Here is a 57,671-nt window from a genome sequence, read left to right on the forward strand (position 1 = left end):
CTCCTCAACCTGGACTTGAACCAGGGACAAACGGATTAACAGTCCGTTGCTCTACCAACTGAGCTATTGAGGAATAAACTTTTTAAACTTCTGTTTATTACGAAGTTAAAGTAACCGTTATAGAACCATTACTTATATAATGTGGCTCCTCAACCTGGACTTGAACCAGGGACAAACGGATTAACAGTCCGTTGCTCTACCAACTGAGCTATTGAGGAATAACTGTGCTGAAACATTAATTTGTTTGCAACTCGTTAACGGGGCGGAATATTAATAGCACCTAGCCGAGCTGTCAACACAAAATTTAGAAAAAAATCATTTAATTGTTCGTTTGCTTATTTTACGTTCAAGCTGGTGTTAATAACATCGCTTCTTGTATGTTCCTTATTCAATTAATTGTAATTAAATATTTTTATTTAGTTATCCACTTTTTCTGTGGATAACTATGTTAGTGAAAGTGTAATAAAACGTAATATAGCGTTGTTCAAGCAATCACTCATAAAAAGATATTTTTTGTTTGATGCTTTGTAGCCCTCTAAAAACATGCGCTATAGGTAAGTAAGTTTATAAAATAAACATTGGTGAGCGTTTTTTGTTCAAGCGAAAATTATTAACAATTTATGTGAATTATTTTGACTTGAATGGCCAATATTTCTATTTGAAATAAAAAATTAACCTTCATTAATCAATAAAAAACTCAACAGGATACGAAATTAAATATTTCAATAGCGAGTCTAGTAAGTATCTTTTACAATAAGTCTCGCTTTTGTACCGCTACGCTTAAAATAACTTATCGACTATGACAAATAAAAAAAATAACCATCAAATTGATTTATTAGTAGATCCGGTTGGCCAAACACTCAAACAAATGACCATTCCAATGATCTACGGCATGATTTTATTAATGACATTTAATTTGGTTGATACTTTTTTTGTTGGCTTACTGGGCACTCAGCCATTAGCGGCGATAAGTTTTACTTTTCCTATTACCTTCACTGTTATCAGTCTAACGATTGGCTTAGGCATTGGTACATCGGCTGTGATAGCTAGATCTTTAGGAAAAGGTGATCATAAATTTGCAAAATGTTCGGGTACTTCTGCGCTTATCTTAGGGGCAATCGTTGTAGGCTTATTGTCGTTTAGTTCTTATCTATATAGCGATGAAATATTTACTTTGCTTGGGGCGAGCGAAGCGTTATTACCTATTATTCGAGACTATACTGACTATTGGTTTTTAGGCAGTATATTTCTAATTGGCCCAATGCTGGGAAATTCGATTCTTCGTGCCAGTGGTGATACTAAAACGCCTAGTATTGTCATGGGGGTTGGCGGAATAATTAATGCGATATTAGATCCTATTTTTATCTTTGGTTTTGGCCCTATAGAAGCCATGGGGATTAAAGGCGCGGCTATTGCGACACTAGTTTCTTGGTTAGTTGGCACTGCATTTGTGTTATACATTGTTGGTGTTAAAAGACAATTAATTCATACATCATTAATTTTTATCAAAACTTTTGCTCAATCAAGTAAAGCGATATTACATATAGGGTTACCAGCAGCAGGAGCAAATATGCTAACGCCCATTGCAGCCGCTGTTTTAACCGCTATTGCAGCCACTTATGGTGAGTCAGCTGTAGCAGCGTTTGGCGTAGGTTCACGTATTGAGTCTATCGCTTGTTTAGTTGTTTTAGCGATGTCGATGACATTACCCCCGTTTATTAGTCAAAACCTTGGAGCAGGTAACATGCAACGGGTTAAAGAAGGCTACTTAACTTCGGTGAAGTTTGTCTTGATATGGCAAGTTATTATTTATGCATTATTAGTGTTAATTGCGCCGTGGATAGCAGATGCTTTTTCTAAAGAACAATCTGTTGCTAAAATCATCACATTATTTATTTATATTTTACCGCTTGGTTATGGTTTACAAGGGATTATTATTTTAACCAACTCATCATTTAACGCTTTGCACAAACCTATGACCGCTTTATGGCTGAGTATCGTTCGGTTATTTGTATGTTATGTGCCTCTCGCTTATTTAGGGAGTGAACTCTATGGTATTACAGGCTTTTTCATTGGTGGGGTTTTAGGAAATATGGTGATGGCGCTGATCTCATATCGTTTATTTGCCAAACAGTTTCAATTAACTGAATTGGACGTAAAGGTTTCTACATCATGAAAGACATGAAATTAGTTTCTGATTATACCCCAAGTGGCGACCAGCCAACTGCCATCAACAAACTTATGGATGGCATAGAGGCCGGCTTAGCACATCAAACGTTATTGGGGGTTACAGGCTCAGGTAAAACCTTTACTGTGGCGAATGTTATTGAGAAGTTAAACCGACCCACCATGATGTTAGCCCCTAATAAAACATTGGCTGCGCAGCTTTATGGTGAAATGAAAGAGTTCTTTCCTGATAATGCCGTTGAATATTTTGTCTCTTATTATGATTATTACCAACCAGAAGCCTATGTGCCAACCACTGACACTTTTATTGAAAAAGATGCGTCTATCAATGAACATATCGAGCAAATGCGTTTATCGGCTACCAAAGCGTTACTTGAACGAAAAGATGTCATCATTATCGCCTCCGTTTCTGCCATCTATGGTTTAGGTGATCCTGATTCTTATTTAAAGATGATGTTGCATTTAAGACAAGGCGACATTATTAATCAGCGTGATATTCTTCGCCGTTTAGCCGAATTACAGTACACCCGAAATGATGTTGCTTTTGCTCGCGCTACCTACCGAGTGCGAGGTGATGTTATTGATATATTTCCGGCGGAATCAGACAGGCTTGCTTTGCGCGTTGAATTATTTGATGAAGAAATTGAACGTATTAGTCAATTTGACCCTTTAACTGGACAGGTAGAACGCTCATTAGCGCGAGTAACCGTTTATCCTAAAACGCATTATGCGACCCCCCGCGAGAAAATTTTAGCCGCGGTTGAAAATATTAAAATAGAATTAAAAGACCGTTCGACCCAATTAAAAGAATTAAATAAGTTAGTGGAAGAACAACGTGTTGTGCAACGTACGCAATTTGATATTGAAATGATGACTGAACTTGGTTATTGCTCAGGCATTGAAAACTATTCTCGATATTTATCGGGCCGAGCACCCGGCGAAGCGCCACCAACATTATTTGATTATTTACCCGATGATGGTTTACTCATTATTGATGAGTCACATGTCACCGTTCCGCAAATAGGTGCTATGTATAAAGGTGATAGATCACGTAAAGAAAATTTAGTGGAATATGGTTTCAGATTACCTTCAGCACTAGATAATAGGCCGATGAAATTTGAAGAGTTTGAATCTCTTGCACCACAAACTATTTATGTATCTGCAACTCCCAGTAATTATGAGTTAGAAAAGTCTGCAGGCGAAATTGCCGAACAAGTGGTGAGACCAACAGGCTTATTAGATCCGATTATCGAAGTTCGTCCCGTTGAAACCCAAGTTGATGACTTACTGTCTGAAATTAATAAGCGTGTGGCGATTGGCGAGCGTGTAATCGCAACTACTTTAACAAAGCGTATGTCGGAAGATTTAGCTGATTATTTAGATGAACATAATGTTAAATCACGTTATTTACATTCTGATATCGATACTGTTGAACGAGTTGAAATTATTAGAGATTTTCGTTTAGGGCATTTCGATGTCTTAGTCGGCATTAACTTATTACGTGAAGGTCTTGACATGCCTGAAGTTTCATTAGTAGCCATTTTAGATGCAGACAAAGAAGGCTTTTTACGCTCAGAACGTTCTCTTATTCAAACAATAGGGCGTGCTGCTCGTAATATCAACGGTCGCGCCATTTTATATGCCGACAGGATCACAGGCTCAATGAAAAAGGCGATTGATGAAACAGAAAGACGTCGCTTGAAACAACAGAGCTACAATGAAGAAAATAATATTACGCCAAAAGGTGTTACTCGTAAAATTAATGATGTGATGGACGTAGGTCATCGACCAGAAGAAGCGCTTGTTCGCAATAAAAATCGTGCGGCAGAGCCTGATGCTAAATACCAAGTCTTGTCAGTAGCCGAGATAGATAAGAAAGTCACTCAATTAGAAAAAATCATGTTTGATCATGCTCAAAATCTAGAGTTTGAACAAGCGGCGGCGGTTCGCGATGAAATAAATAAACTACGCCAACAACAATTGTCAGCGTAGTTTTTAGCATTATTTGCGTTACTTGAGTTCGAAAATTGTATAGTGACCGATTATGTTTGCAATGCCATCACAATTACAATGGGTTAACTGGCTAATATCTTCGATAATTTTATCTTGAACATCGACAGGAAAGAGCATTAATTGCTCCAGATACAAATGGGCTTGAAGTTCATTATTTGCGTTCATAAACTCTGCGATACGGTTTGCGTGATTAATCCAAATTGCACTCATAGATATTTTCCTCATAGCAAACTGATCTAATTAACTTTGCGTCAGATCAGTGAATTAAGTTTAGGTGAATAATTGAGTGTTTTTTATACAAAAATATTCTAAAAATAAAAGTTCAGGTAAGAACTAATCTATAAATTTTTAACTCTCTGTAATATGTGATGTTTATAAACGATTTAAAGGCGTTTTTTTAGACGTTTTTTATTATTTACTTGGTTTAATTTAAGCGGGATGAAATTGATGAAGCTAGTATTGAATAAAAAAACACAGAAAACTGGTATCAACACCTAAAATGTTATGACTATTATAAAAGAGATTTTATCACTTTAAATGCTGATTAGTATTGCTTAATAATTCATCTAAATCTTGTTGTAATTGTGTTAATTCGACTTTTGTTAAGCCGGTAAGCATAAATAACTTTGCTGGAATAAATTTAGCTTTGTTTTTAATTTCTTTACCGTGAGCGGTTAACTCGATAGCAACAGAGCGCTCATCAAGAGTACTTCTGGTACGTTTGATTAAATCTAGTTTTTCCATGCGCTTTAATAATGGGGATAAGGTTCCTGAGTCTAATTCTAATATCGCACCAATATCTTTAATTGTTTTGGCTTTTTCATCTTGCCATAAAACCAACATAACTAAATACTGTGGATAGGTTAAGCCAGCCTCTTTTAAGAGCGGTGCATAGAGTTTAGTAATTGATTTATTTAGTTTATATAATCGAAAACATAGTTGGTTTTCAATATGTAACTGCTCATTCATGGTTAGGGAACACTTATAATAATTTCTCGATATCAGCAACAAGTGCTTCAGGCTTGGTAATAGGCGCAAATCGTTTGATCACATCACCATTTTTATTCACTAAAAACTTAGTGAAATTCCACTTTATCCCTGTGGTACCTAAGATACCGGGAGCTGTTTGTTTTAAATAATTATATAAAGGATGCGCTTGTTCACCATTCACCTCAATTTTACTGAACAAGTTAAAACTAATATTAAAGTTCAAATCGCAGAAATTCTTAATTTCACTATCACTGCCTTTTTCTTGTTGTTTAAATTGATTACATGGAAAAGCTAAAATTGCTAAACCACGGTCTTTATAATCCGTATATAGTTTTTGTAAACCTTCATATTGTGGAGTAAACCCACAAGCACTTGCCGTATTAACAATTAAAACTACTTTATCTTTAAAGTGTTCCATTGATACTTCTTCGCCTGAATGGTCTTTGGCAGAAAATTGATAGAAACGTTGATTTTGATGGTTAGTTGTCATTTGTTATCCTGAATTGCTCACAATTATATTGTGCACAATGTAATTGTTTTTCTCTTTTTTTTCAAGATAATATTTATTAGACACTACAGTTATATACTGAATTTACGTAGAATATCAATTACGCATTTTATTAGGAGTAAACAATGAAAAAAGTCGCCTTTATTGGTTTAGGTGTAATGGGATACCCAATGGCAGGGCATTTAGCCAAGGCGGGTTTTGATGTTTGTGTTTATAACCGTACCAAAGAAAAAGCGCAACAATGGGTTGAAGAGTTTGGCGGTCGTGCGGCTGAAACTCCGAGCATAGCCGCAAAAGGTTGTGACATAGTTTTTACTTGTGTTGGTAATGATCATGATGTGCGAAGTGTTGTTCTTGGTGAAGATGGCGTTTTGTCAGGTTTATCAACCGATGCCATTTTAGTGGATCACACCACAGCCTCGGCTGAATTAGCGCGAGAGTTAGAGGGAAAAACACAAGAACAAGGTCTTCATTTTATTGATGCGCCGGTATCTGGTGGCCAAGCAGGCGCTGAAAACGGTGTTTTAACAGTGATGTGTGGCGGCGAACAAGCTATATTTGAAAAAGTGCAACCGGTTATGGCAGCTTACGCACAGTTTAGTCAATTAATGGGCGAAGTGGGCTCTGGCCAGTTAGCGAAAATGGTGAATCAAATTTGTTTTGTTAATACCGTTCAAGGCTTGGCAGAAGGGCTAAATTTTGCCCAAAAAGCAGGTTTAGATACCTCTAAATTATTAGAAACGATTAGCAAAGGGGCAGCAGGATCTTGGCAAATGGATAATCGCGGTAAAACTATGTGTGCGCGTGAATTTGATTTTGGTTTTGCGGTTGATTGGTTAAGAAAAGATCTCGGAATGGCATTCGAAGAAGCAGAGAAAATTGGTGCAGAATTAACGATTACCAAACAGCTTGATGGCTACTATGAAGAAGTACAAGCCATGGGCGGAAATCGTTGGGATACATCAAGTTTGATTGCGCGTTTTAAAGCGCCAAATCCAAGTAACCACGATTAATATTATATTAAGGTTATTCTATGACTTAACTTATGGCCTAACTTTTGGCTTGAATTAGGGACTAATTTAAGCCATTTTTAGCCTTGTATATATTGATACAAGGCTTTTAACACCGCCATTTTACTTTGATTGTTTTCATGTTCATGCACTAAGTTTTCAATTTTAATCATAAACTCATCAGCACTTAATAAACCTTTACCGCCAAATTGAATTTTATTTTGGCAATATTGTTGCCATTTTTGTTGTTCTTCATTGGTTAATGTTAACGGGTAATTTCTTGCTCTATATCGAAATAATAATGTTGGTAATCGTTCATCTTGAAAGGTAAACGGGTGGCTAGATAGTTGCTCTGGCGGTAATTGATGCAATATTTCCATTTGCGCTTTATCAGCATGAGAGAAAAAATTCCCGCCATATAAGGCTTGTTCCGCATCAATGTCTTCATCGGAAAAATCATCCGCGGCAAAAACTTCTGCTAATTTTTCTCTTATTTCGAGGTGCTCTTTCAGTAACTTTAAATTGGCTAAACATCTCTCACGCGGGATCGCCAACCGTTCAGCATTTTCAGGCAAAAGCGTTTTAGCTGGTGCAACAATAGGGCATTTATTAATATGAATCAGTTTTAGCGGAATAGGGCTTTCATCCTCGGCTAATTCATCATGGCGCGTATATAAACGTGATTTAATTTCTGCAGCAGTTAAATTAAATAATGGCGAAGGATCTTGTGCTAAGTCGACACAAATCACCGCATTTTTATTAACTGGATGATAGGCTACCGGTGAAAACCAACTTGTACAGCCATGAACTGAAGATATTTTGCTCGAGGTATGTACCACAGGTGTCATGTTATAAACATCGAGTAACTCAGCTACTTGTTTTTTATTTTTTAAATTAAAAATAAAATCATATAGTTTTGGTTGTTTTTCTTTGATCAGTTTCGCCATAGCAATAGTCGCGTAAACATCGCTCATCGCATCATGAGCAGACTCATGACTGATATCATTGGCTGCGGTAAGTAATTCTAGTCGAAAACTGACGACTTCTTCTCCGTCACGTTCAACGGTTGGCCAATTAATTCCGTCGGGGCGTAAAGCATAACAAGCTCTTACTAGGTCGATTATATCCCAGCGACTGTTACCATTTTGCCATTCTCGAGCGTAAGGATCATAGAAATTACGATAGAGCAGATATCGCGTTACCTCATCATCAAAACGAATATTATTGTAACCGGCGACACAGGTATTAGGTTGTGAAAATAGCGAATGAATACGATCAGCAAATGCGGCTTCAGTTAAACCTTCGGCTAACGCTTTTTGTGGGGTAATACCCGTGACTAAACACGCTTCAGGATTCGGGAGGTAATCTTGTGGCGGCTGACAATAAAACATCTCAGGCTCACCAATGATGTTTAAATCTAAGTCAGTACGAATGCCTGCAAATTGAGAGGGCTTATCTAGCTTAGGAGAGATCCCCCACGTTTCATAATCGTGCCAAAGAATCGTTGGTTGGTTACTAGTCAATTTGCTGCCTATTTTCTTGCTCATCAATTGAAAACATTATCAAGGTAAGTTGAAAGCTAAACAACTGTTTTTTATCAATAGTAAAGGGTAGATGCGCTATTTTTCAGTTAATGGGTATTATTCTAAAGTACACAATCTGATCACAACCTACCATTAAGGTTTATTGAGTAAACATTGCGGATTATAACTATTTGTAATACGCAGAATCTTAGTATCGGCAACTTAGCGTTAATTCCCTGCGGTTCATCGTAATTTATATAAAATATTCAACTTTTTAATTCGATAAACAGTATATTTAACTTTTAGACTTAATAAATCTGTTCAATTAGTTAAAGGATATAGAATGAAGTTGTTTTGGTATTCATTATGGCTGTTTGTCTTTTTCACCGTAAGCCAAGTTTCTGCGCAATCATCAGGCGAAAAAAGCGCAGCGAATGTTATCACTTTGCCCATTAGTTTTGAAAATAAAACCAGCCGTGTAGAAGCCGTTGGAACAGCAGAAGCTATTCGGTCCGTTGTACTTTATCCAGCAGTAGCTGACAAAGTTACTGAGATTAATTTTGTACCCGGACAATTTGTTAAAGAGCGTGAAGTGTTATTACGTTTAGATTCACGTCGTCAAAAAGTCGCGTTAGAACGTGTCACTATTCAATTGGCTGATGCAGAACGTACCGTTAAACGTTTAATTGAAAGCCGTCAAAAAGAAGCGATTGCTCAAAGTGCTCTTGATGATGCGATAACTGCTCGTGACTTATTAAAAGTACAATTAGTTGAAGTAAAAACCGAATTAGAAGATAGAGAGGTAAGAGCGCCATTTTCTGGTGTGGTGGGGTTGACTGATGTTGAACCAGGAGATCGAATTGGGTTACAAACGCCTATCACCACTATTGATAACCGTGAAAGATTACTTATTAACTTTGATGCACCAGAAGCCGCGCTACCAATGTTACAAGGTAAATCTACGGTTGAATTGGAGCCTTGGCAAGCTCGAGGATCGCGAATTAGTGCACAAATAATAGAAGTAGATTCAAGAATTAACCTTACTAACCGAAGTATTCGAGTCAGAGCGCTTTTAGATAATAAAAATGATTTATACCGTCCTGGTATGAGTTTTCGAGTGATCATGCAAATGTATGGCGAAGCTTATGCCGTAGTACCTGAAGCAGCCTTAATGTGGGGTGCCACTAGTGCCTATGTGTGGTTAGCAGTAGAAGGCAAAGCTAAAAAGGTTGATGTTCAAATTCAACAACGTTTAACGGGCCGCTTATTATTGTTAGGTGAGTTAAATGCAAACGATCATTTGATTATTGAAGGTGTACAAAGTTTGCGGGAAGGTCAGGCCGTTAATGCAGTCATGTCAAAAGGTGAAAGTTTATGAGTCAACCTTTAATTCAAAATGATTTACCGTCGTTATCTATTCGTCGGCCAGTGTTAATTGTTGTTTTAAATTTACTTATCATTATTGCTGGCTTAGCGGCGTTTAATGCCATTGAAGTACGTGAGTTACCTGATGTTGATCGTCCCATCGTTTCGGTGACAGCTAATTTTCCAGGCGGATCACCAGAAACGGTTGATACCGAAGTGACTAGCAAGCTTGAAGGCGCCGTTGCACGTGTGAGTGGTGTTAAATCAATTAATGCTAACAGTGAAGAAGGCAATGCACGAGTACGTGTTGAGTTTCGACCCGGTATTAATTTAGATGATGCTGCCAATGAAATTCGTGAATCAGTGAGTCGAGTTCAACGTGAATTGCCCGATACTGTTGAACGTTTGGCTATTATCAAAGCGGATAATGACGCGCAATCAGTCGTCAGTATTGCAGTTTCAAGTACGACATTAGATTTAGAAAGTTTAACTGAAAGAGTTGAAACTGATTTAGCGCCCTTGTTTTTAAGTATACCTGGAGTTGCCGATGTACGTTTAAATGGTGACAGAGAAAGGGTACTAAGAGTGCTACTAGACCCACTTCGTCTAACTAGTTTTAATTTATCGATAACTGATGTTGCAGCAGCACTGCGACAAGCCCCGTTTGATGTGCCTGCCGGTAGTATGAAATCAACTGATCAGCAGCTGATTGTCCGCGCCGATGCTACTTCTATCTCTGCGGAAGAAGTAGCTGATATTATCATTCGCAATAATACTCGTATCGGTGATGTTGCCACGGTATTTTTTGGTCCTGCTGATGCAAATAGTATGGTGCGACTAGATGGTAGACCGGTAATAGGCTTAGGCGTCATTCGGCAAGCGCGCTCCAATACCATTGAAATTTCTGACGAAGTACTCGCATTAGTTAAACAGGTTGAGCATCGTTTCCCTGATTTGCAAATGCAAGTGACTTCTGATGATGCTGAGTTTATTCGTGGTTCAGTTCAAGAAGTGATCACTTCATTGCTATTAACTATCATCTTAGTTATCGCAACGTTATGGTTATTTATTGGCTCAGGAAGAGCGACGATTGTGCCTGCGCTATCAATTCCAGTATCACTGATTGGTGCATTAGCCGCAATATGGTTAATGGGTTTTTCAATCAATATATTAACTTTACTTGCTTTAGTGCTTGCAACAGGTTTGATCGTTGACGATGCCATTGTTGTTACTGAAAATATTCAGCGTCGACGTAGTTTAGGATTAGGTGCAAGAGCCTCAGCCGTTATTGGTACCCGAGAAGTATTCTTTGCTGTGGTTGCGACAACCGCGGTACTTGTAGCTGTTTTTGTTCCTATTGCCTTTTTACCTTCTACCGCTGGGCGATTATTTAGAGAGTTTGGTGGTGTACTGGCTATTTCGGTGATTATTTCTTCGTTTGTTGCATTGTCTTTAGTACCGGCAATTACCGCTCGTTTACCTGTAAAAGCAAATAATCACAATCGCTTGGCTAGTTTCGGTAATGTAGTTTTAGGCTGGTATCAGCGCTCTTTACATTTTGCACTAAATAAAGCTTGGTTTGTTTTTATCGCAAGTTTAGTGGCCGCCTTATCCGCTATCAGTCTATATAGTTATTTAGACAATGAATTAATGCCTTCTGAAGACAGAGGTAGTATTCGTATTTTTGCCCGAGGTCCCGATGGTGTTGGATTAAATTTTATGGATCGTCAAGCCCATAAAATGGAAGAAATTTTATTGCCTTATGTACAAGGCGGGAATATTGATTCTATTTATACTGTGGTGGGGCAATGGGATCCTAATATTGCCTTTGTCACGGTTCCACTAAAAAATTGGGATGAACGTTCGCGTTCTCAACAAGAAATTATTGAAGAAATTCGTGGGCCGTTATCAAAAATTCCAGGTGCTCCTGCACGTGCTTTTGGTTCTAACAGTCTTAATTTACGTGGTCAAGGTGGCGGTCTTGAATTTGCCTTAACGGGGCAAGACTATGATGAAATTTTTATTGCCGCACAAAGTTTCTCTAAAATTATCCAAAAAGAATTACCTGAGCTTGGTTTACCACGAATTTCTTATCAACCAAGTCAACCACAATTAAGGGTAAATATTGACCGACGTCGTGCCAAAGAATTGGGTGTGCCATTGTCAGATATCTCCTCTACTTTACGAGTTGCGATTAACGGTGATGATATTGCTGATTTAAATGTCGGTGATCAGGCTATCCCTATTATTTTACAAGCGCAGAGTCAGCAAATTAAAGATCCCACTGATTTAGCGAATTTATATGTAGGTTCAAGTAACGGCACTTTAGTACCTTTATCAAGTTTGGCTAATATTTCTGAAGAAGGTGTTGCTGCAGAGTTACAACGCCAAGCACAGCGTCGTGCTATTGAGATGGAAATGGAATTACCTAAAGATATCCCCTTACAACAAGTGGTAGAAAAACTACGTAGTTTAGGGGAAGCAAACCTACCAAGTAATATAGGTTTGATCTTCTTAGGTGAAGCTTTAACGTTTGAAGAAACCGCTCGAGATGTCACCTTAACGTATGTGCTTGCCTTTGTGATTGTTTTATTAGTGTTGGCTGCACAATTTGAAAGTATGAATAGTGCTGTGGTTGTTATGTCTACCGTACCGTTTGGTATCGCTGCTGCTTTATTTGCGTTGTTTTTAACCGGGACATCAATCAATATTTATTCACAAATTGGTTTAGTGATGTTAATTGGTTTATTGGCAAAAAATGCAATTTTATTAGTTGAATTTGCCGATCAATTACGTGACCAAGGCTATAGCGTTCGAAAAGCGGTAGAAGAGGCGGCGAGTATAAGGTTACGACCAATAACCATGACATTATTATCAACCTTATTAGGCTCATTACCGCTTATTTTATCAAGTGGTGCCGGTGCAGAAGCACGTAATGCGATTGGTTGGGTTGTTTTTGGTGGCTTAGGTATTGCGGTGGTATTTACGCTTTATTTAACACCTGTGCTTTATTTAGCTTTAGCACGATTTACTAAGCCTAGAGCCGATGAAGCGAAACGACTTGAATCAGAATTAGATGATGCAGAAAAACTCACGAATTTATAGTGTTACGTTAAATTCTATCTAGTTATCCAAAGATTAATCAAGGTGCTAATAGTTAGCGCCTTTTTTGATCTAAGCTAGGCAATAAAAGATGCTATTAAGCCAAGCTAAGTATTTAGCTTTAAATGATTAACAAGAAGAATTTTAAAATTGGGAAGTATAAAATGGTACGTCCGAGTGAATTCGAATCACCGACCTCATCCATGTCAAGGATGCGCTCTAACCAACTGAGCTACGGACGTATAACTTTTAGCAGTGTTGAATGAATCAACGGGCGCTATGTTAGCGATCTGAAATATGAGTTGCAAGCAATTTTCACTATTTCACTTTAATTTTCGTGCGTTTGATTATTAATCCAACAAAATTAACGCTTAGCCTACCATTAATGCTTGGTCAAAGCGCTTCTGGATCACTTTTAACCGCCATGCTAAAAATATAGCGGCCGTTGTTAAGCCTGAGATAAAACCAATCCAAAAGCCGTATGGACCAATGGGTTCGATAATCCAATTAGTTAATCCTAAAATAAGTCCAATCGATAATCCTACGCCCCAATAAGACAGAAAAGTAATATAAAGAATCGACTTGGTATCTTTATAGCCGCGTAATGCTCCGGCTGAAATTACTTGAATGGCATCAGAAAATTGAAATAACGCGGCAAGAAACATTAAGCTCGCTGCTAATTCAATTACGGGAATTTCATGGGTATATATTGCCGCAATTTCATGTCGAAAACCTAAACTTAAAGCGGCTGTAACAATGGCAATTACTAAACCTAAAACAACCGAATAACGGCAAATTTCTTTCGCTTTTTCATGGTCGCCATCACCGACCGCAAAACCTACTTGTATGGTCACCGCCATTGCTAAACTTAATGGCACCATAAAGACTAATCCGGAAAAGTTGATTGCTATTTGATGACTAGCTACCACATCAGCGCCAAATGGAGCAAGGATAATTGCCACAGCGCAGAATAAACTTACTTCAAATAAAAGTGACATAGCAATGGGGAGACCGATTGATAAGATATTTTTTATTGCTGACCATTGTGGCCAATAAAATCTTTTAAAAAGTGGCGCGTGTTGTAAATGTTTAGAGAAATAACAATACACTAACATGGATAAAAACATTACCCAGTAAACTATTGCAGTAGCAATACCACAACCAGCACCACCTAAAGCAGGCATACCAAATTCGCCATAAATAAAGATGTAATTTGCCGGAATATTAATAATTAAACCTATGATACTGATGATCATAGTCGGCTTAGTAAAAGATAATCCTTCAGAATAATTACGTAGTACAAGATACAAACAAAAACCAGGCCCGCCCCATATGATATAACCTAGGTAATCAAACATTAGGGTTTTAAGATTAGTTTCTAAAGAGACATGCTCTATCACCACAGGTGAGATCAACACATATAAAACAATTAAGGCGACACCTAAGGTTAACGCAATCCAAGCGGTTTGATAGGTCTCATTGGCGACTTGTTCAAACTTATTGGCACCTGCAAGCTGAGAAACAATGGCAGCAAGCGCCATTATCAAGCCATAAATCGTTAAAATCAGCGGTAACCAAATACTACTTGCAACAGCAACCGCAGCCATATCGGTTGAACTGACTCGGCCAGCCATCACTGTGTCGGCAAATCCCATTAAATTTTGGATCAGTTGCGCGATTAATATCGGATAGGCTAATTTCATTAACCTTTTGGTATTGGTGATAAAACTATTTAATTGCATGACGCTCTGGTATTCACTAATTCAGCTTTGTTAGAATTAAAATTCTTAATGACTATTGGATGATATATGTTTACTGGCATTGTGCAATCTCAAGCTGAAGTTTATTCGGCAAAATATCAAAATAATTTTTTGCATCTCATTATTAAACTTCACGAAACTTTTGTAGATAACTTAACACTTGGCGCAAGCATCGCCATTAATGGTGTTTGCTTAACAGTAGTGAAGTTCGACATTAATCATCACAATGCTTTTATTTCATTTGACGTGATTGATGAAACGTTAGCAACATCCAATTTAGCAAAATTGCACACAGGTATGATGGTTAATGTTGAGCGTTCTTTAAAAGTAGGTGATGAAATTGGCGGCCATATAGTAAGTGGTCATGTTCATACAAAAGCGAGGTTAGTGGAGAGAAAACAAACAGACACAAATTGCTGTATGTTGTTTACACTTGACCCACAATGGCACAAATACATTTTACCTAAAGGTTTTATTACTATTAATGGTATTAGCTTAACGGTAGGTGAATTTTCAAAAGGCGTTTTTGCCGTTCATTTGATCCCTGAAACATTAGCGAGAACAAACCTAGCCTCGCTGTCACTCCAAGATGAAGTAAATATTGAACTTGACCAACAAACCATGACGATAGTGACTACCATTGAAAGAATGAAGTTATAAACTAACTATAGGCCACGAAACAGCTTGTTTAATTTAGATTCATTAATCGCTTAAAATATTTGCTCATCATCGGTATTCACAGCCAGTTGAACCTTTTGTCGGTATTCGTCAATATGCATGTTTAAATGAATATCGTTGCAGCAAGCGGGGCATTCGTCATAATAATCTTGATCACCCGCACTCGGGTCTATGGTGATAAAAATATGATGTCCACAGCTAGGACAAGAAATTCTTTGTTCTGATACTTTATCTAAAACACAATCTTGGGGCATGTTGCCTCCTAGATATCTAAGTTCATCATACGGTATATTAAGTATGATCAATTTTAGCCAAAGTGCGAATATATTGATGCGATTCTATAAGGAAAATAATCTTAGTTTTATCGTGATTTGCTCACTGCAATATAAAATATAATGAAATCAATTAGCTTTATCTTTTATGACTAATGAATCGATAATATTCTGGATAAAACCGCTTTAGATTGTTCGATATATATGCCACCAAATAAATTGGCGTGGTTAAGAATATGATAAAAATTATAAACCAATTTTCTTTGCTCATAATTTGGTGGTAGTGGAAATTCAACGTGATAACCTTGATAAAAATCATCGGGTAACAAGCCAAAAAGTTCTGTCATGGCAATGTCTACTTCTCTATCACCATAGTAACAAGCGGGATCAAAAATGACCGGCTTGTGATCAGTAAAACCGATATTTCCTTGCCATAAATCACCATGAACCAAGCAAGGTGTTACTTGATGATGTAATAATGCGTCATGACACACTTGGGTAATATGATCGATATTACCCAGTTTGATCGATTTCTCATGCAATAACTGTAATTGCCAACCAATACGTTGTTCAGCGAAAAAGGTGCGCCAATTGCTTTGCCATTTATTAGGTTGGAGTGTGTCACCGATAAAATTGTCATGCTGCCAACCAAATTGACCATGAGAGGAGTTTTTATGAAGTTGGGCTAATTGTTGACCTAAATGATACCAATCATGGGAATCTGGTGTTTCAAATGGGATGTAACTTAACACTAAAAAACTTTTATTTAATGTTGTGCCCACGCTAATAACATCAGGACAATTAATTTGATGCGCTGATTTAATTTTTTCTAATGCGTATGCTTCTGATTCAAAATGGGTTAAATGACTTTTATCATTTAATTTGACAAAATATTTTTGCTGATAATTACTCACCCAAAAACATAAGTTAATGTCGCCACCGACAGCAATTTCTTTATGTAAAATTGAAAAGGGTTGTTCGGTAGCCCCTTGAATATGTTGCTCTATTGTCGACCACATTATTGTCTCCTATAGGCGAAAGCAATTTGACGCAATTGTTATCAGTATAGTAAAACTTCGCTATAGTGAAACTACAGTGAATGTTTTAAACGAAACAATGAAAAGACTAGGAGTTTATTGATCGCTTTCAATGATCAAATGTTTGATTTTGTTTGGTACGCCATCCCATTTATCCGCATCTTTAGGGGGAGCTTTTACTTCAGTGATCCTTGGCCAAATTTTAGAGAGTTCGGCATTTAATTCTATAAATTCTTTTTGCGCCTCTGGTACTTCATCTTCTTGATAAATAGCTTCTGCAGGACATTCTACTGGGCAGAGATCGCAGTCAATACAATCATCAGGATTAATGGCAAGAAAATTTTCACCTTCATAAAAGGCATCCGCAGGGCATACCGCGACACAATCGGTATATTTACATTTAATACAATTGTCTGTTACTACAAAGGCCATGCTAATCTCTTGTATGATACTTTAAGGAATATTTCATCGGATATACATTCAGGAAGGTCAATTAGATGTTCCTGAATTTTGCTTGGATCATACCTTTATCATCGACAATTTCAAACTCTGATTTAACTGTGGCTGATGTTCGGGTAAAATACGCGAAAATTTTAATTGTCCCTTTTTCCTTGTGCGGAATTCATCACTTATGTTGCGTTTAACCAATATTAAACTAGATCTTAATCACCAACCTGAACAATTACAGCAAGCTATTCTTGAAAAACTCGGGATCGAAGCTGAGCAACTAGTTGAATTTACCGTGTTTAAACGTGGCTATGACGCTCGTCAAAAATCTCAAATACAATTAATTTATACGCTTGACGTGCAAACTACGCTGGACGATGAATTACTGCAAACCTTTGAAAAAGATACTCAAGTTAAAGAAAGTCCCGATACGCGTTACCATTTTGTTGGTCAAGCACCCAGTACATTAACCGAGCGACCTGTAGTGATTGGTTTTGGCCCCTGTGGTTTATTTATTGGCTTGGTTTTAGCTCAAATGGGTTTTAAACCTATCGTGTTAGAACGCGGCAAAGAAGTTAGGCAACGTACCAAAGATACCTTTGGTTTTTGGCGTAAAAAAATACTCAATACAGAATCAAACGTACAATTTGGTGAAGGAGGCGCTGGCACCTTTTCAGACGGAAAACTCTATAGCCAAGTAAAAGATCCAAAACATTATAGCCGAAAAGTGTTGCATGAATTTGTGGATGCCGGCGCACCAGAAGAAATTTTATATGTAAGCAAACCACACATAGGAACCTTTAAGTTGGTGACTATGGTGGAACAAATGCGCGCTAAAATTATTGAACTAGGCGGTGAAATACGCTTTGAACAACGTGTTGATACCATAAATATGGCACCTGTTAATGGCTCAAGTGATAAAAAACAAGTAACAGGTGTTACTTTAGCGACTGGCGAAGTGATTTATACGAAACATTTAGCGTTAGCGATTGGTCATAGCGCTCGCGACACTTTCAAAATGCTAGTTGAACAAGGTGTATTTGTTAAAGCAAAACCTTTTTCTGTTGGCTTTCGAATCGAACACGAACAATCTGTGATTGATGAAGCCAGATTTGGTAAAAATGCCGGGCATCCCATTTTAGGCGCTGCCGACTATAAATTAGTTCATCATTGTAAAAACGGTCGTTCGGTATACAGCTTTTGTATGTGCCCTGGGGGAACGGTTGTTGCGGCAGCATCAGAAGAAGGGCGGTTAGTTACTAATGGCATGAGTCAATATTCCCGTCATGAACGTAATGCTAACAGCGCTATTGTGGTTGGAATTGAGCCCAAAGATTTTACCTACGGAAGTGAAGATCCTGAGTCTGAAGCTGAGAATGTCTTAGCGGGAATTGAATTTCAACGCCGTTTAGAAGAAAAAGCCTTTAAACTAGGTGGCGAAAATTATGATGCCCCTGTGCAATTAGTTGGGGATTTTCTTAACAGCAGAAAAAGTGGTGAGCATGGTGATGTAGAGCCTTCTTATAAACCCGGTGTAAAATATTGTGATTTAAGTGAAACCCTTCCTGAATATGCCATTGATGCTATTCGCGAAGCTTTACCTGCATTTAATCGCAAAATTAAAGGTTTTTCCATGAATGATGCAACACTTACTGCCGTGGAAACGCGTACGTCATCTCCCATTCAAATTACTCGTGATAAAGAAACGTTAGAAAGTCTTAATGTTAAAGGCTTATATCCTGCCGGTGAAGGGGCTGGCTATGCAGGTGGCATTCTTTCTGCAGGTATCGATGGGATAAAAGTCGCGGAGGCAATTGCTTTATCGATGTTGAAATAAAGAGCAAAATGAACTCAAAGCTACCAACGTCAACAATGGACGTAACTATTAATACACGTAACGATCTATCTTTTTTGAATAAATAGAATATTTGTTGATGTTGTTATTTGAACTGTTTGATTTATAGTGATAAGTCTATTTTATTTAACGTTATAACGATTGATATTTTATGTCTATAATTTCTAATGTTATTTTAACCACGGCTATTTATGAAGGTGCTTGGTCAAAGAGTGATTATGGTAATGTTGATTTGTTAAATGATTATTTGCGCAAAAATTATCAGGGCACTTGCCTTCGTATTGTTCATGATAAAGCTGGCGGCCATCAGCAAATGACCTGCGATATATTTATGGCGGCGGTTGACTATCTTGATGTTGACGCGTTAGTAAATGAGTTTTTAGCAATTGAATGGCAAAAGCCCGAACAAGCCCAACTTATGATCAGATCAAACCTTGATGAAAAATTTCAGTTATTTTCACCAAATTAGCCAAAACTACTGAAAAATCATTCTTAAATACATCTTAATATTATTTTAGGGGCTGTTGATCGAAATAGGTTATCATATTTTTGTCAAAATAACTCGTATTAAAATTAAGAAGTGCAATTATTGGTGCACCATTGATATAAATAAGAATACATAGAGAACATATTGCCTCTAGTCATTGCAAATCATAGTAAATTCCCCTATATTGCCGAGCTTGATTTGTTCTAGTCGTATTTAATGTACTCAGAATATAATCTACAGAATTTTATCATTATTTTATTTTAACAAAAATCAAGCGGCGCTTCGTGTGTGTCGCCACTGAAAAGGAAAAGTCATGCCTGTAATTACTCTCCCTGATGGTTCTCAACGATCTTTTGAAAATGCAGTTTCTGTAATGGACGTTGCCCTTGATATTGGCCCCGGTTTAGCAAAAGCGACAATCGCTGGTCGAATTGATGGCAATCTTGTTGACGCGTGTGAATTAATCACCCAAGACGCTAGCTTACAATTGATCACCAGTAAAGACAGTGAAGGTCTTGAGATCATTCGTCACTCTTGTGCACATTTATTAGGGCATGCGATTAAGCAATTATACCCGAACGTAAAAATGGCTATTGGTCCTACAATCGATAATGGATTCTACTACGATGTTGACCTTGACGAATCAATTACTGAAGATGACTTAGCTAAACTTGAAAAACGTATGACGGAACTTGCGCGTACGGGTTATGAAGTTGTTAAGAAAACAGGGTCTTGGCAAGATGCTTATGACGCTTTCACTGAGCGTGGCGAAACCTATAAATTGGAAATTCTTGATCAAAATATTGAGAAAACAGATACTCCGGCTTTATATCATCATCAAGAATATATCGATATGTGTCGTGGTCCGCATGTACCAAGCATGCGTCATTGTCATCATTTTAAATTAATGAAAGTGGCTGGTGCGTACTGGCGTGGTGATTCTGATAATAAAATGCTGCAACGTATTTACGGCACAGCATGGGCAGATAAAAAGCAACTTAAAGCTTATATTGTTCGTTTAGCTGAAGCTGAAAAACGTGATCACCGTAAAATTGGTAAAACATTAGATTTATTTCATTGGCAAGAAGAAGCACCAGGCATGGTGTTTTGGCACAATGATGGTTGGACAATTTACACAGAATTGGAAAAATTCGTACGTGAAAAACTTCATGAATATGATTACGACGAAGTAAAAGCGCCAATGATGATGGACAGAAGTTTGTGGGAAAAATCAGGTCACTGGGATAAATATGCCGATGGTATGTTCACCACTGAATCTGAAAAGCGTGAATACGCCATCAAACCAATGAACTGTCCTGGTCACGTGCAAATATTTAACCAAGGATTGAAATCGTACCGTGATTTACCGTTACGTATCGCTGAATTTGGTTGTTGTCACCGTAATGAACCATCGGGTTCTTTACATGGTTTAATGCGTGTTCGTGGGTTTACCCAAGATGACGCGCATATTTTCTGTATGGAATCACAGGTTCAAGCCGAAGTCACAAAATGTATTGAAATGGTATATGACGTATACGGATCATTTGGTTTTGAAGACATCGTTGTTAAATTATCAACGCGTCCAGAAAATCGTATCGGTAGTGATGAAATTTGGGATAAAGCAGAAGCCGGCTTAGCACAAGCGTTAACTGATGCCGATATCAAATTTGAATATTTACCGGGAGAAGGCGCGTTCTACGGTCCTAAAATTGAATTTACCTTAATGGATTGTTTAGGCCGAGCTTGGCAATGTGGTACGGTTCAATTAGATTTTGCTTTACCAGAGCGTTTAGGCGCAACTTATGTTGGTGAAGATAACGATCGTTATACTCCTGTGATGATCCATCGTGCTATTTTAGGTTCATTAGAACGTTTTATTGGCATTTTAATCGAAGAGTACACAGGTAAATTTCCTACGTGGTTATCGCCGATTCAAGTCACATTGATGAATATTACCGATAAACAGAGCGAATATTGTCAAAAAGTTGTAAAAAAACTAAAAGAAAATGGCTTTAGAGCAAAACTAGACTTGAGAAATGAGAAAATAGGCTTTAAAATCCGCGAGCACACATTAAAGCGTGTTCCGTATTTGTTAGTCGTTGGTGACCAAGAAATGGAATCTGGTGAAATTGCAGTTCGAACGCGTGGTGGTGAAGATTTAGGTAAAATGTCGGTGGATGACTTTATTGCTAAATTAAGTGACGAAGTTAATTCTCGTACTTAATCAAGAATAGTAGTAAAATAACGCCGGTATTATTTTTATTAATCCAACATCTAATAATAATGAATAGATAACGTTGGAACAAAGTTCTTTGGAGGAACATGGCTATTAAAGGTGGACAACGTGGCGGGCAGAAAGAGCCAGCACATCGTTTAAATGAGTTAATCACAGGTATTCCAGGCAATGAAGTTCGTTTAATTAAGTTTGACGGCGAGCCAGGTGGCATAGTTACATTAGATGAGGCTATGGACCAAGCGGATGAAGCTGGTGTAGATCTTGTTGAAATTAGCCCTACGGCTAAACCTCCAGTTCTTAGAGTGATGGATTACGGTAAATTCTTGTATGAAAAAGCCAAAGAACAGAAAGAACAGCGTAAAAAGCAGAAACAAATACAGGTTAAGGAAATAAAATTCCGTCCTGGTACAGATGAAGGCGATTATCAAGTGAAATTACGTAGCTTGAAACGCTTTTTAGAGGATGGCGATAAAGTTAAAGTAACTTTACGCTTCCGTGGTCGCGAAATGGCCCACCAAGAACTCGGCTTAGATCTTTTGAATCGCGTTAAAACCGATTTAGAAGAATTAACAGTAGTTGAGTTTTTCCCTCGTAGAGCGGAAGGACGACAAATGGTGATGGTTTTAGCACCAAAAAAATAATCAATATTCGGTAAATGCAAGTAGTTAGCTTCTTCACAGAAACTCACTCACCGATATTGTTTTTAACGGGTAATTTTAGGCTTGAAAGTAAAATTTATTTCACTCTTTTGATGAATGGTTTTCGCCTAAGTTACTAAATTTCAATGGCAATGTGGAGTAATTTCAATGCCTAAAATGAAAACAAACAAAGGCGCTGCTAAGCGTTTTAAACCGACAGCTAATGGCTACAAATTTAAACAAGCGGGTCTACGTCATATTTTGACTAAGCGCCGTACTAAAGTTAAGCGTCATCTTCGTGCTAAATGCATGATCGCCGCTTCTGACATTAAGTCAGTTAAAAAACTTTTACGTCACGGTTAATAGGAGAGATATAAAATGGCTAGAGTAAAACGCGGTGTTGTAGCACGCGCACGTCATAAAAAAGTTCTAAAGCAAGCGAAAGGTTACTACGGTGCTCGTAGTCGCGTATATCGCGTTGCTTTTCAAGCTGTAACTAAAGCTGGACAATACGCTTACCGTGACCGTCGTCAACGTAAACGTCAATTCCGTCAACTTTGGATTGCTCGTATAAATGCAGCAGCTCGTCAAAATGGTTTATCTTACAGCCGTTTCATCAATGGCTTGAAAAAAGCTTCGATTGAAATCGATCGTAAGATCCTAGCTGACATCGCAGTATACGATAAAGCAGCTTTCTCTGTATTAGTTGAAAAAGCGCAAGCTTCTTTAGCATAATCGCTGAGTAAAGAGTTAGTGAAAAGGACGCTTTATCGCGTCCTTTTTCTTTTGTTGGAATATTTTATTGCTAATTTCACAATAACATCGTCAAAAATACTCACTTAATAAATTAAGCTCCGTGTATTTTCCTTGTTCTTGTTTCAATTATCTGCAAAATATTATCAACAACTTTAAAATTTTTTATTGTAGAGTTAGTTGTAACGAATAATATTTTAGAATTATAAAAGATTTTATTCGCTACAGTTAATTACATTTACACTTAAGGTGAAATTCCATGAGTCTTGCAGATCAAGTTTTAGCGGTAAATAATGATTTACCAATTCGTACTGACGCACCGGTGCACAGTGGCAAAGTACGTTCTGTTTATTGGTTAACAGCCCAAGACAGCGCACGTCTTATTCAAGAAAAAAATTACGATGTTTCTCCTGATACGCCGTTGGCCATTATGGTGATCAGTGACAGAATTTCTGCGTTTGATTGTATTTGGCAAGGTGAGGGTGGTATGAAAGGGGTACCCGGTAAAGGTGCCGCATTAAATGCTATTTCTAATCACTGGTTTAAATTATTTAAAGAGCAAGGCCTTGCTGATAGTCATATTTTAGATATCCCACACCCGTTTGTGTGGATCGTTCAAAAAGCGAAACCTGTAATGATTGAAGCCATTTGTCGCCAGTACATAACTGGTTCAATGTGGCGTGCTTATAGTAAAGGGGAACGTGACTTTTGCGGAATTTCTTTACCGGAAGGCCTAACAAAAGATTCAAAATTACCTGAGTTATTACAAACTCCTTCCACTAAAGGTATTTTAGAAGGGATCCCTGGCGTTCCAGCTGTTGATGATGTCAATATCACCCGTAAAAATATTGAAGAAAATTTTGCCTCATTTAATTTTAAATCGACCGAAGACATTACTTTATATGAGAAACTGCTTACTCAAGGATTCAACTTAATCTCTGACGCTTTAGCAAAAATAGACCAAGTCTTTGTCGATACAAAATTTGAGTTTGGTTACGTTAAAGACAAAGCTGGTAACGATAAGCTTATTTATATGGATGAAGTAGGCACGCCAGATTCTTCACGAATTTGGGACGGCGAACAATATCGCAATGGTCAGGTGGTTGAAAACTCTAAAGAAGGTTTCCGCCAATTATTGTTAAATCACTTTCCAGATCCCGACATTTTATTAAATAAAGATCGCATGGCTGAACGTGAAGCATTAGCTCGTGATAACCTACTTCCAGAATCAGTAATGATGGCTGTTTCTAAAACTTATATTGCGATCGCTGAGAAAATTACTGGCGAAAAAATTGTACTGTCAGATAATCCTAAAGCTGAAATTATCACTATTTTAAAAGAGCAGTATCAATTGGTTGATTAAGTATTTTGCTTGATTTTCAATAAGAAATTTGACAAAGCCCTTGGTAACAAGGGCTTTTTTGTATGAAAATTTTATTTAGCAGGTCAGTTTTTCTGGCGTCGTAATATAAAATGAGAAAGTTAACGGTTCATGCAATAAAGCCTCATCAACTTCATATTCAATAAAACCATTATGATGAAAAAATTCAGCTAATTGTTCACTGGTAGTTTTATCTGTTTCTAATTCAAGTTGTTGATAATAAGCTTTCACTGCTTCTTCTTCACATTGCTCTGCATCAATAAATAACTTTAATGGCATGGTTAACGCCGTGATTGATTGAACTTTTGGGTACTCTTTGGCAATTTCTGACAGTAAAAGCTTAGTTACACCTTGGTTACGATAAGCAGGTAGCACACTGATCGCTTCTAGTAACAGGTGAGTTTTTGCTTTTTTAATATCTGACTTTACTGATAATTTTTCACATAACTCAGGTGATAAATTTTGTCCTTTAAAGTATAAATTTAAAGGTAACTCCCAGTCAGTTGAGCCTTCTTGCTCTTCAATTAGCGCATAACTTTTTAACGCATCGCGATGTTTATTTAAGGTGATAAGTTCAATTTCGGCCTTGGCAACAATGATGTTATCTTCATTTAACACATTGATTTCTTGTATTAATTGCCAATCTAAAACGCTTTTTATTTCAGGTTTATTAAATTCAACTTGTAATGACATAATGACTCTTTTTAGATTTATACGATAGGTCTATGCTTTGCAAAACACTGCTTGTTTATCAATTTGCTTGCACATGACGTTAATTAGCGGCATTTTAGCATTGTTTAATGATGAAAAAACAAGGTTAGTACATTAATTATTTATCATAATTATTTTGCTTGATGAAAAATTTCAAAGTTAAAGTTCCGGGGTTAAATGTGATGACGGAAGAACGGTTAATTCAATGGTTAAAAGCTTCAATATTTCTTGGATTATGCTTATTGCTTTTAGGGTTATATTTTCATAATTATAGTGATTATATGCAATCTTTAGGAGTAACAGGGATCATTATTAGCGCAGCATGTATAGCGTTTGGCTTAGTATTTTCTCTGCCGACTAAAATGTATTTAACTTTTTTATTGGTCAAAAGAGAACAGCAACAACAAGCTAACAAATACTCGCAAGAATCAGATAAATAATTAATCAATCGTTTTAATCAGTAACCAACTTTTTCATAAATCGTTTAATTAGCGCAAAGCTGATTAATAATCCGGTTAATTTATTTAAAAAAACCGTTATTTCCCCTACATTTCCGATAGGTTTTTGTGTAGAATCAATGACCATTTTTATTAATCAAATCAGTCTACCCAAAGCCTAGTTTTCACAGGTCGGTTTCAGAGGAACGCATGAATTTAGACGATATTATTTTGCAAGCAGAACAAGCGATTGCTGCTGCAACAGATCCAACGGAACTTGATCAAGTTCGCGTAAATTTTTTAGGTAAAAAAGGTTTGTTTACCGAACAAATGAAAGGTTTAAGCAAACTACCTAAAGAAGAGAAGCCAAAAGCAGGGCAAGTGATCAACATTGCAAAGCAACAAGTGCAAAAGCTATTAACTGAGCGTGGTGAATTATTACGTGCAGAAGTGATCAAGCAAAAATTAGCGGCTGAATCTATTGATGTAACTTTACCCGGTCGTGGTAATGAAATAGGTGGTTTACACCCAGTAACTCGTACCATAGAACGTATTGAAAGCTTTTTCGGTGATTTAGGTTTTTCGGTAAAACAAGGCCCTGAAGTTGAAGATGATCATCATAATTTTGATGCATTAAATATTCCCGCGCATCACCCGGCTCGTGAAGATCACGACACTTTTTACTTTAATCCAAAATTGGTATTACGTACGCAAACCTCTTGTGTGCAAATTCGCACCATGGAGCAAGAGCAACCACCGTTAAGAATTATCTCTCCAGGAAAAGTTTATCGTAATGATTATGATCAAACTCACACACCGATGTTTCATCAGGTTGAAGGGTTAATGGTGGATAAAGACATCAGCTTTACTCACTTAAAAGGTATTTTACATGACTTTTTACATCACTTTTTCGAAGAAGATTTAGAAATTCGTTTTAGACCTTCTTATTTTCCCTTTACTGAGCCTTCAGCGGAAGTCGATGTTATGGGTAAAAATGGTAAATGGTTAGAAGTACTAGGTTGTGGCATGGTTCACCCTAACGTATTGAAATCTGTTGGTATTGATCCAGAAGTTTATACTGGTTTTGCCTTTGGTATGGGTGTTGAACGTTTAACGATGCTTCGTTATGGCGTAAATGATTTACGCTCATTCTTTGAAAACGATCTTCGCTTCTTAAAACAGTTCAAGTAGGAAAAGCCAAAAATGAAATTTAGTGAATCATGGTTACGTGAGTGGGTAAATCCTACTATTTCTTCAGATGAATTATCTCATCAAATTACAATGGCTGGACTTGAAGTTGATGCCGTAGATCCTGTTGCAGGTGAATTTACCGGTGTGCTTATTGGTGAAGTGGTTGAGTGTGGGCCACACCCTGATGCTGATAAACTACAAGTTACAAAAATTAATTTAGGCCCAGATTTTAACGACGGCGAACTCGTTGATATTGTTTGTGGCGCAAAAAATTGTCGTTTAGGGTTAAAAGTTGCTGTTGCTACGGTTGGCGCCGTTTTACCAGGCAATTTTAAGATTAAAAAGGCTAAACTACGTGGTGTTCCTTCTCATGGCATGTTGTGTAGTGAGTCTGAAATTGGTTTAGCTGAAAGTGCTGACGGAATTATGGAACTTGCTGCAGACGCCCCCTTAGGCGTTTGTCTTCGTGAATATTTAGACTTAGACGACGTTAGTATTGACGTTGATTTAACCGCTAACCGTGGCGATTGTTTAGGACTTAAAGGTTTAGCTCGTGAAGTTGGCGTATTAAATAGCTTACCAGTGACTGAGCCTGTAATTAATCCTATCAAGCCGACAATGGATGACCAGCTCACCATTACGCTATCTGCACCTACTGCATGTCCTCGTTATTTAGGCCGTATCATTAAAAATATTGACGTTAACGCTCAAACACCTTTATGGATGGTCGAAAAGCTACGTCGTTGTGGCACGCGTTCAATAGATCCTGTCGTTGATGTTACTAACTACGTATTACTTGAGCAAGGTCATCCAATGCATGCCTTTGATTTAGCAAAAATTGATGGTGGTATTGATGTTCGTTTTGCAAAAGAAAATGAAAAACTAGTGTTGTTAGATGGTAACGAAGTCACACTTTCAACAGAAACATTAGTGATTGCAGATACAAGCGCAAATGGCGAAGGTAAGGCGCTTGCCATGGCTGGAATTTTTGGTGGGCAAGAGTCTGGCGTTAGTACCGATAGCGAAAAGCCAAGTAAAGATATCTTTTTAGAAAGTGCCTTTTTTGCACCGCTTGCGATTTTAGGAAAAGCACGTCAATACGGCTTACATACAGATTCCTCACATCGCTATGAACGCGGTATTGATCCTGAATTACAACGAAATGCGATGGAGAGAGCAACCGAATTGCTGCTCGCTATTGTCGGCGGAGAAGCAGGACCAATTGTAGAAGCATTAAGTGAAGAAAATTTACCACAGGCTAAAACGGTCACATTACGCCGCAGTATGCTCGATGCCCGAATTGGTTATCATATTGCCGATGAAAAAGTGACAGAAATTTTAACCCGTTTAGGCTTTGATGTGAGTTTTACTGAAAACACTTGGACGGTTGTAGTTCCTGCTTATCGCTTTGATATTTCAATTGAAGTTGATTTAATTGAAGAAGTTGCTCGTATCTTTGGCTATAACAATATTCCTAATATTTCGCCAAAAGCGACGTTAGCCATGCGTGCTCAAAAAGAAGTTAATTTACCAGTGAGTCGTTTACGTAACGCTTTAGTTAATCGTGGTTACCAAGAAGCGATCACTTATAGTTTTGTTGATCCGAAAATACAAAGTTTAATTCATCCAAATCAAGACGTGATGACGTTACCACATCCAATTTCTAGTGAAATGTCGGTGATGCGTTTAAGTTTATGGACAGGTTTATTACAATCGGTGGTTTATAATCAAAACCGTCAGCAAAATAGAATTCGTTTATTTGAAACGGGCTTACGTTTTATTCCTGATGAAAGTGCTGAAAATGGTGTACGTCAACAAGCTATGCTTGCCGGTGTGATCACAGGGCAAACTAATCAAGAACATTGGCATATGGAAAAAGCGGCGGCAGATTTTTATGATATTAAATCTGATGTTGAAGCTTTATTAGCCTTAACAGCAGATTCAGCTGCTTATGAATTTTCAAAAGCTGAACTTGATGCGCTTCATCCTGGTCAAACTGCGGCAATTTATCGTCATGGCAATTTAGTGGGACACGTTGGCACCTTACATCCTGAATTAGAAAGGAAATTAGGGCTAAATGGTCGAACATTAATTTTCGAACTATTATTGTCGGAAATTTCAACACAAAACATCCCTGAAGCTGCCGAAATATCACGCTTTCCTGCAAATAGACGTGACATTGCTGTTATCGTTAAAGAAGACGTTGAAGCAAAAAAAGTGTTACAACTCATTGAAAATGTTGGCGGAAATAATTTAGTTGATCTAAACTTGTTCGATGTATACCAAGGCAATGGTATTGACGCTGGATTTAAAAGTTTAGCAATTGCTCTTGTTTTACAAGATCATGAAAAGACTCTTGAAGAAAAAGATATTAACGATGTCGTTAATCGTGTGGTCGATACATTAAAAGTTGAATTAAATGCATCACTGAGGGATTAAGCAATGGCGCTAACCAAAGCAGAAGTAGCAGAACATTTATTTGAGAAAGTTGGGCTGAGTAAGCGCGACGCAAAAGATATGGTTGAAGTTTTCTTTGAAGAAATTCGAGAAACACTAGAAGCAGGAGAGCAAGTTAAGCTTTCTGGTTTCGGTAACTTCGATCTTCGCGTTAAAAGTGAGCGCCCAGGGCGTAATCCTAAAACAGGTGAAGATATTCCTATTTCTGCGCGTAAAGTGGTTACTTTCAGACCAGGGCAAAAATTAAAAAGTCGTGTAGAAGACGGTAACGGTTAATTCAGTAGCCACATCACATGATGAATATAAAAAGGTTGCAATGACAGTTGCAGCCTTTTTTATGCTTGTGATTTACTAATGTTTAACTGTCGGTGCAACACCGTGAGTTTGTTTATGAATATATCGTTTTACACAATGAGTACAAACTAAGTTAATTAATACAAATAATGAGGCAATTACTGCACCGGTACTTAATGCATTAATGTGTAATGGTATGGCTAACTGATAAAATTCAGCGGTTTTATGAAGAAGTTGCGCATCAAAGTTCAACGCAAACTGACTTAATTGCTGAAAATAATCTTGAGTATCCAGTGAGGATAGGTGATTGGTTAAATACTCGGTACGTTGAACTAATTGCTCGATAACCGTGGCACTATCAACAATGATTGGATCCGAGTTTCCTTTATATTGCTTAATTAACAAAGATATCTCTCCGTTAAAGTATTGTTCAGCTAAAGCTTGATAGTTTGATAGTTGTTGTTTTGATTCTTCTAAATGACCAGAGAGTCTTTGAATATACTGATTAATAAACTCAGGTAATTGTACGCCAAGAATGAACATTAAGGTAAACATACAACGATCAATGAGCGTGTTAATTAAAGTCAACATAGGGAAGCGCGCAGCACCTTAAAAGCTTAATCAGACATTAAAATTACCACAGTATATTCATCACGTCATGTTTTGCTTTTAGTTGTAAAAGACAAGCAAAATCGTTAAAGTTCAATTCTCTGCAAGTTATTTGCAAGTTATCTGCTCAGGCTTTCCTTACTATGCGTCGCTCTCACCAAACCGATCAAGAAGTTACTACTTTCAATTGGCATGTTGTAAAAATGCTGGTGCCGTATTTGTTAGAGTTTAAAGTGCGTATTTTATTTGCGCTGCTCTGTTTGATTTTAACGAAAATTGCCAGTGTCTATTTGCCTTTTATTTTAAAAGATATTGTTGATACTTTAGATGCTCAACAAGAAAACCGTATTTATCTTGTGCCTTTTGCACTTGTTGCAGCCTATGGCGTTGTACGTTTAGCTATTGTTCTGTTTGCTGAAATCCGTGATACCTTATTTGGTCGTGTTACTGAACGAGCCATTAGACGTATTGGTTTAAAGGTTTTTCAGCATTTACATCAATTAGATCTAGATTTTCATTTAAACCGACAAACCGGTGGTTTATCACGTGATATAGACCGTGGGACATCTGGTATTAGTTTTTTAATGCGCTTTATGGTGTTCAGTGTTGTGCCGACCTTGATTGAAATAGTGATGGTCGTCAGTATTTTATTGGTTAATTATGGACTTTGGTTTGCAGTGATCACCACAGCTTCTATTGTGTTATATGTGCTTTATTCTGTGTATGCGACCAATTGGCGGACTAAATATATTCGCGCGGCAAATAAAGCGGACTCATCAAGTAATACTCGAGCGATTGACAGCTTATTAAATTATGAAACGGTTAAATATTTTACCAATGAAGCGTATGAAGCGAATGCTTATGACAAGCAACTGGCTGATTGGGAAAAAGCTAAGATGCAAAATAGATTATCGCTATTTGCGCTAAACGGCGGCCAAGCGGTGATTATCTCTATGTCGATGACTGCTATGCTTGCACTTGCCGCGTACCAAGTCACCCATGAAAAAATGACCATAGGTGACTTTGTCTTAATTAATGCTTTTATGATGCAATTGTTTATTCCTCTCGGATTTTTAGGTTTTGTTTATCGAGAGATCAAAGGTTCCTTAGCCAATATTGAGCAAATGTTCACCTTGATGGCGAAAAAAGCCAAGATTGAAGATGCTGACAATGCTGAAGAACTAACCCTTAAGAAGGGGGAAATAAGTTTTAATCAGATTCATTTTGCTTATCAAACCGAACGACCAATTATTAAAGGGTTAAGTTTTACCGTACCGGCAGGACAAAAAGTCGCGGTAGTTGGTGAAAGTGGTTCGGGTAAATCGACTTTAGTAAAATTGTTGTTTCGTTTTTATGATTGCCAGCAAGGTGATATCACTATAGATAGGCAAAAAATTCACCAAGTGACGCAAAACTCGTTACGAAATAATATTGGGATAGTGCCACAAGATACTGTGTTATTTAATGAATCACTGTATGAGAATATTCGCTATGGTAATACTCAAGCTAGCAAAGCTGATATCGAGAAAGCGATAAAACTTGCCCACTTAAGCCATTTTGTTGAGTCATTACCTAAGGGAGTTGATACGGTTGTAGGGGAGCGCGGTTTAAAACTTTCTGGCGGTGAAAAACAACGAGTTGCCATAGCCAGAACGATATTAAAAAATCCAGCTATTTTAGTTTTCGATGAGGCAACGTCTTCGCTAGATAGTCATTCAGAGCAAGCCATTTTAACCGCTATTAAAGAGGTTAGCCAAAACCATACGAGTTTAGTGATTGCCCATCGATTATCCACTATCACCGATGCTGACCAAATTATTGTGTTACATCAAGGTGAATTAGTTGAGCAAGGCGATCATCAAAGCTTATTAGCCAAGAAAAGTCATTATTATCAAATGTGGCAATTACAACAACATGCTGAACAATAACGGCATGATAAAATTTATCAGGAAATGCAATGCACGATAATCAACATCCCGCTATTTTAAAAACACAGCAATGGTTAGAAAAAGTGATTATTGGCTTAAGCTTTTGTCCTTTTGCTAAAAAAGAGCTAGTTAATAACACCATTCACTACCATATTTGTTCACAAGTTCGGCTTGAAAAAGCGTTAGAAGATGTTGCTCAACAATGTCAATATTTAGAAAAAAATCCTGATGTTGAAACGACATTAATCATTTATAGTCTCGGCTTTCGAGACTTTGAAGCTTATTTAGATTTAGTTGATTACGCGAATGAATTATTGTTTGATCTTGGATTTGAAGGGGTGTTTCAAATTGCTAGTTTCCATCCTGATTATGTCTTTGAAGGTGAAGATGCTGATGATGCATCAAACTTTACTAATCGCTCCCCATTACCTACCTTGCATTTACTGAGAGAAGCAAGCATGGCAAAAGTGTTATCGGTATATAATAACCCTGAACAAATACCAGAAAATAACGTTAATTTAGCACGTGAAAAAGGTAGTCAGTTTTTTAAACAAATTTTAAAACAAATACATCGACGCTAATTTATTTCCCGTTTCATTTCACTGACTTTACCTAGAGAAAAAGTACCAGACAATCAAGGTGATTTGTCCTTATGATTTGTCTTTGTGACTAGTGAAAGTTAAATAAATTTACAATCGAGTATTTCTATTCGGTATAATAACCCTTTGGTCTGGTATTTTTTGTTGAGAGACCATTTTCAGATTGATTAAAATAAGGTGATGTGTGGAAGAGCGTTCAGTGTTACAAGTAGGTGGTAGTTTAGAAAAAGCCGTTAAAGGTGAATATAGTATTGATGTAAAAGCTATTTTAGCTGAAGCCTGGTCTACAACCAGTAAATCTCGCATCGCGATTAATGTCGGGTTGCTGTTTACTTTATCTATTGGCGTTATTATTACATTAATTATCAGTAATTATTTAGGCGGTATTGAAGAAGTCTTTCAAAACCAACAAAGTAGCGCATTATTAAATATTATAGTGACCTTAGTCGTTTACCCTTTTTTAGTTGGGGTAGAAATGATGGGCGTATTTCATGCAGTTGGTTTAAACACACATCCTAAGCTAGTCTTCGCATTTTTAAAACGTGGTAGCTGGGTGGCCATTTGTGCCTTATTAACGTCAACATTGATTACTATGGGGATCACCTTTTTTGTGCTCCCAGGTATTTATTTAGCGGTGGCATTATCCTTAGTACTGCCTTTAGTGGTAGAAAAACGCTTTTCACCGCTAAAAGCGATCACATTGTCATTGCAAGCAACACGCTTCCAGTGGTTTAATCTTTTTGCTTTATATCTCATACTCTTTTTTCTGTTGATTGTGGCAAGCTTACCTTTGCTTTTGTTAGGTGATAGCTCTGTGGGGCTTTTAGGAGGCGTTATTACTATGTTCGCATTAACTTATGTTGCGCCACTTTTTTATAATGTGAAAGGCATCTTATATCGTGAAATTTTTGGCATGCAACTTAGTATTGCTAAAGGTAGTGGTAATGATATTGATACTACGTTCACAGCCTAGAAATTGTATGGTCTCTGTATCGTTAGCTGAAATTATTTTTCACTAAGCTAAGTAAAACAAAACATAACTAAAAATTTAATTAAAACATAACTAAAACATAATTAAAACATAAGCTAAAACAGTACTGATTATTGAATTAGTTTATGAAAAGAGGAAAAGTTAATGAATAAAGGGAACATTATCATTTTTGTCTTGGGCATGGTTTTTCTTTATATGTTGATTAAACCGCTAACCGAGCAAGAAATATTTTCACCGATTACGTCTAAAAAACCTGAAATAGAGAGTGGTTTAGCAAAGAAAGTAGAAAAGCCGCTACATGATGTTGTCTTACCAAAGTTTAGCAAAATTCGTGATGTAAACAAAAAGAAAAAAACATTTTTTAATTTTTTACGTCCAGAAATTGTTAAAGAGAACAATCGCATTGTTAAACTACGCCAACAAGTTATCGCTATTAAAAGTAAACTTATAGCCAATGATGCCTTAGCTGAAGATGAGCGCACCTTTATTACCAAGTTAGTAAAACAATATAAAGTTAAAAACGCCCCGACAATTAAACAGAAAGTTGAAAAATTACTAACAAAAGTTGATATTGTGCCTACGGCATTAGTGCTGGTACAAGCGGCAAATGAGTCAGCGTGGGGCACTTCAAGGTTTGCTCGAATCGGTTTGAATTTCTTTGGCATTTGGTGCTTTAAAAAAGACTGTGGCATGGTGCCAAATAGTCGTGATGAAGGATTAGATCATGAAGTGGCGGCTTTTACATCGGTAGAAAAAGCGGTAAGACACTATTTACATAACATTAATACCAATCAAGCTTATCGTGTATTTCGCTCTATTCGCGCTCAACTTCATGCTAATTCACAACCATTAACGGCCGAAGTGTTAGCGACAGGGTTATTACCTTATTCAGAGCGTGGTAGTGATTATGTCTTGGAAATATCAGAGATGATCAGACATAACAAAAAGTACTTTAAATAACCTAAAATATTTGCGTTTTACTGCTGTTAACGAGCTACGGTTAACAAGCTACTGAATTTAAAAAGCTAGTTATATTCATCGTAGAAACACATATTTCTTTGTGGCATTTTCTTCGTAGCATTTTTTTCGTAGTAATGCTGTTCTCTGCAAATAATATCGATAAGGGTTACACATTCAATCAATTAATTATTCAGTATTTCATTTAAAAATAATTTATTTTAAAACAATGCAACTAAAAACAATGCATCTAGAAAAAATGCACTTTTAAACGATTAGTCTTTTAATAAACAAGCGAAGTTATTTTAGGCAAAAAAGATAAATTTTATTAAAAACAACAATGCTAACAAGCAAACACTCATGTTTAATTCTTTAGTGTGACCGCTAAATAGTCTGACAGCCACATAACTAATAAAGCCAAAAGCAATGCCATGAGCAATAGAAAATGTAAGCGGCATGGTAATGCAGATCACCGCAACCGGTACAGCATCAGAGATGTTGTACCATTTTACATGTACAAGTCCTGCTAACATTAATACCGCGACATAAAATAGTGGGCCTGCAGTTGCGTAAGCGGGAACCATAGCTGCTAATGGCGCGAAAAATAACGCTAATAAAAATAATACTCCAACCGTCACTGCAGTTAAGCCTGTTCGCCCGCCGGCAGCAACTCCTGCTGTACTTTCAACATAACTGGTAGTGGTTGAAGTACCTAACATACTACCTGCAACTGTTGCGGTTGAATCTGCTAATAAAGCTTTTCCTAAACGCGGAAAATTACCTTGTTTATCTAATAAGTTACCTCGTTGCGCTACGGCAATTAAGGTGCCTGAAGTATCAAATAAATCAACAAACAAAAAGGCAAAAATCACACTTAACATGCCAACTTCTAACGCACCTGAAATATCTAATTGCATTAAAGTTGGCGCAACAGAAGGAGGCAAAGAAATAAGGCCAGAATATTCAACTTTACCTAAAATTATGCTGATTAATGTGATCACTAAAATAGAGATCATCACCGCACCATTAATATTGCGATTCACCAGTCCAACAATAATAAATAACCCCAGTGCCGCCATCACTGCTGAAAATGCAGTAATATCGCCAAGGGTTAATAACGTTGCTGGACTATCGACAACAATACCGGCGTTTTTTAGCGCAATAAAAGCAAGAAATAAACCGATACCAGCCGCGATACCAAAACGCAACGAATGAGGAATGGCATTGATGATCCATTCTCGAATATTAAATAAACTTAATACGATAAATACGCAGCCAGAGATAAAAACACCGCCTAAAGCAACTTGCCAGGTGTAGCCCATTTCTAACACAACGGTATAGGTGAAAAAGGCATTCAAGCCCATTCCAGGGGCAAGGGCGATAGGGTAATTTGCGAGAAAGCCCATCACAAAACAACCGATGGCGGCGGCTATACAAGTAGCAACAAATATTGCGCCATGATCCATGCCGCTGTCGGCTAACATAGCCGGATTGACAAAAATAATATAAGCCATAGTCAAAAACGTGGTGATACCTGCGACTATTTCTTGTCTCACCGTTGTGTTGTGATCTTGAAGTAAAAATAGTTTTTCTAACATAAGGATTAACCTGCACTTTTTGTTTTTGTCTTTGTTTTTGTTCTGGTTATTTGATTTCAGTGATGTTTAATACGTTGGCTTGATCAACATTTAATGAAGCTGATGTATCATTTTTTACGGAAGTAAAATGTGTTTCTTGATCAAAGGCGGTATCACCACCATTAATGACCCCAGAATTGGCGTTAATTGATTTGAAATCAAACAGTTCACTATCGCATAAATGAGAAGGGACAATGTTTTGCATTGCCGTGAACATAGACTCAATTCTGCCGGGAAAATTCTCGTTCCAGTCATTGAGCATTTTTTTAATGTTTTGTCTTTGTAAGTTCGGTTGCGAACCACATAAATTACACGGAATAATCGGGAATGATTTTAATTGACCGTATTGTATTAATTCACTTTCTTTGCAAAATGCTAAAGGGCGGATCACAACATGTTCGCCATTATCTGAAACTAGTTTTGCTGGCATCGACTTTAATTTTCCGCCATAAAACATGTTTAACATCATAGTTTCAATCATATCGTCGCGATGATGGCCTAAGGCAATTTTAGTTGCACCTAAGGCTTTAGCCGCTTTATACAATACAGCACGACGTAAGCGAGAGCATAGACTACAAGTTGTTTTACCTTCAGGTATTTTTTCTTTGACGATAGCGTAGGTATCTTCTTCAACGATTTTATATTCAACGCCTAACGACTCAAGGTAATTAGGTAAAACATGCTCAGGAAAACCCGGTTGCTTTTGATCTAAATTTACCGCAATTAGTTCAAAGTTTATCGGCGCAGATTCTTTTAAAATCATTAATATCGATAATAGAGCATAGCTATCTTTGCCACCAGATAAACACACCATAATGCGATCACCGTCTTCAATCATATTGTATTGAGCAATCGCTTGACCCACATGTCGACGTAAGCGTTTTTCTAATTTTGCTAACTGACTTTTTTGTTGAGGTGTTAACGACGTTGAAGGTGCAAGGTTTGTAGACATAATACTCTCAGATATAAAATTACCGAAAAAACTCAAGAACGAAAACGTTCGGCGCGTATTATAACCAAGAAGAAAACAAATCTACATTACTTTAACGCTTGTTTGCGGCAGAATAAGCTTAATGAAGGGAATTATGAAAAACTATAAATAAAGCTCGCTGATGAATAGCCATTATCTTAACTTAATTGCTGCTGTTCATTAAATGTCACGCCCTGAACAATGAGGTAATATGATAAATCAACCATCTAAATTCATGAGAACAAAGTCTGCTGTGCTTAGAGCATGGCAACATGTAGAAATAAGTGTTTCGCAGTTGTTATTCGTGCTGTTAATTCTTTCATGGTGGATAATTTTACCGGCAAATAATGTTTATGCGCACGATTTTCATTCAAACAAGCAAACTGCAATTAATCAGGTAGGTTCAGCTAATCATGGCGAGTCGTTAAGTTATCATGAGACAAGGCTAACATTAGACTCAGAGATAGAAAATAAACACTATGTTAAGTATTTAGGTAACGAAGCGTTATTTATCCATGTTGCAAACAGCAAGCTATTATTTGACCCGTTTTTTCATGACAATATTCAAATATATCGGCTTGTGCCTGAGACAATAAAAACTAATATTTTCAACGGTAAAGCGCCGTTTAACGATATTGATTTAATTTTAATTAGCCATGCCCATCGTGATCATTTTGCTGTTGATGAAGTCGTCAATTATTTATTACGCTTTGAAAAAACTAAACTGGTTGCGCCACAACAGGCGATTGATAAAATAAATGCCCATTTAAACAAACTTAATAAACCTTTTGCTCAAGAAAGACTTATTCCGGTTAAATTAAACTTTGGTGATCAACCTTGGCAGTTAGCTATTGGTAACTTCATTATTGATGCCGTTAGGATCCCTCATGCTGGTTGGCCGAGTAGGGCTGATGTCGAAAATATGGTTTTTCGGGTTACCTTAAATCATGCCTCCACTGGTTCTGCCAATACTTCTGCCACTGTAATGCATATGGGAGATGCCGATCCAGATGATGCTCACTTCTTACCTTACAAACGTTTTTGGCAACAAAAGAAAACGGATGTTAATTTTCCACCATATTGGTTTTTGTTTTCTGCTGAAGGACGCGATATTTTAGACAGCATCATTGGTGCGAAAGCCAATATAGGCGTTCATGTACCAATGGAAGTGCCAAAACAGTTACAAAAATCGGGACGAGATTATTTTTCAACTCCCGGAGAGATCAAATCGTTAAAATAATATTTTTAACGATTATTTAAGTTTTAAACGCTTAAGTTCGTGGATGATTAAGCTGATAAGTGAGCTGATGGTTTACCGGTTAAAGTCAATATTTTAGATGTTAGCCGCGTTGATAGGGCGGTAAAGAGTTAAGCAGATCTTTACCGTAACGTTTCGACACTAAACGGGTGTCCATAATGGTAATAATGCCGGTATCTTTTTCATTTCTCAGTAAGCGTCCAGTGGCTTGTACTAGTTTTTTTGAGGTTTCAGGAACCGAAATTGACATAAAAGGGTTACCGCCTTTGGTGGTTATATATTCGGCTTGTGCTTGTTCAACGGGTGAGGTTGGTACAGAAAACGGCAGTTTAGTAATGATTAAGTTAGTTAAATATTTACCGGGTAAGTCTAAACCTTCCGAAAAACTTTGTGTGCCAAAAATTATACTGTCTTTATCGTTATCACATAATTTTTTGTGCTGTTCGATAATATGTTGACGAGACTGTTCACCTTGTACTTGAATACTAAGCTGGTGCTCTTCTCTTAATGATTTTGCTACTTGTTCCATCTGCCAATACGAAGAAAATAAAACTAAGCTTGCTTTACCTTGTTTGATTAGCGCAGGTAATTCTTGAATTAATTCATCGGTAAATTCACTGGCACTTGGTTCATGTTTCATGGGATGAACAAACAATTTAGCGTTATTTTGATAATCAAAAGGCGAGTCTACTTTTTGATATTGAGTTCCATCGTTGGTTTGTAAACCTACTTGACGGCGAAAATGATCAAATGAATTTAGCGCTAAAATAGTTGCAGAGCACAACACCGCGCCTTCGCATTTACTCCATAAGTTATCTTCTAAGGTAAAGCCCACTTCAATAGGAGAGGCCGATAATAAAATATCAGGACGCTTTGAAGTGATTTTTTCCATCCATCGAGCCATAGGCGCGCCTTTTTCATTATCTGACACTGCATACATGCTCCACAAAGCCTGAAAATTTTCTAAGCGTTGGATCATAAACCCGCATTCAGCTAGAGCGGGTTCGGCTAAATACATTTGCACATCACCGTCTTTTACAGATTCCATTAACAAGTTGTAAAGTTTGTTACTGTGGCTTAGACATTTTTTACTTAGCTCAGTTAAATCTTGCGCCCAATTTTTTAAATTTTTAGGAATGATGCCGTTTTCAAAGCGATAAATACTGTTGTCATCTTCTCTGGCAAATCGATTGTTTTTATCAACTTGTTCGGCAAAATATAACGCTTGATTGTTATCAATAAAGGTGACGACTTTATTCAATTCCCCGATCAAATCTTGGCAATCATCGCTCAATTTTAACGAGGGACTAATCACTGATTGCGATTTTATTAACTTAGACAGTTTGGCAGAAAGTTCTTTTAACTTTTCAAGCCAGTCAAGGCTTCCCTTTACGGTTACACTGGCGCTAGAGTGGTCACGCGTAACCTTAGGTAAGTGATGCGCTTCATCAATAATATAAAAAACATCCTCTGGAGCAGGCAATATTCTACCGCCGCCAAGCTCAAGATCAGCGAGTAATAAACTATGATTAATTACCAAAACTTCACAGGTTTCCATCGCTTCTCTTGCTTTATGAAACGGACAGTGCGCATGCTCAGCTAAGGTTTTCAAACAGCTGTGTTTGTCTGATTGAATTTGTTGCCAAATAAAATGAGGTATCGGATCTGCCCATGAATCAATATCACCTTGCCATTGATTATTTTTAAGCGCGTTATGTAAATTAGTTAATAATTTGATATCGATAGCACTGGGTTTTTGAGCAAAGGTAAAGCCGGCTTGTGGATTGTCATGTTGGCTGACTGCCGCCGCTAACTTTTGTTGGCAAACATACCGTTGTCGACCTTTTACTAAACTGAAATTAAAATTTAACCCTGAATGCTCTTTTAAAAAAGGTAAGTCTTTGTCTACCAATTGTTCTTGTAGGGCAACGGTGGCGGTTGAAATACACACCGTTTTTTGTCGAGACAAGGCTAACGGGATAGCACCTAACGAATACGCGAGTGATTTTCCGGTACCGGTTCCGGCTTCTATGGTAATTATTTTTCTCGATTTATCGTAATCACCGGCAAGCGTTTTAGCGATTTCGGCAATTAAAAACGTTTGTTGTTTTCTAGGATTAAAGTTAGGAAGGTTTTCACCAATGGTTTTGTAAGCCGTGCGTATTATTTGTTTTATCTTATCTGTTAACATAAGTAGTATGTGTTAGGCGCTGGCCAACTATCCATCAAGTAATTTTTATCATACAATGCTGTATATAATAACAGGTTATTAGCGACTATTAGAACCTTTTCATGACAATTTCTTCAACTAACACATCCGCTTCTCAGTTAAGCGGCTTTATTTTAACGCGCCAAGCCTATGATACTAAACAAGGTATCGAGCTTTCATTTTGGCTAAAAACTCAACAGGGCGTACAAAATTTTCTGGTTAAGCATGAAAAAGCCGTGTTTTTTATTGAAGCTAAAGATCAAGACAATGCCAGCCATTTGCTAACCAAAAATGACGTGGTTATTGAAGATATCAAACCCGTACCGCTAAAAACCTTTGCACAACTACCTGTGGTTGCTATTTACTTTGCTACTATGCGAGCATTTTATCGTGGCAGAGATCTGCTAAAAGCTCATGACGTTAAATGTTATGAAGATGATTTTCGTCCAGAAGAGCGCTACTTAATGGAACGATTTATCACAGCTAGTGCGCAATTTTCTTTAACTGACACGCAAGAGTTAACCGAGCAACTACGAAAAATTAATTTTCCCGTACATCTCGTCAATAAATCACGGGCAATACCCGCAGAGCAAACACTTGACGCGATTAGTTTGTCGATGGTTTCACTCGATATTGAATGTTCTATGAAAGGGGAGCTTTATTCCATTGGCCTTTATTCGGAAAACCTCAACAATAAGGTGTTAAAAAAAGTATTGATGATCGGTGATCAAAATATTTTGGCACCGTCAAAAAAGTTGAATGCTAAGCAAGTCGCAGACATTGAAGAGGATGTGGTTTGGCTAAAAGATGAGCCAGCGCTTTTAACCGCGTTAATTGCATGGATTCAAGAAAACGATCCAGATGTGTTTATTGGTTGGAATGTCATACAGTTTGATTTTGCTTTATTACAAAAACGATGTGATATACACGGCATAAATTTTACGATTGGTCGTGATGGGCGTGTGCCTCGTTGGCGAAAAAATAAAACCAGTGAGCAGCAATTTATCGACGTAAATGGCAGGATCATCTTAGACGGAATCGACTTATTAAAAACCGCTACTTACAACTTCCCCAGTTTTTCTCTCGATTATGTGGCACGAGAACTTTTAGGTTTACACAAGCAGGTGGACGATGTTGATAATCGCGTCAAAGAAATTACCGAAAATTTTCATCATGATAAATTAGCGTTAGCAGCCTATAACCTAGAAGACTGCCGATTAGTCACCTTAATTTTTAATAAAACCCAATTACTTGAATTTGCCATGTTACGGGCGCAATTAACCGGCCTTACTGTTGATAGAATTGGTGGCTCAGTTGCCGCATTTACCAACTTATATTTACCTAAACTACATCGCGCAGGATATGTCGCGCCTAATATGGGCGATGGCTTAAAAGGACTTGTTTCGCCCGGCGGTTATGTAATGGATTCAATTCCTGGTTTATATAAAAATGTATTAGTGCTTGATTTTAAAAGCCTATATCCGAGTATTATTCGCTCATTTAATATTGACCCAATGGGCATGATTGAAGGCTTAAAATCGCCACATAATGCGATACCCGGCTTTGATGGCGCTTATTTTTCCAGAGAACAACACTTTCTGCCGGATATTATTAACCAATTATGGCTAGAGCGAGATAAAGCGAAAAAAGAAAAAAACGCCGCTTTGTCACAAGCAATTAAAATTATCATGAACTCTTTTTATGGCATTTTAGGCTCAACCGGCTGTAGGTTTTTCGACCCTCGCTTATCGGGATCTATCACCAAACGTAGCCACGAATTATTAAAAGTCACGAAAACTTGGATAGAAGATAAAGGCTATAAAGTCATTTACGGCGATACCGACTCAATATTTGTTCATGTTGGAAATGAAAAATCGGCTAAAGAGTGCCAACAATTAGGCGAAAGCTTACAAGATTTCATAAATGCTAAATGGCAAGACAAACTTTACACAGATTTTGCCATTGAAAGCCAGCTTGAAATAGAGTTTGAAACGCATTTTTGCCAATTTTTTATGCCGACTATCAGAGGGTTAGATGTAGGAACCAAAAAACGCTATGCCGGTGTGGTGTTAAAAAACGGCGAAGAACAGCTTATTTTTAAAGGCCTTGAAAGTGTAAGAACGGATTGGACCGAGCTTGCCAAAAAATTTCAACGTGAGCTTTATTTAAAAGTGTTTAATGGCGAAGAAGTCAAAGACTACGTGATTGATATAGTAAATAAAACCAAAAACGGTGAAATGGACGACTTACTTATTTATCGCAAACGCATTCGTCGTAAATTAGAGCAATACGTGAAAAACGTACCACCACACATAAAAGCGGCGCGTTTAGCGGATGACATTAACGAAAAAGCCAATAAACCGTTAAAATTTCAAAATAAAGGCTGGATTGAATATTATTTAACGACGGTTGGTCCCCAGGCGAAAGGTTATGTCAATGCGCCGCTTGATTATCAAGTGTATGTTGATAAACAACTATCAACCGTTGCGGACGCTATTTTACCTTTTATTGGCACGAGTTTTTCAGAAATAACGGATGCTCAGATGAATTTATTTAATTAAGAAAATTTCGTTATAAAAAATAGCGTGCAACGGGAAACTATTCACGTTATAACATCAATATTAATAGCTATTTAGATGGCTAGATGGTTGTGTTTCTGTATAACCATCTTGTTTTAAATAGTGTAGTTCTCCTAAAAAAGAGTAGCCAAATGATGAAAAAAGAGACCAAGTTTGTCAATGCCGGTCGACAATCAAAATGGACAAGAGGCGTGGTTAATCCGCCAGTAGAGCGAGCTTCAACCGTTGTTTTTGATTCAGTAAAACAAATGAAACATGCCACAGTGAATCGTGGTAAACAAGTGCTCTTTTATGGTCGCCGTGGTACATCAACCTCTTTTGCCTTCAGTGATGCCATGACCGAATTAGAAGGTGGCGCAGGTTGTGCTATTTATCCTTCAGGCACGGCGGCTATCACCAATGCTATATTGTCGTTTGTGAAATCAGGCGATCATATTTTAATGGTAGATACTGCTTACGAGCCGACCCGTGATTTTTGCGACAAAATGCTGAAAAATATTGGCGTAGAAACTACTTATTATGATCCGTTAATTGGCAAAGACATTGAATCGTTAATTCAAGATAACACCTCAGTGATATTTTTAGAATCACCCGGTTCAATTACCATGGAAGTGCAAGATGTTCCCGCCATTGCAGAAGTGGCCCATAAACATAATTGTATTGTAATGCTTGATAACACTTGGTCTGCAGGGGTGAACTTTCAACCTTTTGATTACGGGGTTGATATTTCAATTCAAGCGGCAACTAAATATATTGTTGGCCATTCTGATGTAATGCTTGGCACTGCTATCGCCACAGAAGAACACTGGGAACAACTACGCGAAAATAGTTATTTAATGGGACAATGTACCTCTCCTGATGATTTATATTTAGCCATGCGTGGTATTCGTACCTTAGGTGTACGCTTAAAGCAACATCAAGACAATGCGTTAAAAGTGGCACAGTGGCTAGCAACACGAGACGAAGTGGATGTGATTTTACATCCTGCCTTTGAAAGTTGCCCAGGCCATGACATTTTTAAACGTGACTTTACTGGTGGTAACGGTTTGTTTTCATTCGTATTAAAGCGTGGTAATCAAGCTGCTGTGAATGCGCTGTTAGACGGCATGCATCATTTTAAAATGGGTTATTCATGGGGCGGTTTTGAAAGTTTAATTTTAGCGAATACTAACGTGGGTAGACTACGTACTGCAACAAAGTGGCCGTACGAACAACCACTGATACGTTTACATATTGGTTTAGAAAACGTTGATGACTTAATTGACGATCTTGCTCAAGGGTTTGAGCGATTAAATGCCATATTAGACAAATAATTTCTTTTGCTGTAATTCAAACGTTAGGTGCTTAATTGCACCTTCGTCTGTGTTTCTTTACAACTTTCATCTCAATTTTCAACCGCTTAATCCCGAAAAGCTTGCGCTCACCTTGTCATTGTGGGAAAAAGAAATCCTTCTTTGATAACAATAAATAGATCCTATGATAAAAAAATCTTTATTAGCTGCGGCTGTATCATCAGCTTTGATGTTAACCGCGTGTAATGACAATCAAGAAACTGCCAAAGAAAACTCTGTTGAAACTGCTTCGAACGTTGACACAAAAGTCACTGAAGCTGCATTAGATGCATCTGCACAAGCCAATAAACTTTTCGATGAGTTATATAAAGCAAGTGTTATGCGCAATCCAATGTATCAAACCTATTTAGGTATAAAAGACGATTACGATAAATGGAATGATATTTCAGAAGAAAATACCTTAAAAGAACTCGCTATCACCAAAAAAGATTTGGCGACGGTTAAAGCGATAGACATAAACAAATTAGACCCACAAACTAAAATTAGCCGTACGTTATATATTCAAAAATTAGAAAATAGCATTGCTGATCATAAATGGCGTTTTCATAGCTATCCTGTTAATCAAATGTTTGGTCTTCACTCTCAAATTCCTGCTTTTTTGATCAATCAACATTCAATTGCTAACGAAAAAGAAGCGCAAGATTATATTGCCCGTGTACAAGGCACTAAAACGTTATTAAAACAATTGGTTGATAACTTAAAATTGCGTGAAGAGCGAGGCATTATTGCGCCTAAATTTGTTTTTGAGCATGTTATTCGTGATTCAAATAATATTATTACTGGTGCACCATTTGAAAAAGGTGAGGCAAGTACGGTACTTGCTGACTTTACGCGTAAAGTAAACAACCTAGAGATTGAAGAAGAGAAAAAATCTGCATTAATTAAAGCAGTAGAAACTGCCTTAACGACATATTTAAAGCCAGGATATGATGACCTAATTACTTATCTTAATCATTTAGAGTCTAAAGCTGACGATAGAGATGGTGCTTGGAAATTTCCTGAAGGTGAAGCGTTTTTCAACAATGCCTTAAAACGCACAACTACGACTGATTTAACCGCTAACGAAATTCATGAAATTGGCTTGAGTGAAGTAAGTCGTATTCATGACGAAATGCGAGTAATTAAAGATAAAGTTGGCTTTGAAGGTGATTTAAACGCCTTTATGGAATTTATGCGTAGCGATAAACAATTTTACTATGTAGGTGACGAAGCAGGAAAAGCGCGTTATTTAAGTGAAGCCGTTGCGTTAATTGATGACATGAAAGGGCGTTTAGATAGCTTATTTTTAACCAAGCCAAAAGCTGAATTAAAAGTGAAAGCGGTAGAAGCCTTTAGAGAAAAATCAGCGGGTAAAGCATTTTATCAATCGCCTGCGCCAGATGGATCGCGCCCTGGTATTTATTATGCAAACTTGTATGACATGGAAGCAATGCCAACGTATCAAATGGCAGCACTTGCTTATCATGAAGGCATTCCAGGACATCATATGCAAATGGCCATTAAGCAAGAGCTTGAAGGCTTACCAATGTTCAGAAAATATGGCGGCTATACCGCTCATACAGAAGGTTGGGGCTTATATTCTGAAATGATCCCGAAAGAAATCGGTTTATATCAAGACCCTTACTCTGATTTTGGACGCCTTGCTATGGAATTATGGCGTGCTTGTCGATTAGTGGTTGATACGGGTATTCACACCAAAAAATGGACGCGTGAGCAAGGTATTGAATATTATGTAAATAATACACCTAACGCAAAATCTGATGCAGTTAAAATGGTTGAACGTCATATCGTAATGCCATCTCAAGCAACGGCTTATAAAATAGGTATGCTTAAAATTGTTGAATTGCGCGAAAAAGCGAAAACAGCATTAGGTGATAAGTTTGATATTCGTGAATATCACGACATTATCTTGAAAAATGGCCCAGTACCGTTAAATGTACTTGAAAATTTTGTTGACGAATATATTGCTTCTAAAAGTTAAATAATGCAGTAAAGTTTTCGAGCTTTTTATGTTGATTTAAAACTAGCCGTTCAAATGAACGGCTTTTTTATAAGTCTGATAACGGACTTCTCACGCCATTAGCTCCTTGTTCAATCACGTGCGTATAAATTTGTGTTGTTCTGACATCAGTATGGCCTAATTGCTCTTGAACCGTTCTAATGTCTGCTCCGCGCTGTAACAGGTGAGTGGCGAATGAATGCCTGAAAGTATGACAAGTAACATGTTTATTAAACGATAATGTATTGCTTGCTGTTTTCACCGCTTTTCGAATACTGGTTTCATTAATGTGATGGCGTCTTAATGCTTGTACTTCAGGGTCTATGCTGAGGCGTTTAGCAGGAAATAAATAATGCCAGCCTAAATCAAACGGCGCAGAAGGATATTTTTTTGCTAATGCGTAGGGTAAATAAACTCCTTGATAGTTTTTATTATGCTTATCGGCTTCGAAGTAAGACGTTGCGTGGGCAATTTGTTGCTTTAATGCCGGTATTAACTCTTTTGCCAAGGTTACGCGCCGGCTTTTGTTGCCTTTACTTTGCCAAATATTGATGCAGAAATATTTAAAATCAATATCTTGAATTCTTAACCTAGTAACTTCCATTAACCTTAAACCACTGCCATACATGAGCTGGCAAGGTAAAATATAATTCGCATTTATTTCAACTAACAGAGATTTGACTTCATTTGGTGTTAAAACAACGGGTAGCTTATTACTTAGGCGACTTTTGTTAAAGTTTAGCTCTAATGAAAGTGGATTATTTAAAATGTGAAGATAGAGAAAGACTAAAGCATTTAACGCAATACCTTGCGTTCTAGGGGCAAGATTTAATGAATTAGTTAAATAAGATAAGTATTGTTCAACTTCTTCATTATGACAGGATGCAGGATGCTTTTTGTTTATAAATAGAATATAGCCTTTGATCCAATAAACATACGTTTGTATTGTTCGCTTTGCGTATCTTTTTAACCGCATTTTATCTTCGATCATTTGTAAAAAAGGGGATGACATTTTATCTTCCTTGACTGTTTTTATATACAGTGTAGGTTTGATTCACGTTTTTTACGAATTTGAATGAATATTTTGAAGCCATTTTGACGACCCTAAAATAAATACGTATTAAAAAATATATAGTTAGGTTATATTTAAAAAATTAAATTTATTTAAATAGCATTGGAACTTGATGTAATAGACATGAATTATTCCTGCTATTAAACTGTTAGGTTTTCTGAATCCTTGTGGTTATAACTGTGATGGCGACTTGATAAAACATGGAACATGCCGTTCGTAAATTAAGGATAATAACTCGATGATAAAGCGTCTTTTTTCAGTAACGCTTGCTGCATTTTTTACGGTTAACGTACAAGCAGCTTTTACTTTTACCCCAAAAGAAAATAATAAGGTTGGACTATATCTTGGCGGCCAAATCTGGCAAAGTGTTGCTAGTGGTTTTTTTGGTGAAAAAAACACGCTAATTGATTTTAATCTAAAAAAAGAACAGCAAAATAACTTCTTTGTTGCCTTCGTACATCCTTATTCTTTACTCCCTAATGCACGTATTTCAATTACTACAATTGATACCAAAGGTGAAATCACTTCAACTCAAGCATTTAACTTCGGCGATGGAACCTTTACTATTGGTGACAATGTTAATGCCAGTTTTAATGTCAGCTATGTCGATTACACCTTATATTATGGATTATTTAATAACCGCTTATTTTCATTTGATTTGGGTTTAACCGCTAGAGACTTTAATGGTGATGTTACTGTAACAAGACCCAAAAGGCTTGCTGAGGCTAATTGTTATGATGATCTGCCAGAAACAGTTTGTGGGGAATCAACAGATACAGATACTCCAACGGGTAAAATAAAAACTGACGAGGTTTTGCCTATGTTGTATGCTGCCACTAACATTAGCTTGCCTTTAACTAACTTAAGTGTATTTGCCCAAGGTGATTTTTCATTTGTAGATGACCATTCAATTTCTGACTATCAAGTTGGTTTAAGTTACGATTTAAATGATAGCAGAGTGGTCGATTTTAATGTGACCCTAGGGTATCGAGTCGTGAAAATAGCATTCGAAGATTTAAACAACTTATATACCGATCTTGATTTTAAGGGTGTTTTTGTTGGTGTGATCACACACTTTTAAAGGCTAGAGCTTTAATATAGGTGCTATAAAAACCTAACAAGTCGCTCAAGCTGACAAAAAACAGTTTGCTGGCTGCGCCATTTTAGCAAACCGTTTTTGCAGCTTAGCAAAGCGTTATATACCACAACTAATTCTGTTTTAATTGTTTCTGGGCATTTGTGTATTTCAAACAACTTGGTGTGTAATTCTTTTGGTTTTGTATTCATTTAACCATTGGTTTTTAAAACTCAGCTTGGTATTAATTCCTGTTAATCAGGTTTTGGTTTACGTTGTGGTAGTGTTGCAGTTATAGTTTCAAACATTGTTTTAACTGGCAGGTTTAGCTAAATTATTCAAAAAATATATAACAAGTAAATTAAATGGACTTTTAACAGTTTAGCTGGTTTTGTGTTGTATTTAAGTTTGGGTTATTACTGTTAAAAGCCATTTATTTAGGCGTTATATACCGCAACTAATTCGATAAAAAGTTTCTCAGGTATTGGTGTTTTAATTGAAACTTGGTAATGAATTCTTTGGGCGTATTTTAGGTTTTACTTTTGTTAGTTCTTCGGCAAATTTAAGAGTAAATTCTGTAATATTCGCATTCAGGTTTACGTTGCGGTGGGTGAAGGCTCAAATAGTTATGTGAGTTACTAGCTTATAAAAAGGTTGTTAACGTAATGATGTAGCAAGTATTTATATAACAAGCAATTCAACGGGACACGTAACAGTTGGCTGCGTTCACTCCGTTCACAATGTTAGCCAACTTTACTTTGCCCGTTAATATGGGCGTTAGCTGTCTTTATCTTTGGGTGTAAAAACAAGGATTAGTTTTTAATGAATAAAATGGATTTTCAAATCTCATTATTCAATTCTTCAATCCATTTTTTTACATTCATCTTAATTCGCACTTTTTCTTGGTGTTGTTTTTAAGGTAGGGTAAAGTCTTAAATTATTCAGTTGTTTATAAGTATTTAAGGCGGTAAACCGCTCAAGTATTGTGTAAACAGCTAACAAGGCAATCAAACGGAAAATTTACAGTTGGCTGTTTTTCGTTCCTCAAACATTTTAGCCAACTATAATTTTCCGCTTATTGAAGCGTTATATACATTTTGAGGTTTGGCGTATGAAAAAGGATTTTCTAATAAACTTTATGTTGCCATTTATATTTGGCTTTATTATATGGTTTATCTCCCCAGAGATGATTGGAAAAATTGAACCTTGGGATTCAGGAAGTTTGTATTATTTATCATCCTTAATCCTAATTGGTGTAATTACAGGTGTATTAAATACTAAATATTTGTCACTAGCATGTTTCTTACTTTTATATTTGGGTGTTGCATTAAGTCAGATAATTTATCTTACTTATTTTTTACCTTACCCGCCATCGCAGTATTTTGGTGTAGGTGTTATTTTTATATGTTTTTATAGTTTCATTCCATTAGGTTGTAGTATTTTAGTATCGTATATAAAATCTAAAATGATTGGTAAATAATGTATATAACAAGTCACTAAAGCAGGACAAATAACAGTTGGTTTTTGCTCCTGCGTCGCTTATTTTAACCAACTATTTTTTGCCTCTTAGTGAGGCGTTATATACCGCAACTAATTCGATAAAAAATTTCTCAGGTTTTGGTGCTTTTATTTGAATCTTGGTAATGAATTCTTTGGGTGTATTTTAGGTTTTGCTTTTGTTAGTTCTTCGGCAAATTTAAGAGTAAATTCCATAATATTCTCATTCAGGTTTACGTTGCGGTGGGTAAAGGCTCAAAAAGTTATGTGAGTTGCTAGCTTATAAAAAGGTTGCTAACGTAATGATGTAGCAAGTATTTATATAACAAGCAATTCAACGGGACACGTAACAGTTGGCTGCGTTCACTCCGTTCACAATGTTAGCCAACTTTACTTTGCCCGTTAATATGGGCGTTATATACCGCAACTAATTCGATAAAAAGTTTCTCAGGTATTGGTGTTTTAATTGAAACTTGGTAATGAATTCTTTGGGCGTATTTTAGGTTTTACTTTTGTTAGTTCTTCGGCAAATTTAAGAGTAAATTCTGTAATATTCGCATTCAGGTTTACGTTGCGGTGGGTGAAGGCTCAAATAGTTATGTGAGTTACTAGCTTATAAAAAGGTTGTTAACGTAATGATGTAGCAAGTATTTATATAACAAGCAATTCAACGGGACACGTAACAGTTGGCTACGTTCACTCCGTTCACAATGTTAGCCAACGTTACTTTGCCCGTTAATATGGGCGTTATATACCGCAACTAATTCGATAAAAAGTTTCTCAGATATTGGTGTTTTAATTGAAACTTGGCAATGAATTCTTTGGGTGTATTTTAGGTTTTACTTTTGTTAGTCCTTCGGCAAGTTTAAGAGTTAATTCTGTAATATTCCCATTCAGGTTTACGTTGCGGTGGGTAAAGGCTCAATAAGTTATGTGAGTTGCTAGCTTATAAAAAGGTTGTTAACGTAATGATGTAGCAAGTATTTATATAACAAGCAATTCAACCGGACACGTAACAGTTGGCTACGTTCACTCCGTTCACAATGTTAGCCAACGTTACTTAGCCCGTTAATATGGGCGTTAGCCAGCTTGAAATGAGTTGACTCAATTTACATTTAAGGAGAAATCAATTGGCTTCAGATAAAAAGAGAACTAAATCAAATAAAGTTGCAGCTGGTCTCGCGCTTGGCGTCGGTGTAGGTTTAGCAATTGGTTCTTCTATGGGAAATGTTGGCGCAGGATTGGCAGTTGGAATTGCAATAGGTATTGTTTTGGGAGTTAGTATGCAAAAAAAGCAAGATTCCGAAAAAGAAGATTAATAACTGAGTGTAAAAGCAGGCTAACAAGGGTTTTCAAGTCGGACAAATTACAGTTGGCTTTTTGTTCGTGCCTCACTTATTTTAGCCAACTGCAATTTGCCGCTTAAAACGGCGTTAGCTGTATAAGCATGTGAGGTATACCATGGAAGGAATATTAAACGTTTTATTTCCATCAATTTTAATAGTTTTAATTATACATTTACTAAAATTGGTGTCGTTATTTCGATTTTTACTATTAATTTTTTTAGCTATATCATCTACATTCTTTGTCGACTTCTTGTATTGTGAAACCCTTAAGTCAAGTTGTTCATCCGATCCATTGGTCGGGTTAGGTTATATAATTCATTCAATTTTAGTGGTGGTTGTTTCATTTGTTCTTGAAATAGCTCGGACAAATTTGTTAATCCAACTAAAAAGCAAATACAGCTAACAAGCTGTTAAACAAGGACAAAATACAGTTGGCTTTTGCTCCTTCGTCGCTTATTCTAGCCAACTTTATTTTGCCCATTAACGAGGGCGTTAGGTGTTTTGGAGAGTTTCGTGAATTGGAAGCAGGTTAATCTTTTTAGCATAATTCTTTTCTTAGCTTTAGTTGCTTCTGGTATTACTTTCGGATACATGATTGGCTCTAATGAATCATGGCAAAATGAATTGCCTTATTGGTATTCATATGTTCAATGGTTAACCTCGTTTTCTATCGGTTTTGTTGTGTTTTTTGTAATGACAATTAAATATCCAATTAAACCTTATACACATGCTTGTTGTATCATGATTTTAGTTACAATAGTTTCGATAACAATAGAGTTAATTGTTTTTCAAAACATTGTGTTTATGGTTTTTATAATAGAAACTATTTTATTACTGTTAGGTTTGGTATTTGGAGCTTCTACAGGTAAGTGCTTTACAAAAAACTCCGTAGTAACAAACACCTAACAAGAATTTAAAGCGGGACTGCTAACAGTTTGCTCGGTTTCGCTTCGCTACACATTTTAGCAAACAATTATTAGCCCCTTAAATGGGCGTTATGTTTTCATCAACTATCGAGTATGGAGTTCTTATGGAAGATCGAATTTACGAATTAATTAAAGGTTGGGCTGGAATTCCAACATGGCATACAACACATCCAATGGATCAAGAACGCTTTTCTGTTGCTATGCATAATATAGTAGCTGAACTAGGCGCGTCTGTTGATATAGACTCTTTTGAAAATGCTTTACGTCGCCACGCTGAAAGTAACCCTGCAATTTTAGGCGCGCCAGAACATTGGGACAATATAATTACAAAGTTTGTAATTAAAGCTGAAACTATATTTACCTACGAACAAGCACGTTAAAAACATAACAAGCGCATTAAGCACGGGACTGCTAACAGTTTGCTCGGTTCCGCTTCGCTTCACATTTTAGCAAACTATTATCAGCCCCTTATGCGGGCGTTAGGCTGAAAAGGAAAGTTCATGTCACATATCTATGATTATTTTACAAATCCTTCTGAATTTTCAGTTATGTGTCCAAAATGCGAAAATGAAGCCTTATTTGAAACTCCATCAGATCCTATTGAAAAACAAATGCCAAGTGGTGGATTGCGAATAATTCGAAACAACGTTCACAAAAAAAGAATTGGATTATATAAGTGTTCAAGTTGTGGCACTCAAGGAAAAACAACGATTTCGTGGCCTAACGATGCCTACTATAAAGCTGAGATAAAAGGTAAGTTGTTTTGGGCTTGGAATAGAGATAATGTTATTGCAACTTTAAGTTTTGTTACTTCTAAGCATAGAGATAAAAAAGATTACCCTGAGAGTTTAAAGTTTTTAATGCATTTACCATCACACTTTATTTCAGCTAAAAATCGTCCTGACGCTATAAAAAAATTAACAAAACTATTGGGCAATTCAGCCTAACAAGGCAATCAAGCAGGACAAAATACAGTTGGTTTTTGCTCCTTCGTCGCTTATTTTAACCAACTATTTTTTGCCTCTTATTGGGGCGTTAGGCATACATAAGGATAGTTATGAGTTTACCGATTGATCAAGTGATCGCATATATGATGACAGTAGTATCAGTAATACTATTTATTATAGAGAAGCGTAAAAATAGTAAAGCGTCAGTCTATATGTCTTTACAAGGACTTTTAAAGGCTTCATATGCAAAATTTAAAATGCATCAATCTAACTATGGCTTACTTCTTCAACCAAAAATAGAAAAGACTGAGCGCCCAGTTACTTTAGAAGAACATTTATTATATGTGCAAATGGTTTCATTGGATTACGAGGCTCAAATGGAAAATATTCTTGGAATCATGAAATCTTTAGAAATAAAAGAAGATTCTATTTTTAATAAAAATGATTTCACTGGGCATGAAGAAATGCTGAAAGATATTCGTAATCGTAAACAGCAAGCATAGTATGCCTAACAAGCGCATTAAGACGGGACTGCTAACAGTTTGCTCGGTTCCGCTTCGCTTCACATTTTAGCAAACTATTATCAGCCCCTTATGCGGGCGTTAGCTGTCTTTATCTTCTAGTGTAAAAACAAGGATTAGTTTTTAACGAATAAATGGATTTTTAAATCTCATTATTCAATTCTTCAATCCATTTTTTTACATTCATCTTAATTCGCACTTTTTCTTGGTGTTGTTTTTAAGGTAGGGTAAAGTCTTAAATTATTCAGTTGTTTATAAGTATTTAAGGCGGTAAACCGCTCAAGTATAGTGTAAACAGCTAACAAGGCAATCAAACGGAAAATTTACAGTTGGCTGTTTTTCGTTCCTCAAACATTTTAGCCAACTATAATTTTCCGCTTATTGTAGCGTTAGCAGTTCATAGAGGAAATAGTGTCGAAATTCAAAAATTCGAATCATCATAGATTGTTTACATACACCTTGGGTTGCCTAATGATTCCGGTCATTGCTTTAGGTAACGGTGAATTAGAAATTTCATTAGTTTCTTCGATTGTAGTTATATTGTTGTTTTATTTCGATCGCACTTTTTCTTTTTATAAAAAAGTATTACCTAAATACGATTTATTTATGAAATACTCATTTGGTGTTGGAATGTTACTATCTTCAATAGGATATATTTACCCAGAACATTCAAAATGGTTATTTTTACTTTGGGGGTTACCAACGTTCATTTATGGGTACTCTTATGCGTCAATAATCGATAAAGATAAAAAGAACAGCTAACAAGCCAATTAAAACGGGACTGCTAACAGCTTGCTCGGTTCCGCTTCGCTACACATTTTAGCAAGCTAATATCAGCCCCTTATTGGGGCGTTAGCTGTCTTTATCTTTGAGTGTAAAAACAAGGATTGGTTTTTAACGAATAAAATGGATTTTTAAATCTCATTATTCAATTCTTCAATCCATTTTTTTACATTCATCTTAATTCGCACTTTTTCTTGGTGTTGTTTTTAAGGTAGGGTAAAGTCTTAAATTATTCAGTTGTTTAAAAGTAGTGAAGGCGGTAAACCGCTCAAGTATTGTGTAAACAGCTAACAAGGCAATCAAACGGAAAATTTACAGTTGGCTGTTTTTCGTTCCTCAAACATTTTAGCCAACTATAATTTTCCGCTTATTGTAGCGTTATATTTCTCTAGCTTGTGCGTTTCATTGCAACTTTGTAGACTTTTCCTTTGTCGCGCTTTCCTACTGAAATCACAGTGACGGTAATGATAGAGTCATTTACTTCGTAAACTAGGCGATATCCAGCTTGTCTCAATTTAATTTTATAAAGTTCATTGGCACCTGATAATTTAGCACTTTGGATATGTGGGTTTTCTAAAACTTCACCTAGTTTCTTTTTAAACTGCTGCTGTACGGTTGAACCAAGCTTCTTCCATTCCTTCAGCGCTGTTTTTTTAAATTCTAACTCATAGGTCATTTAAACTAACCTTTATGCTCTCTTCACTTTTTCTAGATTCAGCAATACTCAATAGCTCAAGATCTTCCATGTGATCCATCATAAATTCATAAGTATCTGCTGGTATGCAATAAAAAGCAGGTTCATTTCTATTTAAAACAGCAATTGCTTCACCATTTGCGCTCATAGCAACTTTCATTGGGTTAGCTTTCAATTCACTAATGCTCGCAGCGGCTTCAGTTAATATTCTAGTAGTCATACGCTTCTCAGTGCTTTAAAGTGGTCTTTATTTAGGTCTTAGTATAATCCTCGAAACATAACAAGGCAATTAAACGGACAAAAAACAGTTGGCTGTTTTCGTTCCTCAACATTTTAGCCAACAATTTCTAGCCCCTTAACGAGGCGTTAGCTGGAAAAAGGTTTATGAGTCTAATCCTAGTTACGGATGTATTTGGTGTTACGTCAGCCTTATTAGAAATAAGTAAAAAACTAGGAGCAAACTCTATTGTTGATCCATATTCAGGTCAAATGATGGAGTTTAAAGATGAGGCCAATGCATATTCATATTTCGTAAATGAAATTGGTGCAGATAATTACCTACTTCATTTATTAAAAGCGGTTAAATCAATTAATCAACAAACAACATTAATAGGCTTTAGTGTTGGAGCTACTGCTATTTGGCGCTTGTCAGAAATAGAATGTAATAGCTTTATCAATCAAGCATATTGCTTTTACGGCTCACAAATCAGGAACTTCACAAAAATAGAGCCACGCTTTAAAATAAATTTGGTATTCCCGAAAAGTGAACCTCACTTTGATGTTGCGGAATTACAAAGTAATATTGCTGAAAAAGATAATGTTAAAACTAAAAAAGTAGAATATTTACATGGCTTTATGAATTATTATTCAAATAATTATAGTAAGTATGGTTATATGGAGCACATCGAGTTTCTGTGTTCAATTTCCAGCTAACAAGCCAATTAAGCGGGACTAAAAACAGTTTGCTCGGTTCCGCTTCGCTTCACATTTTAGCAAACAATTTTTAGCCCCTAATTGGGGCGTTAGTTGCCTTTATTCTGGTGGGAAATTCTGCTTTTGGTGTAAAACTCGCATTATTCTAATCGTATCACCATCAACCCAATAAGAAACAATCATTGATATTTCAGGAATGATTAACACTCTTCCACGAAAAATGTCTCTTTTAACACCCATTAGTGGGTGTTCTATTAAGTTTTCAACTTTAGCTTCAATAGTTTGATCAGTTTTTTCTGCTGCACTTGGATTAAAATCAAAAAGAAATTCAAATATTTTTTCACGATCATTTAGTGATTCTTCTTCCCAAAAGATCATGATTTGTCTCTATTACGGATTTTTTGTTTTCTTGCTTCCATTAATGTTTTTGCTTCATCATGTACAATAAAATTAGCTTTTCCGTTATCAAACTTGTCAAATGCTGCATTTATTTGTTCCGATAACCATGCATCATGGCTTATAGTTTTTCTCTGTTCTTCTGCTAAACCTTCTGTAAGTTCTCGGCATGCGTCGCTAAGAGTACGGCCTTGGCTTTCGGCCATTTGTTGCGCCAAACGTTTCGTTTCTTCATCAACTCTAAATTGAATGCGAGTGTCCATAATAAGTTACCTTAATTAGTGTTGTGCTCACAAATGTTAGCACTGCAATTAATCCAAGGCAACTAACAAGTTGCTTAAACGGACAAAAACAGTTGGCTTCCCTCACTTCGTTCGTTATTGTAGCCAAACTATTTTTAGCCGCTTAGCAAAGCGTTATATTTTTATCGACGAGTGATGCGCATCACGCTATACTTGTGTCATGATTAAATCTTTCAAACACAAAGGCCTCAAGAAATACTTCCAAACAGGAAGTGTTGCTGGAATTCAGGCTAAGCATCAACGTAAATTACGGATGCAACTTACAGCATTAGATACCGCACAAGAAATTGATGATATCAATTTACCCGGTTTTAAATTGCACCCACTAAAAGGGGATCGGGATGGGATTTGGTCTATTACTGTAAATGGTAACTGGCGCATTACTTTTGAATTCATCGATGGTAATGCATATATTCTCAACTATGAGGACTATCACTAATGACTATGCATAACCCGCCACACCCTGGAGAGTTTATTTACGACGTATACCTAGAACCAGCAGGTTTTAGCTGTCGTTATTTGGCTAAACAACTAGATGTAGCATCATCTACTTTAAATAGGGTTCTAAAAGGGCAAAGTGCTATCTCACCTGAAATGGCACTTCGTTTGTCTAAGGCAATTGGCAGAACTCCTGAGAGTTGGTTAGCAATGCAAGATAACTATGATCTTTGGCATGCTAAACAACAAATTAACTTAACAAATGTTCATGCAGTAAATTTTGCTGTGGCATAAAAAATATAACAAGTTGCTTAAAAGGAA

At 36.9% G+C, this 57,671-nt stretch carries 54 protein-coding genes and 3 tRNA genes; 36 read left to right on the forward strand and 21 right to left on the reverse strand.

The window, feature by feature from the left end; translation table 11 throughout:
* Together Q4493_RS15660 and Q4493_RS15665 are read right to left on the reverse strand one after the other, a co-directional pair.
* Nucleotides 1-73: transfer RNA gene (locus Q4493_RS15660), tRNA-Asn, on the reverse strand.
* Between the two features lie 69 nt (nucleotides 74-142).
* Nucleotides 143-218 (reverse strand) — tRNA-Asn (locus Q4493_RS15665).
* Between the two features lie 581 nt (nucleotides 219-799).
* Here Q4493_RS15665 and Q4493_RS15670 point away from each other — a divergent pair.
* Nucleotides 800-2,176 carry an MATE family efflux transporter gene (locus tag Q4493_RS15670; RefSeq protein ID WP_303454612.1) on the forward strand — a complete coding sequence of 459 codons (1,377 nt, stop codon included), beginning with the start codon at nucleotides 800-802 and terminating at the stop codon, nucleotides 2,174-2,176.
* Nucleotides 2,173-4,179 (forward strand): excinuclease ABC subunit UvrB, encoded by a 2,007-nt coding sequence (gene uvrB / locus Q4493_RS15675; RefSeq protein WP_303454615.1) that lies wholly within the window; start codon nucleotides 2,173-2,175, stop codon nucleotides 4,177-4,179. Before Q4493_RS15670 ends, uvrB begins: the two co-directional genes overlap by 4 nt.
* A gap of 18 nt (nucleotides 4,180-4,197) precedes the next feature.
* Here uvrB and Q4493_RS15680 read toward each other — a convergent pair whose 3' ends face one another.
* The 3 genes from Q4493_RS15680 to Q4493_RS15690 all read right to left on the reverse strand — a co-directional run bounded on the left by Q4493_RS15680 (nucleotide 4,198) and on the right by Q4493_RS15690 (nucleotide 5,680).
* Entirely contained in the window at nucleotides 4,198-4,410 is a 213-nt protein-coding gene (locus Q4493_RS15680; protein WP_303454617.1) for a hypothetical protein, read from the reverse strand.
* Between the two features lie 318 nt (nucleotides 4,411-4,728).
* Complete coding sequence (locus Q4493_RS15685) at nucleotides 4,729-5,169, reverse strand: MarR family winged helix-turn-helix transcriptional regulator (RefSeq protein WP_303454620.1); 441 nt, start codon at nucleotides 5,167-5,169, stop codon at nucleotides 4,729-4,731.
* A 13-nt stretch (nucleotides 5,170-5,182) separates the two neighbouring features.
* A complete protein-coding gene (locus tag Q4493_RS15690; RefSeq protein ID WP_303454624.1) occupies nucleotides 5,183-5,680 on the reverse strand; it encodes a glutathione peroxidase in 498 nt (165 codons plus the stop codon).
* 143 nt (nucleotides 5,681-5,823) lie between these two features.
* Here Q4493_RS15690 and Q4493_RS15695 point away from each other — a divergent pair, with 143 nt between their 5' ends.
* Nucleotides 5,824-6,711, forward strand: coding sequence for an NAD(P)-dependent oxidoreductase (locus tag Q4493_RS15695; protein ID WP_303454627.1), 888 nt, complete (start codon nucleotides 5,824-5,826; stop codon nucleotides 6,709-6,711).
* A gap of 77 nt (nucleotides 6,712-6,788) precedes the next feature.
* Here Q4493_RS15695 and sbcB read toward each other — a convergent pair whose 3' ends face one another.
* Nucleotides 6,789-8,255, reverse strand: coding sequence for an exodeoxyribonuclease I (gene sbcB, locus Q4493_RS15700; RefSeq protein ID WP_303454630.1), 1,467 nt, complete (start codon nucleotides 8,253-8,255; stop codon nucleotides 6,789-6,791).
* A 319-nt stretch (nucleotides 8,256-8,574) separates the two neighbouring features.
* Between sbcB and Q4493_RS15705 the strand changes: the two genes are divergently transcribed.
* Nucleotides 8,575-9,609 carry an efflux RND transporter periplasmic adaptor subunit gene (locus tag Q4493_RS15705; RefSeq protein ID WP_303454633.1) on the forward strand — a complete coding sequence of 345 codons (1,035 nt, stop codon included), beginning with the start codon at nucleotides 8,575-8,577 and terminating at the stop codon, nucleotides 9,607-9,609.
* On the forward strand, nucleotides 9,606-12,701 hold the full coding sequence (locus tag Q4493_RS15710) for an efflux RND transporter permease subunit (protein WP_303454635.1): 3,096 nt from the start codon (nucleotides 9,606-9,608) through the stop codon (nucleotides 12,699-12,701). Before Q4493_RS15705 ends, Q4493_RS15710 begins: the two co-directional genes overlap by 4 nt.
* 162 nt (nucleotides 12,702-12,863) lie before the next feature.
* Here the strand turns inward: Q4493_RS15710 and Q4493_RS15715 are convergent.
* Both Q4493_RS15715 and Q4493_RS15720 read right to left on the reverse strand, forming a co-directional pair.
* Nucleotides 12,864-12,940: transfer RNA gene (locus Q4493_RS15715), tRNA-Val, on the reverse strand.
* A 129-nt stretch (nucleotides 12,941-13,069) separates the two neighbouring features.
* The gene (locus Q4493_RS15720) at nucleotides 13,070-14,440 is read right to left on the reverse strand and encodes an MATE family efflux transporter (protein ID WP_303454638.1); all 1,371 of its coding nucleotides are present in this window, start codon (nucleotides 14,438-14,440) and stop codon (nucleotides 13,070-13,072) included.
* A 66-nt stretch (nucleotides 14,441-14,506) separates the two neighbouring features.
* Between Q4493_RS15720 and Q4493_RS15725 the strand changes: the two genes are divergently transcribed.
* Nucleotides 14,507-15,118, forward strand: coding sequence for a riboflavin synthase subunit alpha (locus tag Q4493_RS15725; protein WP_303454641.1), 612 nt, complete (start codon nucleotides 14,507-14,509; stop codon nucleotides 15,116-15,118).
* A 50-nt stretch (nucleotides 15,119-15,168) separates the two neighbouring features.
* On the opposite strand, the gene Q4493_RS15730 is transcribed toward Q4493_RS15725, so the two are convergent.
* The 3 genes from Q4493_RS15730 to fdxA form a co-directional block, all read right to left on the reverse strand.
* Nucleotides 15,169-15,390 carry a CPXCG motif-containing cysteine-rich protein gene (locus Q4493_RS15730; protein ID WP_303454644.1) on the reverse strand — a complete coding sequence of 74 codons (222 nt, stop codon included), beginning with the start codon at nucleotides 15,388-15,390 and terminating at the stop codon, nucleotides 15,169-15,171.
* A 170-nt stretch (nucleotides 15,391-15,560) separates the two neighbouring features.
* The gene (locus tag Q4493_RS15735; protein ID WP_303454646.1) at nucleotides 15,561-16,427 is read right to left on the reverse strand and encodes a fructosamine kinase family protein; all 867 of its coding nucleotides are present in this window, start codon (nucleotides 16,425-16,427) and stop codon (nucleotides 15,561-15,563) included.
* A 114-nt stretch (nucleotides 16,428-16,541) separates the two neighbouring features.
* On the reverse strand, nucleotides 16,542-16,877 hold the full coding sequence (gene fdxA / locus Q4493_RS15740) for a ferredoxin FdxA (protein ID WP_303454648.1): 336 nt from the start codon (nucleotides 16,875-16,877) through the stop codon (nucleotides 16,542-16,544).
* 199 nt (nucleotides 16,878-17,076) lie between these two features.
* On the opposite strand from fdxA, the gene Q4493_RS15745 reads away from it, so the two are divergent.
* From Q4493_RS15745 to Q4493_RS15775, 7 genes are all read left to right on the forward strand, one after another.
* On the forward strand, nucleotides 17,077-18,729 hold the full coding sequence (locus Q4493_RS15745; RefSeq protein ID WP_303454649.1) for an NAD(P)/FAD-dependent oxidoreductase: 1,653 nt from the start codon (nucleotides 17,077-17,079) through the stop codon (nucleotides 18,727-18,729).
* Nucleotides 18,730-18,898: 169 nt separating this feature from the next.
* Complete coding sequence (locus Q4493_RS15750) at nucleotides 18,899-19,216, forward strand: hypothetical protein (RefSeq protein ID WP_303454651.1); 318 nt, start codon at nucleotides 18,899-18,901, stop codon at nucleotides 19,214-19,216.
* 331 nt (nucleotides 19,217-19,547) lie between these two features.
* On the forward strand, nucleotides 19,548-21,458 hold the full coding sequence (gene thrS / locus Q4493_RS15755) for a threonine--tRNA ligase (RefSeq protein WP_303454654.1): 1,911 nt from the start codon (nucleotides 19,548-19,550) through the stop codon (nucleotides 21,456-21,458).
* A gap of 98 nt (nucleotides 21,459-21,556) precedes the next feature.
* Nucleotides 21,557-22,111, forward strand: a complete 555-nt coding sequence (infC, locus tag Q4493_RS15760) for a translation initiation factor IF-3 (protein ID WP_303454656.1) — start codon at nucleotides 21,557-21,559, stop codon at nucleotides 22,109-22,111.
* A 165-nt stretch (nucleotides 22,112-22,276) separates the two neighbouring features.
* The gene (rpmI, locus tag Q4493_RS15765; protein WP_303454659.1) at nucleotides 22,277-22,471 is read left to right on the forward strand and encodes a 50S ribosomal protein L35; all 195 of its coding nucleotides are present in this window, start codon (nucleotides 22,277-22,279) and stop codon (nucleotides 22,469-22,471) included.
* Nucleotides 22,472-22,486: 15 nt separating this feature from the next.
* Nucleotides 22,487-22,843: a 50S ribosomal protein L20 gene (rplT, locus tag Q4493_RS15770; RefSeq protein WP_184422580.1), complete on the forward strand. Its 357-nt coding sequence runs from the start codon at nucleotides 22,487-22,489 to the stop codon at nucleotides 22,841-22,843.
* Nucleotides 22,844-23,120: 277 nt separating this feature from the next.
* Nucleotides 23,121-24,224: a phosphoribosylaminoimidazolesuccinocarboxamide synthase gene (locus tag Q4493_RS15775; RefSeq protein ID WP_303454666.1), complete on the forward strand. Its 1,104-nt coding sequence runs from the start codon at nucleotides 23,121-23,123 to the stop codon at nucleotides 24,222-24,224.
* Between the two features lie 75 nt (nucleotides 24,225-24,299).
* Here the strand turns inward: Q4493_RS15775 and Q4493_RS15780 are convergent, their stop codons facing one another.
* Nucleotides 24,300-24,935, reverse strand: a complete 636-nt coding sequence (locus Q4493_RS15780; protein ID WP_303454669.1) for a hypothetical protein — start codon at nucleotides 24,933-24,935, stop codon at nucleotides 24,300-24,302.
* Nucleotides 24,936-25,135: 200 nt separating this feature from the next.
* On the opposite strand from Q4493_RS15780, the gene Q4493_RS15785 reads away from it, so the two are divergent.
* The 4 genes from Q4493_RS15785 to Q4493_RS15800 all read left to right on the forward strand — a co-directional run bounded on the left by Q4493_RS15785 (nucleotide 25,136) and on the right by Q4493_RS15800 (nucleotide 29,314).
* The gene (locus tag Q4493_RS15785; protein WP_303454841.1) at nucleotides 25,136-25,393 is read left to right on the forward strand and encodes a hypothetical protein; all 258 of its coding nucleotides are present in this window, start codon (nucleotides 25,136-25,138) and stop codon (nucleotides 25,391-25,393) included.
* 207 nt (nucleotides 25,394-25,600) lie between these two features.
* A complete protein-coding gene (gene pheS / locus Q4493_RS15790; RefSeq protein WP_303454671.1) occupies nucleotides 25,601-26,581 on the forward strand; it encodes a phenylalanine--tRNA ligase subunit alpha in 981 nt (326 codons plus the stop codon).
* Between the two features lie 12 nt (nucleotides 26,582-26,593).
* Nucleotides 26,594-29,020: a phenylalanine--tRNA ligase subunit beta gene (gene pheT, locus Q4493_RS15795; RefSeq protein WP_303454673.1), complete on the forward strand. Its 2,427-nt coding sequence runs from the start codon at nucleotides 26,594-26,596 to the stop codon at nucleotides 29,018-29,020.
* A gap of 3 nt (nucleotides 29,021-29,023) precedes the next feature.
* On the forward strand, nucleotides 29,024-29,314 hold the full coding sequence (locus Q4493_RS15800) for an integration host factor subunit alpha (protein WP_303454674.1): 291 nt from the start codon (nucleotides 29,024-29,026) through the stop codon (nucleotides 29,312-29,314).
* 75 nt (nucleotides 29,315-29,389) lie between these two features.
* On the opposite strand, the gene Q4493_RS15805 is transcribed toward Q4493_RS15800, so the two are convergent.
* Nucleotides 29,390-29,923 carry a DUF2937 family protein gene (locus Q4493_RS15805; protein WP_303454676.1) on the reverse strand — a complete coding sequence of 178 codons (534 nt, stop codon included), beginning with the start codon at nucleotides 29,921-29,923 and terminating at the stop codon, nucleotides 29,390-29,392.
* Between the two features lie 161 nt (nucleotides 29,924-30,084).
* Between Q4493_RS15805 and Q4493_RS15810 the strand changes: the two genes are divergently transcribed.
* From Q4493_RS15810 to Q4493_RS15825, 4 genes are all read left to right on the forward strand, one after another.
* Nucleotides 30,085-31,869 carry an ABC transporter ATP-binding protein/permease gene (locus Q4493_RS15810; RefSeq protein WP_303454679.1) on the forward strand — a complete coding sequence of 595 codons (1,785 nt, stop codon included), beginning with the start codon at nucleotides 30,085-30,087 and terminating at the stop codon, nucleotides 31,867-31,869.
* A 29-nt stretch (nucleotides 31,870-31,898) separates the two neighbouring features.
* Complete coding sequence (locus Q4493_RS15815; protein ID WP_303454682.1) at nucleotides 31,899-32,450, forward strand: DUF1415 domain-containing protein; 552 nt, start codon at nucleotides 31,899-31,901, stop codon at nucleotides 32,448-32,450.
* Nucleotides 32,451-32,652: 202 nt separating this feature from the next.
* Nucleotides 32,653-33,441: a hypothetical protein gene (locus tag Q4493_RS15820; RefSeq protein WP_303454684.1), complete on the forward strand. Its 789-nt coding sequence runs from the start codon at nucleotides 32,653-32,655 to the stop codon at nucleotides 33,439-33,441.
* Between the two features lie 162 nt (nucleotides 33,442-33,603).
* Nucleotides 33,604-34,419, forward strand: coding sequence for a glucosaminidase domain-containing protein (locus Q4493_RS15825; RefSeq protein ID WP_303454687.1), 816 nt, complete (start codon nucleotides 33,604-33,606; stop codon nucleotides 34,417-34,419).
* Between the two features lie 302 nt (nucleotides 34,420-34,721).
* Here the strand turns inward: Q4493_RS15825 and Q4493_RS15830 are convergent, their stop codons facing one another.
* Nucleotides 34,722-36,014, reverse strand: coding sequence for an NCS2 family permease (locus tag Q4493_RS15830; protein WP_303454689.1), 1,293 nt, complete (start codon nucleotides 36,012-36,014; stop codon nucleotides 34,722-34,724).
* A 46-nt stretch (nucleotides 36,015-36,060) separates the two neighbouring features.
* Complete coding sequence (ttcA, locus tag Q4493_RS15835) at nucleotides 36,061-37,005, reverse strand: tRNA 2-thiocytidine(32) synthetase TtcA (RefSeq protein WP_303454691.1); 945 nt, start codon at nucleotides 37,003-37,005, stop codon at nucleotides 36,061-36,063.
* 229 nt (nucleotides 37,006-37,234) lie between these two features.
* Here ttcA and Q4493_RS15840 point away from each other — a divergent pair, with 229 nt between their 5' ends.
* Nucleotides 37,235-38,263, forward strand: coding sequence for an MBL fold metallo-hydrolase (locus Q4493_RS15840; RefSeq protein WP_303454693.1), 1,029 nt, complete (start codon nucleotides 37,235-37,237; stop codon nucleotides 38,261-38,263).
* 100 nt (nucleotides 38,264-38,363) lie between these two features.
* On the opposite strand, the gene dinG is transcribed toward Q4493_RS15840, so the two are convergent.
* A complete protein-coding gene (gene dinG, locus Q4493_RS15845; RefSeq protein ID WP_303454695.1) occupies nucleotides 38,364-40,472 on the reverse strand; it encodes an ATP-dependent DNA helicase DinG in 2,109 nt (702 codons plus the stop codon).
* 101 nt (nucleotides 40,473-40,573) lie between these two features.
* Here dinG and Q4493_RS15850 point away from each other — a divergent pair, with 101 nt between their 5' ends.
* From Q4493_RS15850 to Q4493_RS15860, 3 genes are all read left to right on the forward strand, one after another.
* Nucleotides 40,574-43,051 carry a DNA polymerase II gene (locus tag Q4493_RS15850; RefSeq protein WP_303454696.1) on the forward strand — a complete coding sequence of 826 codons (2,478 nt, stop codon included), beginning with the start codon at nucleotides 40,574-40,576 and terminating at the stop codon, nucleotides 43,049-43,051.
* Nucleotides 43,052-43,203: 152 nt separating this feature from the next.
* Nucleotides 43,204-44,382 (forward strand): cystathionine beta-lyase, encoded by a 1,179-nt coding sequence (locus tag Q4493_RS15855; protein ID WP_303454844.1) that lies wholly within the window; start codon nucleotides 43,204-43,206, stop codon nucleotides 44,380-44,382.
* 163 nt (nucleotides 44,383-44,545) lie between these two features.
* Nucleotides 44,546-46,402: a DUF885 family protein gene (locus Q4493_RS15860; RefSeq protein WP_303454698.1), complete on the forward strand. Its 1,857-nt coding sequence runs from the start codon at nucleotides 44,546-44,548 to the stop codon at nucleotides 46,400-46,402.
* Between the two features lie 67 nt (nucleotides 46,403-46,469).
* Here the strand turns inward: Q4493_RS15860 and Q4493_RS15865 are convergent, their stop codons facing one another.
* A complete protein-coding gene (locus tag Q4493_RS15865) occupies nucleotides 46,470-47,432 on the reverse strand; it encodes an integron integrase (RefSeq protein WP_303454701.1) in 963 nt (320 codons plus the stop codon).
* 298 nt (nucleotides 47,433-47,730) lie between these two features.
* Here Q4493_RS15865 and Q4493_RS15870 point away from each other — a divergent pair, with 298 nt between their 5' ends.
* The 8 genes from Q4493_RS15870 to Q4493_RS15905 all read left to right on the forward strand — a co-directional run bounded on the left by Q4493_RS15870 (nucleotide 47,731) and on the right by Q4493_RS15905 (nucleotide 54,566).
* Nucleotides 47,731-48,573 (forward strand): TIGR04219 family outer membrane beta-barrel protein, encoded by an 843-nt coding sequence (locus Q4493_RS15870; RefSeq protein WP_303454703.1) that lies wholly within the window; start codon nucleotides 47,731-47,733, stop codon nucleotides 48,571-48,573.
* A gap of 1,105 nt (nucleotides 48,574-49,678) precedes the next feature.
* Nucleotides 49,679-50,047, forward strand: coding sequence for a hypothetical protein (locus tag Q4493_RS15875; RefSeq protein WP_303454705.1), 369 nt, complete (start codon nucleotides 49,679-49,681; stop codon nucleotides 50,045-50,047).
* Nucleotides 50,048-51,194: 1,147 nt separating this feature from the next.
* Complete coding sequence (locus tag Q4493_RS15880; protein WP_303454707.1) at nucleotides 51,195-51,383, forward strand: hypothetical protein; 189 nt, start codon at nucleotides 51,195-51,197, stop codon at nucleotides 51,381-51,383.
* Nucleotides 51,384-51,923: 540 nt separating this feature from the next.
* Nucleotides 51,924-52,316, forward strand: a complete 393-nt coding sequence (locus Q4493_RS15885; RefSeq protein ID WP_303454710.1) for a hypothetical protein — start codon at nucleotides 51,924-51,926, stop codon at nucleotides 52,314-52,316.
* Nucleotides 52,317-52,440: 124 nt separating this feature from the next.
* Complete coding sequence (locus tag Q4493_RS15890) at nucleotides 52,441-52,716, forward strand: hypothetical protein (protein WP_303454712.1); 276 nt, start codon at nucleotides 52,441-52,443, stop codon at nucleotides 52,714-52,716.
* Between the two features lie 120 nt (nucleotides 52,717-52,836).
* Entirely contained in the window at nucleotides 52,837-53,283 is a 447-nt protein-coding gene (locus Q4493_RS15895; RefSeq protein WP_303454714.1) for a hypothetical protein, read from the forward strand.
* A 110-nt stretch (nucleotides 53,284-53,393) separates the two neighbouring features.
* Nucleotides 53,394-53,786 carry a hypothetical protein gene (locus Q4493_RS15900; protein WP_303454717.1) on the forward strand — a complete coding sequence of 131 codons (393 nt, stop codon included), beginning with the start codon at nucleotides 53,394-53,396 and terminating at the stop codon, nucleotides 53,784-53,786.
* A gap of 489 nt (nucleotides 53,787-54,275) precedes the next feature.
* Nucleotides 54,276-54,566, forward strand: coding sequence for a hypothetical protein (locus Q4493_RS15905; RefSeq protein ID WP_303454719.1), 291 nt, complete (start codon nucleotides 54,276-54,278; stop codon nucleotides 54,564-54,566).
* Nucleotides 54,567-54,975: 409 nt separating this feature from the next.
* Here the strand turns inward: Q4493_RS15905 and Q4493_RS15910 are convergent, their stop codons facing one another.
* Together Q4493_RS15910 and Q4493_RS15915 are read right to left on the reverse strand one after the other, a co-directional pair.
* The gene (locus tag Q4493_RS15910; RefSeq protein ID WP_303454722.1) at nucleotides 54,976-55,263 is read right to left on the reverse strand and encodes a type II toxin-antitoxin system RelE/ParE family toxin; all 288 of its coding nucleotides are present in this window, start codon (nucleotides 55,261-55,263) and stop codon (nucleotides 54,976-54,978) included.
* Nucleotides 55,253-55,501, reverse strand: coding sequence for a type II toxin-antitoxin system Phd/YefM family antitoxin (locus Q4493_RS15915; protein WP_303454725.1), 249 nt, complete (start codon nucleotides 55,499-55,501; stop codon nucleotides 55,253-55,255). The genes Q4493_RS15910 and Q4493_RS15915 overlap by 11 nt, the downstream gene beginning before the upstream one ends.
* Nucleotides 55,502-55,665: 164 nt before the next feature.
* Here Q4493_RS15915 and Q4493_RS15920 point away from each other — a divergent pair, with 164 nt between their 5' ends.
* Nucleotides 55,666-56,214, forward strand: a complete 549-nt coding sequence (locus Q4493_RS15920; protein WP_303454728.1) for a hypothetical protein — start codon at nucleotides 55,666-55,668, stop codon at nucleotides 56,212-56,214.
* A gap of 99 nt (nucleotides 56,215-56,313) precedes the next feature.
* Here Q4493_RS15920 and Q4493_RS15925 read toward each other — a convergent pair whose 3' ends face one another.
* Complete coding sequence (locus Q4493_RS15925; RefSeq protein WP_182224195.1) at nucleotides 56,314-56,592, reverse strand: type II toxin-antitoxin system RelE/ParE family toxin; 279 nt, start codon at nucleotides 56,590-56,592, stop codon at nucleotides 56,314-56,316.
* Nucleotides 56,589-56,873: a damage-inducible protein J gene (locus Q4493_RS15930; protein WP_189379672.1), complete on the reverse strand. Its 285-nt coding sequence runs from the start codon at nucleotides 56,871-56,873 to the stop codon at nucleotides 56,589-56,591. The genes Q4493_RS15925 and Q4493_RS15930 overlap by 4 nt, the downstream gene beginning before the upstream one ends.
* Before the next feature lie 199 nt (nucleotides 56,874-57,072).
* Between Q4493_RS15930 and Q4493_RS15935 the strand changes: the two genes are divergently transcribed.
* A complete protein-coding gene (locus Q4493_RS15935; RefSeq protein WP_303454740.1) occupies nucleotides 57,073-57,351 on the forward strand; it encodes a type II toxin-antitoxin system RelE/ParE family toxin in 279 nt (92 codons plus the stop codon).
* Nucleotides 57,351-57,644: a HigA family addiction module antitoxin gene (locus Q4493_RS15940; RefSeq protein ID WP_242286581.1), complete on the forward strand. Its 294-nt coding sequence runs from the start codon at nucleotides 57,351-57,353 to the stop codon at nucleotides 57,642-57,644. Before Q4493_RS15935 ends, Q4493_RS15940 begins: the two co-directional genes overlap by 1 nt.
* Nucleotides 57,645-57,671 lie beyond the last annotated feature (27 nt).

Origin of the sequence: Colwellia sp. 1_MG-2023 (assembly GCF_030546755.1) — a bacterium.
In the GTDB taxonomy this organism is placed as follows: Bacteria; Pseudomonadota; Gammaproteobacteria; order Enterobacterales; family Alteromonadaceae; genus Thalassotalea_H.

Coding starts and splice junctions, on each gene's coding strand:
- ttcA (WP_303454691.1), bottom strand. CDS start 37,005: ATGTCTACAAACCTTGCACCTTCAACGTCGTTAACACCTCAACAAAAA.
- Q4493_RS15930 (WP_189379672.1), bottom strand. CDS start 56,873: ATGGACACTCGCATTCAATTTAGAGTTGATGAAGAAACGAAACGTTTG.
- rpmI (WP_303454659.1), top strand. CDS start 22,277: ATGCCTAAAATGAAAACAAACAAAGGCGCTGCTAAGCGTTTTAAACCG.
- Q4493_RS15830 (WP_303454689.1), bottom strand. CDS start 36,014: ATGTTAGAAAAACTATTTTTACTTCAAGATCACAACACAACGGTGAGA.
- pheT (WP_303454673.1), top strand. CDS start 26,594: ATGAAATTTAGTGAATCATGGTTACGTGAGTGGGTAAATCCTACTATT.
- Q4493_RS15805 (WP_303454676.1), bottom strand. CDS start 29,923: ATGTTGACTTTAATTAACACGCTCATTGATCGTTGTATGTTTACCTTA.
- Q4493_RS15865 (WP_303454701.1), bottom strand. CDS start 47,432: ATGTCATCCCCTTTTTTACAAATGATCGAAGATAAAATGCGGTTAAAA.
- Q4493_RS15900 (WP_303454717.1), top strand. CDS start 53,394: ATGAGTTTACCGATTGATCAAGTGATCGCATATATGATGACAGTAGTA.
- pheS (WP_303454671.1), top strand. CDS start 25,601: ATGAATTTAGACGATATTATTTTGCAAGCAGAACAAGCGATTGCTGCT.
- Q4493_RS15690 (WP_303454624.1), bottom strand. CDS start 5,680: ATGACAACTAACCATCAAAATCAACGTTTCTATCAATTTTCTGCCAAA.
- Q4493_RS15905 (WP_303454719.1), top strand. CDS start 54,276: ATGATTCCGGTCATTGCTTTAGGTAACGGTGAATTAGAAATTTCATTA.
- Q4493_RS15680 (WP_303454617.1), bottom strand. CDS start 4,410: ATGAGTGCAATTTGGATTAATCACGCAAACCGTATCGCAGAGTTTATG.
- uvrB (WP_303454615.1), top strand. CDS start 2,173: ATGAAAGACATGAAATTAGTTTCTGATTATACCCCAAGTGGCGACCAG.
- Q4493_RS15940 (WP_242286581.1), top strand. CDS start 57,351: ATGACTATGCATAACCCGCCACACCCTGGAGAGTTTATTTACGACGTA.
- Q4493_RS15695 (WP_303454627.1), top strand. CDS start 5,824: ATGAAAAAAGTCGCCTTTATTGGTTTAGGTGTAATGGGATACCCAATG.
- Q4493_RS15935 (WP_303454740.1), top strand. CDS start 57,073: ATGATTAAATCTTTCAAACACAAAGGCCTCAAGAAATACTTCCAAACA.
- Q4493_RS15890 (WP_303454712.1), top strand. CDS start 52,441: ATGGAAGATCGAATTTACGAATTAATTAAAGGTTGGGCTGGAATTCCA.
- Q4493_RS15735 (WP_303454646.1), bottom strand. CDS start 16,427: ATGTGGTCGACAATAGAGCAACATATTCAAGGGGCTACCGAACAACCC.
- Q4493_RS15685 (WP_303454620.1), bottom strand. CDS start 5,169: ATGAATGAGCAGTTACATATTGAAAACCAACTATGTTTTCGATTATAT.
- Q4493_RS15785 (WP_303454841.1), top strand. CDS start 25,136: ATGACGGAAGAACGGTTAATTCAATGGTTAAAAGCTTCAATATTTCTT.
- Q4493_RS15670 (WP_303454612.1), top strand. CDS start 800: ATGACAAATAAAAAAAATAACCATCAAATTGATTTATTAGTAGATCCG.
- Q4493_RS15860 (WP_303454698.1), top strand. CDS start 44,546: ATGATAAAAAAATCTTTATTAGCTGCGGCTGTATCATCAGCTTTGATG.
- Q4493_RS15915 (WP_303454725.1), bottom strand. CDS start 55,501: ATGACTACTAGAATATTAACTGAAGCCGCTGCGAGCATTAGTGAATTG.
- Q4493_RS15870 (WP_303454703.1), top strand. CDS start 47,731: ATGATAAAGCGTCTTTTTTCAGTAACGCTTGCTGCATTTTTTACGGTT.
- Q4493_RS15745 (WP_303454649.1), top strand. CDS start 17,077: ATGTTGCGTTTAACCAATATTAAACTAGATCTTAATCACCAACCTGAA.
- Q4493_RS15775 (WP_303454666.1), top strand. CDS start 23,121: ATGAGTCTTGCAGATCAAGTTTTAGCGGTAAATAATGATTTACCAATT.
- infC (WP_303454656.1), top strand. CDS start 21,557: ATGGCTATTAAAGGTGGACAACGTGGCGGGCAGAAAGAGCCAGCACAT.
- Q4493_RS15710 (WP_303454635.1), top strand. CDS start 9,606: ATGAGTCAACCTTTAATTCAAAATGATTTACCGTCGTTATCTATTCGT.
- rplT (WP_184422580.1), top strand. CDS start 22,487: ATGGCTAGAGTAAAACGCGGTGTTGTAGCACGCGCACGTCATAAAAAA.
- Q4493_RS15780 (WP_303454669.1), bottom strand. CDS start 24,935: ATGTCATTACAAGTTGAATTTAATAAACCTGAAATAAAAAGCGTTTTA.
- Q4493_RS15875 (WP_303454705.1), top strand. CDS start 49,679: ATGAAAAAGGATTTTCTAATAAACTTTATGTTGCCATTTATATTTGGC.
- Q4493_RS15840 (WP_303454693.1), top strand. CDS start 37,235: ATGATAAATCAACCATCTAAATTCATGAGAACAAAGTCTGCTGTGCTT.
- Q4493_RS15720 (WP_303454638.1), bottom strand. CDS start 14,440: ATGCAATTAAATAGTTTTATCACCAATACCAAAAGGTTAATGAAATTA.
- fdxA (WP_303454648.1), bottom strand. CDS start 16,877: ATGGCCTTTGTAGTAACAGACAATTGTATTAAATGTAAATATACCGAT.
- thrS (WP_303454654.1), top strand. CDS start 19,548: ATGCCTGTAATTACTCTCCCTGATGGTTCTCAACGATCTTTTGAAAAT.
- Q4493_RS15815 (WP_303454682.1), top strand. CDS start 31,899: ATGCACGATAATCAACATCCCGCTATTTTAAAAACACAGCAATGGTTA.
- Q4493_RS15855 (WP_303454844.1), top strand. CDS start 43,204: ATGAAAAAAGAGACCAAGTTTGTCAATGCCGGTCGACAATCAAAATGG.
- Q4493_RS15810 (WP_303454679.1), top strand. CDS start 30,085: ATGCGTCGCTCTCACCAAACCGATCAAGAAGTTACTACTTTCAATTGG.
- Q4493_RS15925 (WP_182224195.1), bottom strand. CDS start 56,592: ATGATCTTTTGGGAAGAAGAATCACTAAATGATCGTGAAAAAATATTT.
- Q4493_RS15850 (WP_303454696.1), top strand. CDS start 40,574: ATGACAATTTCTTCAACTAACACATCCGCTTCTCAGTTAAGCGGCTTT.
- Q4493_RS15910 (WP_303454722.1), bottom strand. CDS start 55,263: ATGACCTATGAGTTAGAATTTAAAAAAACAGCGCTGAAGGAATGGAAG.
- Q4493_RS15800 (WP_303454674.1), top strand. CDS start 29,024: ATGGCGCTAACCAAAGCAGAAGTAGCAGAACATTTATTTGAGAAAGTT.
- sbcB (WP_303454630.1), bottom strand. CDS start 8,255: ATGAGCAAGAAAATAGGCAGCAAATTGACTAGTAACCAACCAACGATT.
- Q4493_RS15750 (WP_303454651.1), top strand. CDS start 18,899: ATGTCTATAATTTCTAATGTTATTTTAACCACGGCTATTTATGAAGGT.
- Q4493_RS15730 (WP_303454644.1), bottom strand. CDS start 15,390: ATGCCCCAAGATTGTGTTTTAGATAAAGTATCAGAACAAAGAATTTCT.
- Q4493_RS15920 (WP_303454728.1), top strand. CDS start 55,666: ATGAGTCTAATCCTAGTTACGGATGTATTTGGTGTTACGTCAGCCTTA.
- Q4493_RS15725 (WP_303454641.1), top strand. CDS start 14,507: ATGTTTACTGGCATTGTGCAATCTCAAGCTGAAGTTTATTCGGCAAAA.
- dinG (WP_303454695.1), bottom strand. CDS start 40,472: ATGTTAACAGATAAGATAAAACAAATAATACGCACGGCTTACAAAACC.
- Q4493_RS15705 (WP_303454633.1), top strand. CDS start 8,575: ATGAAGTTGTTTTGGTATTCATTATGGCTGTTTGTCTTTTTCACCGTA.
- Q4493_RS15895 (WP_303454714.1), top strand. CDS start 52,837: ATGTCACATATCTATGATTATTTTACAAATCCTTCTGAATTTTCAGTT.
- Q4493_RS15825 (WP_303454687.1), top strand. CDS start 33,604: ATGAATAAAGGGAACATTATCATTTTTGTCTTGGGCATGGTTTTTCTT.